Origin of the sequence: Moorena sp. SIO3E8 (assembly GCF_010692445.1) — a bacterium.
In the GTDB taxonomy this organism is placed as follows: domain Bacteria; phylum Cyanobacteriota; class Cyanobacteriia; order Cyanobacteriales; family Coleofasciculaceae; genus Moorena; species Moorena bouillonii.
Map to the genome: position 1 here is coordinate 1 of NZ_JAAHHM010000026.1, position 57671 is coordinate 57671.

59 protein-coding genes (1 of these 59 running past the window's edge) are annotated in these 57671 nt (G+C 43.6%); 49 read left to right on the forward strand and 10 right to left on the reverse strand.

Annotated elements, in window-relative coordinates; genetic code table 11:
• Nucleotides 1-831 precede the first annotated feature (831 nt).
• The 4 genes from rpmG to F6K46_RS13915 all read left to right on the forward strand — a co-directional run bounded on the left by rpmG (nt 832) and on the right by F6K46_RS13915 (nt 5547).
• Nucleotides 832-1026 (forward strand): 50S ribosomal protein L33, encoded by a 195-nt coding sequence (gene rpmG / locus F6K46_RS13900; protein WP_293020919.1) that lies wholly within the window; start codon nt 832-834, stop codon nt 1024-1026.
• 121 nt (nt 1027-1147) lie between these two features.
• The gene (gene rpsR, locus F6K46_RS13905; protein WP_008191262.1) at nt 1148-1363 is read left to right on the forward strand and encodes a 30S ribosomal protein S18; all 216 of its coding nucleotides are present in this window, start codon (nt 1148-1150) and stop codon (nt 1361-1363) included.
• A gap of 403 nt (nt 1364-1766) precedes the next feature.
• Nucleotides 1767-3824, forward strand: coding sequence for a ribonuclease R family protein (locus F6K46_RS13910; protein ID WP_293056396.1), 2058 nt, complete (start codon nt 1767-1769; stop codon nt 3822-3824).
• Between the two features lie 148 nt (nt 3825-3972).
• Nucleotides 3973-5547, forward strand: coding sequence for an ammonium transporter (locus F6K46_RS13915; protein ID WP_293056408.1), 1575 nt, complete (start codon nt 3973-3975; stop codon nt 5545-5547).
• Between the two features lie 186 nt (nt 5548-5733).
• Here F6K46_RS13915 and F6K46_RS13920 read toward each other — a convergent pair whose 3' ends face one another.
• Together F6K46_RS13920 and F6K46_RS13925 are read right to left on the reverse strand one after the other, a co-directional pair.
• Nucleotides 5734-6927 (reverse strand): hypothetical protein, encoded by a 1194-nt coding sequence (locus F6K46_RS13920; protein WP_293056417.1) that lies wholly within the window; start codon nt 6925-6927, stop codon nt 5734-5736.
• A gap of 142 nt (nt 6928-7069) precedes the next feature.
• On the reverse strand, nt 7070-7414 hold the full coding sequence (locus tag F6K46_RS13925; protein ID WP_075895743.1) for a hypothetical protein: 345 nt from the start codon (nt 7412-7414) through the stop codon (nt 7070-7072).
• 185 nt (nt 7415-7599) lie between these two features.
• On the opposite strand from F6K46_RS13925, the gene F6K46_RS13930 reads away from it, so the two are divergent.
• On the forward strand, nt 7600-7998 hold the full coding sequence (locus F6K46_RS13930; RefSeq protein ID WP_293056438.1) for a hypothetical protein: 399 nt from the start codon (nt 7600-7602) through the stop codon (nt 7996-7998).
• A gap of 227 nt (nt 7999-8225) precedes the next feature.
• Here the strand turns inward: F6K46_RS13930 and F6K46_RS13935 are convergent, their stop codons facing one another.
• Complete coding sequence (locus F6K46_RS13935) at nt 8226-8420, reverse strand: hypothetical protein (RefSeq protein ID WP_293056443.1); 195 nt, start codon at nt 8418-8420, stop codon at nt 8226-8228.
• A 646-nt stretch (nt 8421-9066) separates the two neighbouring features.
• Here F6K46_RS13935 and F6K46_RS13940 point away from each other — a divergent pair.
• Nucleotides 9067-9399, forward strand: coding sequence for an STAS domain-containing protein (locus F6K46_RS13940; RefSeq protein WP_070390703.1), 333 nt, complete (start codon nt 9067-9069; stop codon nt 9397-9399).
• A gap of 245 nt (nt 9400-9644) precedes the next feature.
• A complete protein-coding gene (locus tag F6K46_RS13945; RefSeq protein WP_293056468.1) occupies nt 9645-12449 on the forward strand; it encodes a TIGR03960 family B12-binding radical SAM protein in 2805 nt (934 codons plus the stop codon).
• Nucleotides 12450-12522: 73 nt separating this feature from the next.
• On the opposite strand, the gene F6K46_RS13950 is transcribed toward F6K46_RS13945, so the two are convergent.
• Nucleotides 12523-15315, reverse strand: coding sequence for an NHLP bacteriocin export ABC transporter permease/ATPase subunit (locus tag F6K46_RS13950; protein ID WP_293056477.1), 2793 nt, complete (start codon nt 15313-15315; stop codon nt 12523-12525).
• A 373-nt stretch (nt 15316-15688) separates the two neighbouring features.
• On the opposite strand from F6K46_RS13950, the gene F6K46_RS13955 reads away from it, so the two are divergent.
• Both F6K46_RS13955 and F6K46_RS13960 read left to right on the forward strand, forming a co-directional pair.
• Nucleotides 15689-15883, forward strand: coding sequence for a hypothetical protein (locus F6K46_RS13955; RefSeq protein ID WP_075895733.1), 195 nt, complete (start codon nt 15689-15691; stop codon nt 15881-15883).
• 272 nt (nt 15884-16155) lie between these two features.
• Nucleotides 16156-17286 (forward strand): TerB family tellurite resistance protein, encoded by a 1131-nt coding sequence (locus F6K46_RS13960; RefSeq protein ID WP_081431021.1) that lies wholly within the window; start codon nt 16156-16158, stop codon nt 17284-17286.
• Nucleotides 17287-17321: 35 nt separating this feature from the next.
• Here F6K46_RS13960 and F6K46_RS13965 read toward each other — a convergent pair whose 3' ends face one another.
• Nucleotides 17322-18191 carry a pentapeptide repeat-containing protein gene (locus tag F6K46_RS13965; protein WP_293056507.1) on the reverse strand — a complete coding sequence of 290 codons (870 nt, stop codon included), beginning with the start codon at nt 18189-18191 and terminating at the stop codon, nt 17322-17324.
• A gap of 246 nt (nt 18192-18437) precedes the next feature.
• On the opposite strand from F6K46_RS13965, the gene F6K46_RS13970 reads away from it, so the two are divergent.
• A complete protein-coding gene (locus tag F6K46_RS13970) occupies nt 18438-18590 on the forward strand; it encodes a hypothetical protein (protein ID WP_293056516.1) in 153 nt (50 codons plus the stop codon).
• A gap of 561 nt (nt 18591-19151) precedes the next feature.
• On the opposite strand, the gene F6K46_RS13975 is transcribed toward F6K46_RS13970, so the two are convergent.
• On the reverse strand, nt 19152-19373 hold the full coding sequence (locus F6K46_RS13975) for a hypothetical protein (protein ID WP_075895729.1): 222 nt from the start codon (nt 19371-19373) through the stop codon (nt 19152-19154).
• 196 nt (nt 19374-19569) lie between these two features.
• On the opposite strand from F6K46_RS13975, the gene F6K46_RS13980 reads away from it, so the two are divergent.
• From F6K46_RS13980 to prfA, 32 genes are all read left to right on the forward strand, one after another.
• Nucleotides 19570-21771, forward strand: coding sequence for a cation:proton antiporter (locus F6K46_RS13980; protein WP_293056531.1), 2202 nt, complete (start codon nt 19570-19572; stop codon nt 21769-21771).
• 620 nt (nt 21772-22391) lie between these two features.
• Complete coding sequence (rplC, locus tag F6K46_RS13985) at nt 22392-23027, forward strand: 50S ribosomal protein L3 (protein WP_293056542.1); 636 nt, start codon at nt 22392-22394, stop codon at nt 23025-23027.
• A gap of 150 nt (nt 23028-23177) precedes the next feature.
• Nucleotides 23178-23816, forward strand: coding sequence for a 50S ribosomal protein L4 (gene rplD / locus F6K46_RS13990; RefSeq protein ID WP_293056552.1), 639 nt, complete (start codon nt 23178-23180; stop codon nt 23814-23816).
• Nucleotides 23803-24105: a 50S ribosomal protein L23 gene (locus F6K46_RS13995; protein WP_008191220.1), complete on the forward strand. Its 303-nt coding sequence runs from the start codon at nt 23803-23805 to the stop codon at nt 24103-24105. Before rplD ends, F6K46_RS13995 begins: the two co-directional genes overlap by 14 nt.
• Nucleotides 24106-24228: 123 nt before the next feature.
• Nucleotides 24229-25092 (forward strand): 50S ribosomal protein L2, encoded by an 864-nt coding sequence (gene rplB / locus F6K46_RS14000; protein WP_070390685.1) that lies wholly within the window; start codon nt 24229-24231, stop codon nt 25090-25092.
• A 111-nt stretch (nt 25093-25203) separates the two neighbouring features.
• Nucleotides 25204-25479, forward strand: a complete 276-nt coding sequence (gene rpsS, locus F6K46_RS14005; protein ID WP_008191216.1) for a 30S ribosomal protein S19 — start codon at nt 25204-25206, stop codon at nt 25477-25479.
• 50 nt (nt 25480-25529) lie between these two features.
• The gene (rplV, locus tag F6K46_RS14010; RefSeq protein WP_008191214.1) at nt 25530-25889 is read left to right on the forward strand and encodes a 50S ribosomal protein L22; all 360 of its coding nucleotides are present in this window, start codon (nt 25530-25532) and stop codon (nt 25887-25889) included.
• 76 nt (nt 25890-25965) lie between these two features.
• The gene (gene rpsC / locus F6K46_RS14015; protein WP_008191211.1) at nt 25966-26691 is read left to right on the forward strand and encodes a 30S ribosomal protein S3; all 726 of its coding nucleotides are present in this window, start codon (nt 25966-25968) and stop codon (nt 26689-26691) included.
• An 86-nt stretch (nt 26692-26777) separates the two neighbouring features.
• Entirely contained in the window at nt 26778-27197 is a 420-nt protein-coding gene (gene rplP / locus F6K46_RS14020) for a 50S ribosomal protein L16 (protein ID WP_075895717.1), read from the forward strand.
• A gap of 3 nt (nt 27198-27200) precedes the next feature.
• Entirely contained in the window at nt 27201-27485 is a 285-nt protein-coding gene (gene rpmC / locus F6K46_RS14025) for a 50S ribosomal protein L29 (protein ID WP_293056576.1), read from the forward strand.
• An 8-nt stretch (nt 27486-27493) separates the two neighbouring features.
• Nucleotides 27494-27742, forward strand: coding sequence for a 30S ribosomal protein S17 (gene rpsQ, locus F6K46_RS14030; RefSeq protein ID WP_293056588.1), 249 nt, complete (start codon nt 27494-27496; stop codon nt 27740-27742).
• Between the two features lie 152 nt (nt 27743-27894).
• The gene (gene rplN / locus F6K46_RS14035) at nt 27895-28263 is read left to right on the forward strand and encodes a 50S ribosomal protein L14 (RefSeq protein ID WP_070390681.1); all 369 of its coding nucleotides are present in this window, start codon (nt 27895-27897) and stop codon (nt 28261-28263) included.
• Nucleotides 28263-28625: a 50S ribosomal protein L24 gene (gene rplX, locus F6K46_RS14040; RefSeq protein WP_293056594.1), complete on the forward strand. Its 363-nt coding sequence runs from the start codon at nt 28263-28265 to the stop codon at nt 28623-28625. Before rplN ends, rplX begins: the two co-directional genes overlap by 1 nt.
• Nucleotides 28626-28781: 156 nt before the next feature.
• Nucleotides 28782-29327: a 50S ribosomal protein L5 gene (rplE, locus tag F6K46_RS14045; RefSeq protein ID WP_070390679.1), complete on the forward strand. Its 546-nt coding sequence runs from the start codon at nt 28782-28784 to the stop codon at nt 29325-29327.
• Nucleotides 29328-29350: 23 nt separating this feature from the next.
• Entirely contained in the window at nt 29351-29752 is a 402-nt protein-coding gene (gene rpsH / locus F6K46_RS14050; protein WP_293056602.1) for a 30S ribosomal protein S8, read from the forward strand.
• 259 nt (nt 29753-30011) lie between these two features.
• Nucleotides 30012-30551, forward strand: a complete 540-nt coding sequence (gene rplF, locus F6K46_RS14055) for a 50S ribosomal protein L6 (RefSeq protein ID WP_293056614.1) — start codon at nt 30012-30014, stop codon at nt 30549-30551.
• A 3-nt stretch (nt 30552-30554) separates the two neighbouring features.
• Nucleotides 30555-30917 carry a 50S ribosomal protein L18 gene (gene rplR / locus F6K46_RS14060; RefSeq protein ID WP_293056630.1) on the forward strand — a complete coding sequence of 121 codons (363 nt, stop codon included), beginning with the start codon at nt 30555-30557 and terminating at the stop codon, nt 30915-30917.
• A gap of 114 nt (nt 30918-31031) precedes the next feature.
• A complete protein-coding gene (gene rpsE / locus F6K46_RS14065) occupies nt 31032-31553 on the forward strand; it encodes a 30S ribosomal protein S5 (RefSeq protein ID WP_293056634.1) in 522 nt (173 codons plus the stop codon).
• A 99-nt stretch (nt 31554-31652) separates the two neighbouring features.
• Nucleotides 31653-32102, forward strand: coding sequence for a 50S ribosomal protein L15 (gene rplO / locus F6K46_RS14070; protein ID WP_293056637.1), 450 nt, complete (start codon nt 31653-31655; stop codon nt 32100-32102).
• 44 nt (nt 32103-32146) lie between these two features.
• Nucleotides 32147-33487 (forward strand): preprotein translocase subunit SecY, encoded by a 1341-nt coding sequence (gene secY / locus F6K46_RS14075; protein ID WP_293056651.1) that lies wholly within the window; start codon nt 32147-32149, stop codon nt 33485-33487.
• Nucleotides 33488-33614: 127 nt separating this feature from the next.
• The gene (locus F6K46_RS14080) at nt 33615-34178 is read left to right on the forward strand and encodes an adenylate kinase (RefSeq protein WP_293056666.1); all 564 of its coding nucleotides are present in this window, start codon (nt 33615-33617) and stop codon (nt 34176-34178) included.
• A gap of 326 nt (nt 34179-34504) precedes the next feature.
• Nucleotides 34505-34729 carry a translation initiation factor IF-1 gene (gene infA / locus F6K46_RS14085; protein WP_008191178.1) on the forward strand — a complete coding sequence of 75 codons (225 nt, stop codon included), beginning with the start codon at nt 34505-34507 and terminating at the stop codon, nt 34727-34729.
• A gap of 102 nt (nt 34730-34831) precedes the next feature.
• Complete coding sequence (gene rpmJ, locus F6K46_RS14090) at nt 34832-34945, forward strand: 50S ribosomal protein L36 (protein ID WP_075895709.1); 114 nt, start codon at nt 34832-34834, stop codon at nt 34943-34945.
• A gap of 71 nt (nt 34946-35016) precedes the next feature.
• On the forward strand, nt 35017-35400 hold the full coding sequence (rpsM, locus tag F6K46_RS14095) for a 30S ribosomal protein S13 (RefSeq protein WP_008191169.1): 384 nt from the start codon (nt 35017-35019) through the stop codon (nt 35398-35400).
• 186 nt (nt 35401-35586) lie between these two features.
• Nucleotides 35587-35979 (forward strand): 30S ribosomal protein S11, encoded by a 393-nt coding sequence (gene rpsK / locus F6K46_RS14100; RefSeq protein ID WP_008191167.1) that lies wholly within the window; start codon nt 35587-35589, stop codon nt 35977-35979.
• Nucleotides 35980-36131: 152 nt separating this feature from the next.
• On the forward strand, nt 36132-37076 hold the full coding sequence (locus tag F6K46_RS14105) for a DNA-directed RNA polymerase subunit alpha (protein WP_008191164.1): 945 nt from the start codon (nt 36132-36134) through the stop codon (nt 37074-37076).
• A gap of 103 nt (nt 37077-37179) precedes the next feature.
• The gene (rplQ, locus tag F6K46_RS14110; RefSeq protein ID WP_293020882.1) at nt 37180-37530 is read left to right on the forward strand and encodes a 50S ribosomal protein L17; all 351 of its coding nucleotides are present in this window, start codon (nt 37180-37182) and stop codon (nt 37528-37530) included.
• 61 nt (nt 37531-37591) lie between these two features.
• The gene (gene truA, locus F6K46_RS14115) at nt 37592-38425 is read left to right on the forward strand and encodes a tRNA pseudouridine(38-40) synthase TruA (protein ID WP_293043944.1); all 834 of its coding nucleotides are present in this window, start codon (nt 37592-37594) and stop codon (nt 38423-38425) included.
• A 214-nt stretch (nt 38426-38639) separates the two neighbouring features.
• Nucleotides 38640-39089 carry a 50S ribosomal protein L13 gene (gene rplM / locus F6K46_RS14120; protein WP_070390670.1) on the forward strand — a complete coding sequence of 150 codons (450 nt, stop codon included), beginning with the start codon at nt 38640-38642 and terminating at the stop codon, nt 39087-39089.
• A gap of 5 nt (nt 39090-39094) precedes the next feature.
• A complete protein-coding gene (gene rpsI / locus F6K46_RS14125) occupies nt 39095-39508 on the forward strand; it encodes a 30S ribosomal protein S9 (RefSeq protein WP_293056676.1) in 414 nt (137 codons plus the stop codon).
• A gap of 359 nt (nt 39509-39867) precedes the next feature.
• Nucleotides 39868-40116, forward strand: a complete 249-nt coding sequence (gene rpmE, locus F6K46_RS14130) for a 50S ribosomal protein L31 (protein WP_293043940.1) — start codon at nt 39868-39870, stop codon at nt 40114-40116.
• A 220-nt stretch (nt 40117-40336) separates the two neighbouring features.
• Nucleotides 40337-41449: a peptide chain release factor 1 gene (gene prfA, locus F6K46_RS14135; RefSeq protein ID WP_293056686.1), complete on the forward strand. Its 1113-nt coding sequence runs from the start codon at nt 40337-40339 to the stop codon at nt 41447-41449.
• Between the two features lie 523 nt (nt 41450-41972).
• Here prfA and F6K46_RS14140 read toward each other — a convergent pair.
• Complete coding sequence (locus F6K46_RS14140) at nt 41973-43763, reverse strand: adenylate/guanylate cyclase domain-containing protein (protein WP_293056700.1); 1791 nt, start codon at nt 43761-43763, stop codon at nt 41973-41975.
• A gap of 742 nt (nt 43764-44505) precedes the next feature.
• On the opposite strand from F6K46_RS14140, the gene F6K46_RS14145 reads away from it, so the two are divergent.
• Complete coding sequence (locus F6K46_RS14145; RefSeq protein ID WP_293056708.1) at nt 44506-45837, forward strand: AAA-like domain-containing protein; 1332 nt, start codon at nt 44506-44508, stop codon at nt 45835-45837.
• Between the two features lie 246 nt (nt 45838-46083).
• Here the strand turns inward: F6K46_RS14145 and F6K46_RS14150 are convergent, their stop codons facing one another.
• Nucleotides 46084-46509 (reverse strand): hypothetical protein, encoded by a 426-nt coding sequence (locus F6K46_RS14150; RefSeq protein ID WP_075895697.1) that lies wholly within the window; start codon nt 46507-46509, stop codon nt 46084-46086.
• An 849-nt stretch (nt 46510-47358) separates the two neighbouring features.
• Here F6K46_RS14150 and F6K46_RS14155 point away from each other — a divergent pair.
• Complete coding sequence (locus F6K46_RS14155; protein ID WP_324611003.1) at nt 47359-48156, forward strand: DUF2993 domain-containing protein; 798 nt, start codon at nt 47359-47361, stop codon at nt 48154-48156.
• 202 nt (nt 48157-48358) lie between these two features.
• On the opposite strand, the gene F6K46_RS14160 is transcribed toward F6K46_RS14155, so the two are convergent.
• The gene (locus F6K46_RS14160; protein WP_293056759.1) at nt 48359-49195 is read right to left on the reverse strand and encodes a Uma2 family endonuclease; all 837 of its coding nucleotides are present in this window, start codon (nt 49193-49195) and stop codon (nt 48359-48361) included.
• 194 nt (nt 49196-49389) lie between these two features.
• Here F6K46_RS14160 and F6K46_RS14165 point away from each other — a divergent pair, with 194 nt between their 5' ends.
• From F6K46_RS14165 to F6K46_RS14180, 5 genes are all read left to right on the forward strand, one after another.
• Nucleotides 49390-49575: a hypothetical protein gene (locus F6K46_RS14165; RefSeq protein ID WP_293056775.1), complete on the forward strand. Its 186-nt coding sequence runs from the start codon at nt 49390-49392 to the stop codon at nt 49573-49575.
• Between the two features lie 160 nt (nt 49576-49735).
• The gene (locus F6K46_RS14170) at nt 49736-49882 is read left to right on the forward strand and encodes a hypothetical protein (RefSeq protein WP_198953931.1); all 147 of its coding nucleotides are present in this window, start codon (nt 49736-49738) and stop codon (nt 49880-49882) included.
• A gap of 72 nt (nt 49883-49954) precedes the next feature.
• Nucleotides 49955-53407 carry a HEAT repeat domain-containing protein gene (locus F6K46_RS14175; protein ID WP_293056779.1) on the forward strand — a complete coding sequence of 1151 codons (3453 nt, stop codon included), beginning with the start codon at nt 49955-49957 and terminating at the stop codon, nt 53405-53407.
• Nucleotides 53408-53699: 292 nt separating this feature from the next.
• A complete protein-coding gene (locus F6K46_RS40135; protein WP_366510699.1) occupies nt 53700-54944 on the forward strand; it encodes an NACHT domain-containing protein in 1245 nt (414 codons plus the stop codon).
• The gene (locus F6K46_RS14180) at nt 54839-57373 is read left to right on the forward strand and encodes a HEAT repeat domain-containing protein (protein WP_366510700.1); all 2535 of its coding nucleotides are present in this window, start codon (nt 54839-54841) and stop codon (nt 57371-57373) included. The genes F6K46_RS40135 and F6K46_RS14180 overlap by 106 nt, the downstream gene beginning before the upstream one ends.
• Nucleotides 57374-57527: 154 nt before the next feature.
• On the opposite strand, the gene F6K46_RS14185 is transcribed toward F6K46_RS14180, so the two are convergent.
• On the reverse strand, nt 57528-57671 hold the end of the coding sequence (locus F6K46_RS14185; RefSeq protein WP_293056782.1) for an Rpn family recombination-promoting nuclease/putative transposase. The gene runs 711 nt beyond the window's last position; the window shows 144 of its 855 coding nt (coding positions 712-855); its start codon lies beyond the right edge, outside the window — the gene reads right to left on this strand; its stop codon occupies nt 57528-57530.

A 57671-nucleotide genomic window follows, 5' to 3' on the forward strand; every position in this document is an offset into this window, starting at 1 on the left:
ACTCGGGGAGGAACATAGTTAATTTGTTCATTCATTGACAAATTTGGGTCAGTACACTGACATTATCAAACAAGATGTTGGAAAATGTCAAATATGTCGGGAAAACTATTTATCAGGACTTAACTCCCATGTGTTTGGCATAGTCCTTGAGCCGCATCTGTGGTAATCACCTCCCTTGTGAGAGATTACCACAGATGTTTGTTTATGACTATACAACAAGAGGAATAGATAGAATCATCAACAGTAGCCAAAACAGTCTGCCCAATTAGGAAAATTGGCCATGAGTAGAAAACCATTGTAAACCCGCTTTCCCTAAGGTACCAATAGAGGGGCGGGCTGCTGCTTTCGATATAGATTTTCTATGAGTATAGCTGGTCAGCTCACTGCTTAGAACAAATCCTCTTGGCTTTCATCTGTGCGGTGATGCTTATCTTCCTGTTGGTCTGCCTAGTTACAGGAGTCATGGTATTATACACCAATCAGGCTCAGAGTTTAGGGTAGTGGGGTGCGCGGTTACCTTGATTCTCGAGGTGAGATTCCTTACCCTTGCACCGGTTACTGACTCTAACAAAATCCTAGGGCATGGTTGGCTTGGCTGCAAAGCAAGCGCTTCGGATTGGCTTCAACATTGGTCTATCTAAAGGCATATCAAGTATACTGCTGTGGGCTCCCCTTGTAACTGGATTGCGCTGCACGATGATCGTGTCAACAAGGCGTGAGGTTTTTCCCGAGACTTGAGAAATTTTGCATCTACTTGATAGACTGGGGGATCCCATGAGATAATAGTAAATTGTGTTTAATTGTAATATTTGAGTTCTTAGAAAAAAAACTATGGCAAGTAAGAAAGGTGTCCGAATCGTTATTACTCTAGAATGTACGGAATGTCGCAGTAACTCCAATAAGCGTTCGGCTGGTGTTTCCCGCTATACCACTAGGAAGAATCGCCGTAACACAACATCACGTCTGGAACTGAAGAAATTTTGCCCCAATTGCAACAGGCACACAATTCACAAAGAAATCAAGTAGATTTGGTCCTTGGTCATTTGTGAATTGAATTTTTTAATTCAAAATGGACTATTGACAAAGAACAAATGACTATAATCATTAACCAGTAACCCAAATAACCAATAACCAATCATAACCAATCATGACTTACTTTCGTAAACGTCTCTCTCCGATCAAACCCGATGAACCGATTGACTATAAAGATGTTGAGTTGCTGCGCAAGTTTATCACTGAACGGGGAAAAATTTTACCCCGCCGCATTACTAATCTAACGACTCAACAACAACGAAAGCTAACCACAGCCATTAAGCGAGCAAGGTTCTTGGCTTTGCTACCCTATATTAATAAAGAAGGTTAAGGTGAACAATCACGGTCTTCCTCTGGGATATTTCCCGTGTGAAGAATGAAATATCAAATAAGAAGGATGAAGGATGAAGGATGAAGGATGAAGGATGAAATGGGGTGATAGATGGCTGAGGCGCGGGATGCAGTGGCCTCACGGGGAGGCCACTCGCGCTCTGCATGGCTGACATGGTTAACTAAAAACTTGCGACTCAACCAGGAGTTACACTGACCACTGAGCGCTGAACACTGAGCGCTGACCACTGACAAGTTCAGACTTCAGACTTCAGACTTCAGACTTCAGACTTCAGACTTTAGACTTTAGACTTGACCCCCTCTGCTGAGTTGGGCATCTCAACAACACAGGATAGACTGGGGGGAGGTGGATTTGGTAAACGCTACCCGGGTTATGAGAACTGGTGGAAAAGGGAACACTAATCGAATTTCGCTTACAAGGAGAACGCCATCTCGCCGTTGTCGATCGTCCAGAAGGCAAGAACCACTTGATTGCTTTGGATCAACGGGGGAAACTGCACAAGCTCCATCCTCGACAAGTCACCTACGCAGTGGCCGATTATACTTATGATCCATCAGAAATACCAGAGTTTCTCGCTCGAGTACAACCCTATCTAGACCCAGATAGCTTAGAATTAGCCTGGGAATTACTGGTGGAAGAAGGAGAGGCGGTTACCTGTGCTGACATGGCACAGTTATTATTTTCTGAGCAAAGTCCACCCCAGTGCTATGCTGCACACTGTATTCTCTTTGAAGACAAAATCTATTTTAAACAAAAAGCACAAACCTATGAACCCCGCTCCGCTAGCATGGTGGCTGAAATCAAGCATCAACTGGCAGCGGCTCAATCAAAGCACCAGGAACAAGAAGAATTTTTGAAGCGAGTACAGCAAAAGCTAGGGGGTGAGGAAGTAGAGTGGGTTGATAGCGATCGCACTCGCTTTGATGCTCTAGAACGGTTCGTTAGTGAACCAGATAAACCCTCTCGTGCAGTTCAGGAAACTCTGGAAGCAGTAAAACGCCATCAAAACCCAGAAAATGCCTTCAATTTGTTGGTAAATCTGGGTTTGTGGCATCCTCACCAAAAGTACTTGCTGCGTCATAAAATCCCAACTCAATTTCGTCGTGAGGTACTCGAATTGACCCAGCAATACCTGGCAAATCCTCCTACTGACCCAGATTCAGATCGCTTGGATTTAACTCATCTGAAACTCTACACCATAGATGATGAAAGTACCCAAGAAATAGATGATGGGTTGAGTATAGAAGATCTAGAGGATGGCACTCAGCGTCTGTGGATTCACATCGCTGACCCAACCCGCTTGGTAATGCCAGGGGATAACCTTGACCTAGAAGCAAGACGGCGTAGTACCACCATATATCTACCCACGGGCATGATTCCCATGTTCCCATCGGAACTGGCCACTGGTCCGATGAGTTTAGTTCAAGGTCAAGTCTGTGGGGCACTCAGTTTTGGCGTGATCTTGGATGAAGATGGTGCCATCTATGACTATCAGATTCACCCCACCCTGATTAAACCTACCTATCGCCTGACTTATGAAGATGTAGATGAAATGTTGCAGTTAGGGGTACAGGCAGAAACAGAACTGTTTGCGATCGCTAACTCGGCTGTGCGTCGGCAAAAGTGGCGCAAGTCTCAGGGGGCGATTAGCATCCATATGCCAGAGTCGGTAATCAAGGTGGGAAATGATGACAAAATTACCATTGAGGTGTTAGAAGATTCACCATCACGGCAAATGGTGGCAGAAATGATGATTCTGGCAGGTGAAGTGGCTGGACGCTATGGTCAAGCGCACCAAATTCCGCTACCATTCCGAGGACAACCCCAGCCAGAACTTCCTTCCCAAGAAGAACTGCTGCTATTGCCAGCGGGTCCAGTGCGGTTCTGTGCCATGCGTCGGTGTATGCCTAGAAGTGAAATGAGCATTACCCCAACACGCCACGCTAGTTTGGCTTTGGAAACTTACACCCAGGTAACCTCTCCGATCCGCCGCTACACTGACTTAATGACTCATTTCCAGCTCAAAGCTCATCTACGGGGTGACCCCCTACCCTTTGAAGCTGAACATTTGCTCGAAACGATGCAGAGTGTAACCAGAACAGCTAAGGATGCTAGTGAAGTAGAACGTGATACCAACAAATATTGGGGATTGGAATATTTACGGCGTAACCCAGATCAGGTTTGGCAAGTATTAGTACTCAGTTGGTGGCGAGAAAACGAGAATAAGGGCAACATTCTCCTAGAAGAGTTAGGTCTAGAATTGCCCATGCGTTTCCAGCGTTCGGTTCAATTAGGCGATCGCTTACACGTCAAAGTCAGTCATGCTGATCCCCGTAAAGAAGTTATTCATTTTCAAGAACTAGCGAACTCAGAGGCTCAGCTTGCTTTTAAATCAAAGCTAGAAGATGACTCAGCTTCTGCTGTGAACAGGTTCGCGTAAATCTCTGTCCTTCTATAAGGCTTGGATGTAAGCAGTTAATTATGTAACGAAACATCATACAGTGTTATTGAATAGTGTTATTTAGTAGTGTCCACCTACTTACCAGTTGGATATACACTGCGATTGTAAAACTAGAAAGCTTGCTTTGATGTCTCGACATAAGTACAAGAGATTAAAACACCAAATCAGCTCGGTACCCAGCCGTTGGTACTTCTGCCTATCTTTGGCTATTACCATCCTACTGGGATGGGTTGGTGTAGCAGCAGCACAAGATAGTAACACGAATAATTTCACTAACCTGTCTACTATCTGGTTGTTAGTTTCATCTTTTCTAGTCTTTTTTATGAATGCTGGCTTTGCCATGTTAGAAGCTGGCTTATGTAGACGGAGAAATGCGACTAATGTCTTGGCTAAAAATTTGATAGTTTTCTGTATATCAGCCTTAGCATTTTGGCTACTTGGCTTTGGCTTAATGTTTGGTGATGGCATCACTTACAGTTGTGTTCCAGGAGAAAATACTAGTTTAAGTTTAGTGGGTCAAAAGGGGTTATTTTTTAATCTTCCCTTTCCCCAATTTGGAAATCTGGGTTTTCCAGAATCAGGATTTAATTGTCTCAATCAAGATTGGTCTAATCACTCCTTTTCCGCTCTATTTTTATTTCAGTTAGTCTTTGCTGGAACTGCAGCCACTATTGTTTCAGGAGCTGTGGCTGAACGGGTAAAATTCTGGGCATTTCTGCTATTTAGTTTTTTCCTGGTTGGTTTTATCTATCCCCTAACCGGTCACTGGGTTTGGGGGCACTATGGTTGGCTAACCAAGGCGCTAAAATTTCATGATTTTGCCGGTTCAACTGTAGTCCATAGTGTTGGTGGTATGGCTGGCTTGGTAGGGGCTTGGCTACTAAAGCCACGACAAGGTCGTTTTGGCTACAATTTAAGAACAGATAGATATGAAGGTCTCGAAACTGAAAAGTTCTCTGCCGATAATCTGGGTTTAGCAACCTTAGGCTGCTTAATTCTTTGGCTGGGCTGGTTTGGTTTTAATGGTGGATCAGCAAAGGATCTCGATTATGTAGCCAATACCATCACAACTACCATGATGGCAGCAGCAGCTGGTGGAATATCTAGCGTATTTTTTAGTCCAATTATCCTGGGAAAACCTAGTCTAGCCTCAATTATCAATGGCATTTTAGGTGGGTTGGTGGGAATTACAGCTTCAGCTGCTTTTGTCGATATCAGAAGTGCATTTATAATTGGCTCAATCAGCGGTATTTTTGTCCTTTTAGGCGAATATTTTCTACAAGTTTGGAAAATTGATGACCCCGTTGGTTCGGTTCCTGTTCACCTTTTCTGTGGATTTTGGGGAACGATTGCCTTAGGAATCTTTAGTAGCAATAGTTCTCTGTTGTACTCAGAACTTGATGTATATGACGATCCATTATTACAAGTGTTGTGTCAGTTCTTAGGCTGGCTGATTATTATCATTGTAACAGCTCTCTTGAGTTTAGTAGGTTGGCTATTAGTTAGCCTAATTTTATATTATGCAAGCCAGATCAATGAGCGGATTAGTGGCAAACAACGCCATAGACAACAATTCCGTCAAACCCAATATTTTCAATTGGGAGAATTTATATTAACTATTTTTGAAATTGCTCGTCGAGGGATTAGGGTATCTTTGGAAGAAGAAATCAGTGGTAGCGATGGAGTTTTTTTTAATCCTTAGACTCTGGATTATCAGTAAGTAAATAGCTAAGTCTTGAAAAGTAGGAAATAAAAGAAAGTTATCTTGATTACAACTAGTCTATTAAGTTAGATTAATTAGTTAGTTAACTGTTTGCTAAAAATCCATAAATTTCCTGTTGCCTGTTTCCTGTTAGCACAACTAATGATTTAACAATTTAACAATTGATTAGCCCAAATATTTAGAAGCGGGACAATCATATTTTATTAGATAGTTTTTCAACCAATTAGCATAATTCTCATTATTCCGACCCCATCGACGGAAAAAACGTGGAAGAGATTTTTGTCTAAACTGGTAGTAACGCTGTGATACTTGACAAAGATTTATAGTAGCTTGCTTGAATTCACCTTGACTAGCGAGCTCTTCTATAGCATAAGAAAACTGCAATTGATCTAACATTGACTGACATAGCTGGGGAAAAGCATTATTTTGACTCTTGATCTTTCTAAGTTGCTCTATTTGTTCTTTTCTGGTAGTCAATTGGCGTCTGCATATGTCCTCAGAAGCAAGGTTTTTTAGTTGATCTTCTGCTCTTCTAGCACTAGTACACTGAAATACACCAAAGGTAATGACTAGAAACAAGGCGATCAAGCCACCCCAAAAACTAATAGGTGATGGGATTCTGCTAGCTGATGGGGTAGACAAGGTTGTGGCTTGGTCTGGCTCAAAAGGTACTACAGTTAATCGGTTGGGATCGTCAGTTGTTAGATCTTGGTGTTTGGAATCGTCAGTTGTTAGATCTCGGTGTTTGGGCTTGTCAGTTGTTAGATCTTGGTCTTGAGTAACTGGGGTGATTGGTAGGTTAGGAAAAGCGATGGCGATGGCTTCATCAATAGCGTCTGTGGTCAGCTCAGATGCCAGCCAAAAGTCTGTACTGGTCAACTGTGCTAACTCTTGAGCTACCCAGCTGTGATTAAAAACAGCCTCATAAATACGGTTAGAAACTTTGAGATTTCCCCCCTGGTTAATCACCACACCGGAGTTGAGCAACACTTTTTGTTCCCAACTGTCATTTGCCATCATGACTCCCTGCAAAATCTTCTGATACAGCCGCAGAAATTGTTCTTCGAGCAAGAAACTACGAATATCTTGCAGAAGTTCAGCGGCTTCCTGAGTTTCCCAATTTTCAACGAAGTGAGTTTTGACGAGTTCTTCGACTTTGAGAGCTTCTTCACCAACAGGAATGGGAGATTTAGAGTCAAGGATAACTTGACAAAGCTTCTGGGTCAAAAAAGGCTGAGAGCCAGTCCATGCCAGTACCTCGTCTAACACAACATCAGGGTTGCTCAGATGCTCAGCCAATGCGGGTTTAAATGGTTCGAGGATTTTAGCCACCTCAGGTTTATCCTGCTCAGACGTCATTTAATTCCTTGTGTATTCCAGACTATTTTTCCTTCAAACATATTTTGTGATAGTCTTAAATTTTCGATCAAGATTAACAAGGAATTTCTATGACCTATAAGCCAGGTTATGGGTAAGATATGGGGTGTAAACTACATGTCCACTACATGTCCATTACATCCAACCCCTCTGATGGCATAACCTTTCCCCCATAGGACTTAACTACATCTTCAAACAAGGGCATATCATCCTGTGGGATTCCCACTACTACTACCATTTGGGCATATTCCTCTGCTCCTTCTTCCTTGTATTCTATTTGCTCGAAGGGCAGGTCTGTTGTCCAATCGTCTGAATTGCTATTAATCATAGGGACGTTGGGCAACAGTTCTTCAACTGGGATAGCGCGAGGTTTAAAAGGTAGATCCACGCAAAATCGAGGCAGTGCCTGATGAGAAAAATTAACGAAATCCACGGGATTGGTAAAAACGACCGATACTTGGACTTTCATAATCTATGCTATGGTATTCAATCTATTGAGACTAAGTTGAATTAATACATGATAGCAAAGATGAGCAGTGATACAGCCTCTGAAATGCAGTAATCCCAAATCTGGGTGTAATACCCCCGTTAACCAAACTGGTAATATGAACAGTATGTTGTATCGTAATGAATCAATTTAGGAATTGATGCCTGGTGAATAAAGATGTATCAAGGGGTGTGGTTTACGAGTTCCAGCCTCATCAGATTATTTGCTTAGAGCATGACAATACTCGTTTATACGCTGAAGTCATCGAATTTGTGTCATCCCGACAAATGTGTTGGGTGCGTTCTATGATATTGGTGACCTTAGAGGATAGTCAAGAGCCTTTGGCAGTGGGAACCTCTGAACACCTCACTCTTTACGATCTACGCTCTGGACCGGATTTACTTTGGCCAGCGAGTTTATTACGACTAGCCTTAGATACTGAAGTAATTCCTCTGTTGATTCGGTTAGATGACCCAGATGTCAATGTAGAAAATGACCCTGATGCTCGCCAGCAACTAAGTTATTTTATCTGTGCGGTTTGGCAAGCTTATCCAGACAAGTTTTAAGTTTTGTTAATGGTTAATCGGTCATAGGACTTTGCCAAATCCATGGTGAGCTCATCACGACTTAAGCAGTAGCAAGTCAGAACCCTTAGGAGAGTAAACTAAAGTTGTAGCGGTTTTGCCACATGTAGCTGTCAGAGTTTGCCCCAACCCTAAAAGTTATGCCTAAAAGTCATGGACTAGTTACCAAGCCTCCAATCTTGTCTAGCCTTAGTTTATAACCACTGTTTTTAGTAACTCGGAACGAGCTTTACACGACCAGCATCCATCTCGGACATTAATAATTCCAGTGCTTCGTAATCCACATCAGAGATGTAACCGGTTTGAGTTAGTTCGTAGTTAATTGCATTTTCTATATCAGGAGTCAATTTCCTAATATATAGGGCTTTTTCTACTAGTTGACGAATAACAAATGTAGTTTTCACTATGACTTACCCACAATTCCATATAAATTTATTGTCTTCTGAAACTACTAACCACTATAGTGATTTTTATCTTATTGGTATGTGATCTAAATCACTGATGAGGTGGATTTGTACTCTCTCACATATATATTATAAGCCTTTTTGACTTAACTCAGAAAGCTTAACCTGAACCTAAGAAGCTATGCCGTTTGAAGCCTTAGAGGTATTGAAGTTTAGGCAGTTATAAGCAAATACTGCTTAGTACTACTTGCCTCTACACCCTAGTTAACGTTATACTTCCCTAAAGCTAAACATTTGGCTCAAGCCTATAAAAAAAAGTCTTATATTTTTATGTCAGGGCAGCTCTATTGATTGAACGTAACAAAAATTATTAAAATTTAATCCCTACCTATAGGCATGAACTGAGCCATGCTCATAGCAACTTAGACCATCGGAAATGAAAAATAGATAAATTACTTAACTGTAAATAAAGTAATATATGATACATTTGGATGGTAAGTTTTATGAAGATTTCAAAAACCATTAGCCATCTGTAAAGATTCGGCAAAGTATCTCAGAAGTGGTATGGAATTATAAAAATTCCATACTATCTTCTATATATTCTCTAAAAAATTTTATTGGATTTGACCCAGTGAGGAGTCTACTCATGACACAGGCGACCCTAAGTGCAAAATTACGAATTATTCAACCTTCCGGTCATATTAACGCCTCCAATGCAGTTGAGTTTAAAAGTCAGTTGACAGAAGCTGTGGTGGCTGGTGAGGATTCGGCTTTGTTGGTTGATATGCATCAGTTAGAGTCTCTCGACAGTGCTGGCTTAATGGCCTTAATTCATGCCCTGAAGCTAGCAAGACGTCTAGAGAGGCGCTTTGGTCTTTGCTCCGTAGCTCCTTCAATTCGCATTATGCTGGAGCTAACTAAATTAGATGGAGTGTTTGAGATTTTTGAGAGCCATGAGGCTTTTGCTACAGCCCTCTAGGGGGTTGGAGTAGGTTGGGAAGCTAACTCAATGGCTATGAGTGCAGCAAAATCCTAGGAAATCCAAGGAAGATTAAGTGCTTAAACCGATGACGATGGGAGGAGATAGGGAAATACTAGTCAAGAAATCTGGTGGTTCTCTACTCCCTCACTTCATCACCTTTATCCCCCTATCTCTACCCTGAGTACTGATAAAATGAAAGGTGGATCAGGGCTAACTGCATTGAAAGCAGTAATAAAGTTTCTATGGCAATCACTGTAGAGGAAATATTAACACCAGACATCAACAGACCTGCCCGTTACTTAGGTAACGAGTTGGGAGCAGTCCATAAACCTTGGGAAAAAGCTGAGGTACGCTGGGTATTGACTTATCCAGAAGTCTATGAAGTGGGCGCTTCTAACTTAGGGCATATCATCCTCTACAATATATTGAATTCTCAACCTAGGCAGTTATGCGATCGCGCCTATCTACCCGCCCCAGACTTGGCAGCTAAATTACGTTCGACTCAAACCCCTCTGTTTGCTGTCGAGAATCGGCGACCTCTGAAAGATTTTGATATTATCGGCTTTAGCCTTAGCTATGAATTAGGGGCAACCAACATCTTGGAAATGTTGGATTTGGCAGAAATTCCCCTGACCTGGAAAGACCGTGCTGAGTTTGATATATCGGAAATCCCCCTAATTTTTGCAGGTGGACAAACGGCGACATCGAATCCTGAACCTTATGCGGATTTCTTAGATTTTGTTGATCTTGGGGATGGGGAAGAATTGTTGCCAGAGATTGGCTTAGTAATCGAAGAAGGCAAAGCAGCTGGCTTAAGTCGAGAAGCATTACTCCTGGATTTGGCTCAGATACCAGGGGTGTATGTCCCCCAATTCTATGATATGACTGAGGATGGCTCAGTTAAACCCAACCGCCCTGATGTGCCGAAGCGAATTTTGCGGCGTGTGGCTACACCGATGCCTGCCTATGCTATTGGACTAGTACCCTATATCCAAACGGTTCATGACCGACTCAAGATCGAAGTGCGACGGGGCTGTACTCGGGGTTGTCGCTTCTGCCAACCTGGGATGCTGACTCGACCAGCGCGGGATGTGGAACCGGAAAAAGTGGTGGAAGCTATTGAAGAAGGGATGCGTGCTACAGGGTATAACGAGTTTTCCCTTTTATCCCTGAGTTGTTCGGATTACCTGGCTCTACCAGCGGTGGGGATGGAAATCAAAAATCGTCTTAAGGATCAGAATATTTCCTTGTCCCTACCGAGTCAGCGGGTAGACCGCTTTGATGAAAATATTGCCAATATCCTAGGGGGAAATCGCCAGAGTGGCTTGACCTTTGCCCCAGAAGCAGGAACTCAGCGGATGCGGGATATTGTGAATAAGGGACTGACTAATGAAGAATTGCTCAGGGGAGTAAAGACGGCATTTGAGCAAGGCTGGGAGAAAGTCAAGCTCTATTTTATGATTGGTTTGCCCGGTGAAACGGATGCGGATGTGTTGGGGATTGCGGAAACGGTGCGTTGGTTGCAGCAGGAGTGCCGTGCTAAAGGCAGAAAAACCCTTAAGTTTAACATAACTGTTTCTAATTTTACCCCAAAACCTCACACCCCATTCCAGTGGCATTCCGTATCGACTTCGGAGTTTAAACGCAAGCAGGAATTGCTCAAACAAGTATTTGGTCAGATCAGGGGGGTGAAGGTTAATTACACCGATGTTCGGATTTCGGCCATGGAAGATTTCGTGGGACGGGGTGACAGACGCTTAAGTGCGGTGGTGCGCCGTGCTTGGGAATTGGGGGCAGGGATGGATGCCTGGATGGAAAGCTTGGATCGGGCATTTGCTGCTTGGGAAAATGCGATCGCTTCATCAGGTCTGACCTGGAAATATCGCCAAGTAGAAAGTGGCGAATGGAATGTGATGGCTGGTCTAGAAGAGTTGCAAGTTGAAAGGTTGAAGGTTGAAAGTTCAGATCAACCAGCTAACCTACAACCAGATAACCTACAACCAGCTAACCAACAACCAACTAACCAACAACCAACTAACCAACAACCAACTAACCAACAACCAGCTAACCTTGGCCTTTCGGCCACGCTACGCGAACAACCTTCAACCCTTGATGCCCTTGATGCCCTTGATGCTCCCTTGCCTTGGGATCATATTGATACGGGAATTGATAAGAATTGGCTCAAGGAAGATTTACAACGGGCGTTAGATGCAGCAACAGTACCGGATTGTTCCTTTGATGGGTGTTCTCACTGTGGTGTGTGTGGGATTGATTTTGGTCATAATGTGGTGATTGACCCGCCACAGATTCCGCAATTTGCTGGTCACTTTAAACCCAATACTAATAAGGATCAGCGGGTGCGGGTTTGGTTTGGAAAGTTGGGGGATATGACCTTGTTGGGTCATCTGGATTTGGCAAGTCTGTTTGAGAGAGCAGTAAGACGGGCGTCACTACCAATTCGCTATAGTGGGGGGTTTCGGGCTAATGCTCGGATTATGATTGCTAATGCATTGCCCTTGGGAGCGTCTAGTAGTGGGGAGATTGTGGAGTTTGAGTTAACTGAGAAAATGCCAGTTGAGGAGTTTAGGGAAAGGCTGGTGTCTGAGTTGCCTATAGAGATTCCGGTGTATGGGGTTGAAGCAGTGGATTTGAAGGAACCTGCTGGAACTCAGCTGTTGGAAAAGGCTGAGTATTTGATTCGAGTTGAGGCAATGTCATCGGTGTCTTGGGAAGAGTGGCAGGGTTGGATTGAAGCAATTAAGGGTAGTAAGGAAATTTGGTGGGAGCGGTTTACGAAGTCGGGTAAGAAGCAGTGGGTGAATTTATGCGATCGCTTATTTGACTTCGAGTTGATGGAATCCCAAAGACCTAAAGATGGTGAAGAGGAGGTTGCAGAGTCTGGGGTAGTTTTGCGGTATGTGGGGAGTTGTTTGAATGATGGCACCATGTTGCGACCAGAGCATATTATTTATATGTTGGAGCAGGTGGCGCAGCAGGAGTTTCGTTTGTTGCATGTTCATCGGCAACGGTTGATTCTGCGCAATTGAGACATTTGGTGTTGCTGAATTCAGGTATGATTTGCCCCAAAAGCGATAGTTCATGGTTTAATCATTCATCCTTCTAAGCCATTTGTCGAGCCATCAAATTGGCAAATAACCCTTCCTGATTAAGCAGTTCCTCAAAGGTTCCCTGCTGTACCACTCTCCCAGCTTCCAGCACATAAATACGGTCTGCGTTGCGGATAGTGCTGAGGCGGTGGGCAATTACGATCCGAGTCACTCGCAATTCGTCAATACTTTGACTAACAATGCTTTGAGTGCGGTTATCTAAAGCACTGGTAGCTTCATCGAATATCAATAGTCTTGGTTTTAAGACTAAGGCACGGGCAATTAATAGCCGTTGTCGCTGTCCACCAGAAAGATTGGTACCGCCTTCAGAAATAACGGTGTGCATCCCCATCGGCATGGCTTCAATATCATCAGCAAATCCTGCCATTTTTGCAGCTTCCCAGGCTTCATCCATGGTAACTAAAGCACCACTGGCAATGTTATCGAAGATAGAAGCACTATTAATTCGACCGTTTTGTAGCACTACTCCTAGTTGCCGACGCACAGCTGAGATATCTAGTCCAGATAAGTCTTGACCATCGTAGTAAATGGTGCCATTTTCAGAGGTTTCAAACCCCAACAGTAATCGGATAATCGTGGATTTGCCACTACCAGATGGACCGACTAAAGCAATAAATTCTCCAGGGTTTGCCTGAATAGTAATATTCTCTAAAGTCAAAGGACTATCCTTTCGGTAGCGGAAGCTGACATGATCTAATTTAAGTTGCCCCGAAAGCCGTCCTGGATCCGCTTTGCTTAAGTCTAGTTCTGGTGTAGCTTCCAAAATCGGTTGAGTTCGTTCCCATAAAATACCTATTTCTAAGATATTAATTAGGGTATTGCTTAAATCAGTTGCGCCAGTGATAAAGGTTCCAAAAGCAGTATTAAAGGCTAGGAACGTACCAGTAGATAAACCTTGCCCAGATTGAGATTTGGTAATGGATTGAACAGCCACGGCGAAGATAATCATTTGGCTGAGGGTAGGGAGTATGGTATTGAATACGTTCAGTAAGTCTTCAATTAACTGCGTACTCAGCACCAGCTTAATTTGCTGAGTATAGTATTTAGCCCAGTAGGCAAATGCCCGATTTTCTGCCCCTGCTACCCGGAGTTTAGAAACACCACCAATTAGCTGCACCGTCAGTCCAAAGATTTCTCCTGCTAGCTGTTGCAAGGGCCTTAGCTTGCGTCGGGTTAAAATACCAGAGGTAGTGGTCACAATGATCGCAGTTAATGCCACTCCCAACGGGACTAAGGCTAATTGGGCATCGTAGATGAAGAGCAAACCCAAATTTAAGAGAGAGAAAAAACTGGTGAATAGGGTTTGCATCACTGTGCCACTCAGTCGGTTACGGATCTCAGAAATTGCTGAAGCCCGGGATATTAGGTCTCCAGTGGAATATTGCTGAAAAAAAGAAATTCTTAGGTTTAATAATCGGTCCCAAACAGCGGCTTGGCTGGTAGCTTCGCTAATCGTTTGTAATCTCAAGGTGGCAAGCCCTTGAGCGACTTGAAAGATGGCACTACCAAAGCTAGCTGCTAACAGTCCTAACCCTACCTGTCCTAATAATCCCCGGTCAGCATCGGGAATAGCATTGTCAATCAGAATGGCGGTGGCTTGGGGGGTGACCATTCCCAAAACAGCGGCGGCGACTCCCGTCAACAGAAGGGTGATTAACTCTTTGCTACGACCTCTCAGGGTAAACTGGAGTAAGTCTAGGGCTTTAATGGCTTGATCGGGGAATGACCGATAAAACATATAAGCCATGGGAGCAACGAAACTAGCATTATTGCCATTGACTGGGACACGCTTTCCCGATTCTGGGTCTAGTACCTCATACTCACCCACCCCCATTGGTAGCAGTGCCACAGGTCGATTATCCTCTCGGGTGTAGGCTAATAGAGGCCCATTGTCCTTCTTCCACCAGTAGTCACGCAGAATCACTCGCCGGATCCGAATGCGGGAAGCACGAGCGATCGCTTCTATGGGTTCTCGGACTCGATTCAGGTCTTCTGACTGGGCAGGGGGATTAATTTGAATCCCCATCGCCCTTCCTACAGCACCAGCGGCAATTAACAGGGGGGTTCCCTGTTGAAAACTCTCTTTTAACTGGGGCTTGATCACAGATGCTAGTTCTGCAATCGCTTCCGTAGTAACTTGATGATTGAGGCGTTCCCGTTCTTGGAACTGAGTCAGTTTTTGAGCTGATTCTGTTTGTTCGAGTTTAGCTAGGTAGTGGTAGAGGTTACTGTATAGCTGATCCAGATGGGACTGTAGGGACTCCCAACTGTAAACTGCTGAGGTATCCAATACTGTAGACGGAGTAACCACACCAGGGAAGATGGAAAATCCCTCAATCCATTTCTCGGTCAACTTAATGATGTCTTGGGAAATCAGCGTGGCTGTTTTACCATTACTATTCCCTTTTAGTTCTATGTCTGTAGTGGTTAACTGACAAACTGTTGCTTCTTCAATTGCCACAGCAAGCATGGTGTAGGGCTTGTCTTGGGCATTCGCCCCCATCCCAAACAAAGCCTCACCCACTCCCAGGCTGAATAGATAACGGCGTCGCCCCTCTAGAACACCATCGTTACGCTCAACGGCAAATATAGCAATAGAACCGGACTTAATCAGCCAAAGCTTCTTTAGCTCATCCAACAGTAGGGGACGATTCCCTTTCACTACCAATTGAGGATTACCGGTTACAGAATCCACGAATCTCTCTTCTATTGATGGGATCCCATGACCAAGGGGTAAATCTAAGCCAAAGGATGCGATCGCACTAGTCAAAGGATGCGATCGCACTCACCGAGTCTAACACTATTAGCCTAAGACCTAACACCCAAAACCTAACACCTATCAAGGGTGATATCTAATTGCCAAAAGCGAGCATAAAAATACGATAGAGATAAAAAGGAGTAGTGGGATTGAGCTACGGAAAAAAGCACAAATAGAAGCCAAAGGTGGGAAAGTTGGTACAGTAATAGGACTTACGCAAATACCTCAATTTAACGCTACCTGTAGGGTGGTAAAAACCTTCCCCACCCTACCCATGGAGTCTGTGCGTAAGTCCTGAGTAATCTAATTTTTAGACTTAACCCCAGAATAAGCGACATTAATAGAAATCCAATTAGCCCTCTCTCGCCATCTCTTGGAGAAGCAAAAAAAGCTTAACAGGATGTCTTTATGGGCAGAAAAGATTCATGGAATCCAGCGGTTGATTGCCCTGAAAAGAAGCAATAGCTCTGTATCTATTGAGCTATTGACCCAAGCAATATTGTCTGATGGTGTAACACCAACTGAGATTGGACAACTTATTTCTAGTGATAGGGGAATATTGATCAATATGGGCATAAAAGTCATGGAGGGATGATCCATGGGATCCCTTCTTTACTCCCTGAAGCTTGGTTGCGTTCGCTAGCCAACGCCCTTCGGGCTAATCGCATTACTACCGTCTCAACGTCTTCGTGATCCCATGACTATTTGCTAAACCAACGTGATCAAGATGCGATCGCATTACAAAAGCCTTAAGCCAACTTAGAATGGGTGATTGCATAACCATTAGCTTAACCAAGTTACCTTGAGATGTGATTCCACTCACTCATATCAAAACCTAATACCTAAAACCTAATAGCTAACTAAAAAATGACTATTGAACTTTTGTCCCACCTAACCGGACGAAACCTCACTCAAGACAATATAACACCGCCTGTGAGGTTTTTAGCTGCCCTAGTAACCCTTGGGATGGGAGTCATGTATGCTGATGGCGTTGTACAGGACGAAGAAAAGCAGCTACTAGAGAAAACCATTGAGCGATTAGTACCCCCCCAGAGGGATGTCCGTCAATTGGTGCAGCGTTTGCTTTGTGGACTAGAGAAGAATCCGGTTTATCAAAATCCTCAGCAGTGGTTGAAGCTAACTACTTCCCTGTCTGAGTCAGAGCGAATTTTGCTCCTTAACTTTTGCTATGCCATGTCAGCGGTGGATGGGACGATTGACCCCAATGAAAGCCAGTATTTACAGCTAGCCTCAAATTCCCTAGGCATTGATTCCCGCTACCCAGTGCTGATGGAAGCTTGGTTCAAGGGTGAGGAATTTCCAGATCAGTCGGTTTGGAAAGAGTTGCAATCAAAGCTGCAACCAGAAAAGTTTGAGGCTTTAGGTATTCGACTGGTAAATCAGCAAGTTGTTGAATACTTGTCTCGTCTGGTGGGAAGGCAACTCAGTGTACTAGATATTACACCAACCATGATTTTTGTGGTAGCCTTGGTCACTATTTCTTTGGAAGTAATGTTGGCGGATGGTCAAGTGGTAGAAGAAGAAACACAGCTGCTGGCAAAAACTATTGACCGCTTAACGCCTCCCGAGGAGGATGATTTGCGTCAATTGGGGCCGTTCTTAATCGGACTTCTGCTTAGGCAAGTTAAGCGGAACCCTACTGCGTCTAATTGCCCCGAATGGTTAACTTTGACTAAGCCTCTAAGCGATGCTGAGAAGCTACTCCTGTTGTGCTTTGCTTATGATATGTCAGCGGCGGATGGGGAAATTGACCCTACTGAGCAGGACTATTTACACATAGTGGCTAAGCATCTGGGGATTGATGTTAGGTATACAGCAGTCCTGGAGGCAGGATTTAGGGATGAAGATATTCAGGATGAACAGGCTTGGGAGGAGTTGCGCTCCCAGCTCCATCCGGATCAGTTTCAGTATCTGGATATGGTATTTGTAGATGCGGCTAGATATATCCTCGATTGCCTGGAAGTATGTAGCTTGTGATGGAAAACTCCTGATGGTTGAAGGTATTGATCTAGCTAACAATTATTATTTCTAATCCTGCCATTAGGCATAATAGTGTTACAGAAAATAGCATCATTTAAGTCAGCCTTAGCTAATTTAGCCTTTTTAAGATTAGCATGGCTCAAATTAGCCTCACTCAAATCAGCATCATGAAAGTCAACACCTTCTAAATTGGCATAACTTAGGTTGGCGGCTCTCAAGTCACTATTATACAGTCTTGCACCACTCAAATTAGCATGACTAAGGTTAGCGCCAGACATTTCTTCATAACCTAGGTTAATATTTTTCAAGTCCAAACCGCTTAAGTCAGCCTCTGCACAAATAAAGATCGCTCCTGCTTTTGATGGGTTAAATCCAGTCGGAAACTCAGTGCATGATGTATAGATAGCTTTGGTAAAATTTATACTATTAAGGTCAGCTTTTTTCCAGCCATCAACCCCTAGCATACGGGAATAACTGAAGTTAGCATTGCTCAGGTCAGAATCACCTAGGTAAACCTCACATAAGGTAGCATAACTGAAATTTACATCCCTGAGCTTACTACCAGCCATATAGATTACAGATAAATCAGCATAACTGAGATCAGTACCACTAAAGTCGCAGTTTTCCAAGTTTGATTCAGACGCTACTAGATGACTCAAGTTAGCCTTAGTGAAGTTGGAATTTTCGATAGTGGTTTCGTATAGGTAAGCATTCCTCAAGTTAGCATGACTTAACTCCACATCATCCCAACTAGCTTCCTCTAAATCAGCATTACTCAAGTCAGCATAATTTAGACAAACACCCTTGAGGTTAGTACTTTTCAAGTTAGCCTTTTTAAAATTAATACCAGAAAAATCTCTTTCACCGGCTTCGTAGCGTTTTAGGAATTCATCACGATTCATAGTATGCCCCTTATTTGTTTAATCTTAGATAGTAATCATCCTGATTATAACGTATTTATTTATGATTTTGGTTAATTATTATTACGGCGATTTGCATAACTATAAGGTACACATAATTGTTTTCTCTATTCCCTATTCCCTGCTCCGAAGTCCCTGCTCCGAAGTCCCTAAAAACCAAGAATTTTGTACCTAACTGAATTGCAAAGCGCTGTAATAGTTAATGGTTTTATAGCGTTTATCATAGCTATGAGGTACACATTATTTTTTCCCTCTTCCCTCTTCCCTCTTCCCTCTTCCCTCTTCCCTGCTCCGAAGTCCCTGCTCCGAAGTCCCTGCTCCGAAGTCCCTAAAAACCAGAGATTTGTACCTCATGGGTATAAGACTTGCTATAGTACTTAATGCTATCAAGCTTAATCTAAGGGTGCCTAATCCTTAATTTTTAATTCCTCATCCTTGATTGCTCATCCTTAATGTGCCGATAAGCAATCAAATCTCCTAGCCCAGGGGTTTGATGAAGTTGCTCCCAACTCCATAAACTCGACGTAGTCATAACGAGTTTGGGTTATTTTGGCAGAACAGAAAAAGAAAGGTTACTTTAGTTTTATATCGATTTGCTTTGCTGTCAGGTTACAAAATAGTTGATTTTTGATTAGGCTCACATTAAGAGTGAAGAATACCGACAGAAAGTAGAAGCGATTGGTCCTCAAACCATTCAAGCGATCGCACAAGCAGGTCCGGAAATGCAGGCAAGACTTCTAGAAGCACTTGGTATCCAGAGTGTTTTGATTACCGATGGCAAAAATCCCATCAATCTATTTGGCGCAGCTAATGGTCTGATTACTCCCCCGACTTCTAACTAAGTGCATCTGTGTTTGCTGCGCGCTGTGTCTGCTGCGTGCTGGCACGGTTTCCCTTATACACCGATAGACTGAGAACCCAACGCTATCTTACCGGTCTATCTTATCGGTCTATCTGTGTCGAAGGTTGAGAGTTGAGGTGTTGCTCGACTCTGTTAATGACCCCTAGTAGGAGAAAGAGACCAAATACTACAGCAACACCGATAGCAGTCCACTTGAAAAAAACTAACTTTGGCCGACCTTTAGCTGGATAACCACAACTGAGGCAAATTTCATCGTTGGTGCTGGTTAAAGACCCACAAACGTTACACTGTTCTAAAGCCATAGTTCTTGGAAATCTCTACCGTCATAAGATAACTGAAAAAATTATCAGGTGGGTAGAGTACTTTGAGCCTTCGTTACCAACTCCTTGATCCCCAAGTTGCTTAGTTCAAGTGGGTAGGTTACAAAAAAATCAGGGCACAAGGGAAAACCTCCAGGTATGAAGCCTGTGACCAATAACCGATTACCCATTCCTAATCATGGCCTCAGGACACAATTTAATTCTGGATCTAACCACAGTTCTAGGGGCTTCTGCTTTGGGAGGCTACCTTGCCAATCGGCTACGTCAACCTGTACTTTTAGGCTATTTAGCCAGTGGTTTATTGGTTGGTCCGTTTGGTCTTAAACTCGTAGGCGAATTAGAACAAGTCAAATCCCTAGCTGAAATTGGGATTGTTTTTTTGTTATTCACCTATGGGGTAGAATTTTCTCTATCCCAGCTTAAACGATTTAAAGATATTGTCCTGAAAGGGAGTTTACTGCAAATTAGTCTCACTATTACCCTAGTTGCAGTTTTAGCCAATGGACTTGGTTGGGTTGATGGATTTACTCCGGGAATAATGCTCGGATTCATCATCTCCCTTTCCTCTACCTCAGTAGTTCTTAAAACCCTGATGGAGAGAGGAGAAACCAATACCCTTCATGGTCAAGTGATGCTGGCAATTTTGATTGCTCAAGACCTTAGTTTAGGTCTGATGTTAGCCGTCATCCCCGCCCTTCAACAGCCCTCAGATATTGGCTCAGCGTTAGTTGTTGCTTTACTCAAAGCGTTGGTGTTTTTAGCTGCTGCTCTAGCCGCCGGTCGCTGGATAGTTCCCCATCTCATTAAATATATTGCCCGCACTGAAAACAGTGAGTTATTTCTGATCACAGTAATTGCCCTGTGTTTAGGAATTGCTTTGATTACTGCTGGACTTGGTCTATCCGTTGAAATGGGAGCCTTTGTGGCAGGATTAATGATGGCTGAAATTGATTATGCTGACCAAGCAGTTGCCAAAATAATCCCCCTTAAAGACACATTTGTATGTCTATTTTTTGCATCCATAGGAATGCTCATTGAGCCGGAAGTGCTGCTCGATAACTTCGGCATAATTATCGGTTTAGTGATGTTAGTAATGGGGGGTAAAGCAGCCATTATCCTACCGATTGTGCTGAAATTTGGCTATTCCTTTAAAACGGCTTTTATTGCTAGTTTTGGTCTCAATCAAATTGGAGAATTTTCCTTTGTCTTAGCAGTGGTTGGCTTTGAGTTAGGATTTATCACTAGGGATCAGTATCTACTCCTGGTGGGAACTACAGCCATTACCCTAGTCCTGACACCCATGTGGCTAAGATGGTCTCCCCGAATAGCAGACCACCTGGTAAATCTGCCGTTTCTGAAAAGCTACCTGCGTCAGTTTCAGGGTACTAAAGCTTTGTCAATTCCAGAAACGATTTGTAATCATGTGGTAGTGGCTGGCTATGGACGAGTTGGGCGAGTACTGGTCAACATCCTGCGCAATCAAGGGCATGAGGTACTAGTGATTGAAAATAGCGAAGCTGCTATTCAACGCTTGAGACATGAGAAAATTCCCTATATGTTTGGGGATGCTCACTCGGAACTGGTGTTAGAAAAAGCCCATCTAGAAAAAGCTAAAGCCCTAGCCATTGCCCTACCCGATCCTGGCAGTACCCGCTTGTTGCTCAAACGTGCCCTCAAGTTTGCCCCAGGACTGGATATCGTGGCTCGTTCTCACAAAAATAGCGAAATTGACCTACTCACCCAGTTAGGGGCGCGGGAAGTAGTGCAACCAGAATTTGAGGCAGCATTGGAAATGGGAGCCCATGTGCTAGTAGCACTGGGAGAAACCCAAGGTATGATTCAGTCGGTGATCAATCGGATTCACCAAGACCGCTATTTGAGTGTACGACCTGAACAAGCTACCTATTCAAAGCAGCAAGACATCACTGATGTTGCTCAAGAACTTGACAGTGAGTGGGTGACTTTGACTCAAACTTCCCGTCTAGATTGGGTAACTCTGGCAGCATCAGATATCCGTAACGTGACTGGGGTAACAGTTTTGACAATTCAACAAGGTCATGATATTGTCCACTACCCACAAGGTAAGATGACGTTGCGTTCAGGGGATCGATTGCTAGTTGTTGGGGAACCGGAAGAATTAGCCGCGTTTAGAGACTGGATCGAAAGTCGCAGTTTCCTTAGTGAGGGATCTAAGCATTGGGTAACTTTGGTAGAGAATTCAAGTTTGGTGGGTATGAAGCCAATTGATCTCCAGCATCAATACAATTTGATGGTTCAGGCGTTACGTAGACAAGGGAAACTATATAATCCGGTGGATGAAGCTGGAGTATTGCAGGTGGGGGATTGTGTGTTGTTGTCTGGGGAATGGGATGAGGACTGAATTCTTTGGTGCGCGATCGCATCCTTCGAGCTCCGAATCCCCCGATTTCACATAAATCCATACAGCAAGGAAATTTTTGTCAAACTAATTCTCAAACTAACTAGACACCCTTAGCAAAATACTATATACTATATAATAGTGGCATTATGACAGTTGCTTAATCAGCAACTGAATAGCTGCGTGTGCTGTGGGCTGAGAAATAGGTTCGAGGCAAGACAATATACACAGCATACCAGGCGTTTGTTTGGCATCAGGGCTAAAGTAGGTCAAAGACAGTTAGGTATAAACAACTCCCATCAGTTCTTGGGTCTGCTTTAGGTCAATCAGTGCTTACACTTTCGTGGATCAAGGGATACTGAGTTATTAACAACTTAAGTCCCAGCGAAGTCAGGCGAGTTTAATAGCCTTTTCTGACAAGTAAACGCAATTGAACGAGAATCTAGCTTGAACATCATGCCGAGCTAGATAAAAGTGGGCTCTCTGCTTATTTTTTGAGGAGAGGTTTATCCACTATAAATAGTGACCAGGTTGATAATGACCAGGTTTGTGGCACAAAGGGAATTCAGGTTCTTGAATATCCCTGCTGCCAGACTGCTGCAATGTCTACAAAGGAGAAACCAGTGTCTGTCGGTATCCTCGGTACCAAACTCGGTATGACCCAAGTGTTCGATGATGAAGGAAGAGCGATTCCTGTAACCGTCGTCAAAGCTGGGCCATGCACTGTGACCCAAATAAAAACCAACCAGACAGATGGCTACAATGCCATTCAAATTGGTTATGACCAAGTCAAGCCTAAGGCAATTAATAAGCCTGAAATAGGACACTTGGCTAAATCTAGCGCCCCACCCTTACGCCACCTACGTGAGTACCGCGTGGATGATACCAGTAAGTTTGAACTGGGTCAGCCAGTCAATACCGATATGTTCAGTATTGGTCAAATTGTCGATGTCAGCGGTAAAAGCATTGGTCGCGGGTTTGCGGGTTATCAGAAACGTCACAACTTCAGGCGAGGACCGATGGCTCATGGTTCCAAAAACCACCGCCTCCCAGGTTCCACTGGAGCAGGGACAACCCCTGGTCGTACCTATCCAGGTAAGAAAATGGCTGGTCGTTACGGCGGTACCAAGGTGACAATTCGCAAACTTGAAGTAGTCAAGATAGATGCAGAGCGCAATTTGCTAGTGATTAAAGGTGCAGTTCCCGGTAAACCAGGGACACTCTTGAGCATTGCACCCACTAATAAAGTCGGACGTTAGTCACAAGGAAAAAGCAATTAGCTCCCTCATCGTTAGGTGTAAGCCTGATGATGTATATGTAACTGTTTATTTTTACTAGTAGCACCCCCTGAGTGCTTAAAAGCTAAAAGCTAATTGCTAAACGCTTGATCCCTAAGAAGGAGAGAACAAATGGTAGATTGTTCAGTGCGAAACTGGCAAGGGGAAGAAGTAGGGCAGGCAACACTCCAGATGCGAGTTGCCAAAGAAGAAAACGCTGCCCACATTGTTCACCGGTCACTGGTTAGACAAATGGCCAATGCTCGTCAAGGCAATGCTTGTACAAAAACTCGTTCCGAAGTTAGAGGTGGAGGACGCAAACCTTGGCGACAAAAGGGAACCGGTCGTGCTCGTGCTGGTTCGAATCGTTCACCCCTATGGCGTGGTGGTGGTGTGATCTTTGGTCCGAAACCCAGAGACTATAGCCAGAAAATGAACCGCAAAGAGCGTCGCTTGGCTCTAAGAACAGCGTTTATGAGTCGAGCAGAGGATTTGATTGTGGTAGAGGAATTTGTTGAACAACTACCACGACCCAAGACCAAGGATGTGGTGGCAGCCATTGGTCGGTGGGGAATTGAGCCTGAGTCAAAAGTTCTCCTAATCCTGGCCCAGCCAGAAGAAAAGGTTTATTTGTCAGTCCGTAACCTAGCAACTGTCAAGTTGATTTATGCCACCAACTTGAATATCTATGATATCCTTGACGCTGATAAAATCGTGACCACTAACACAGCTCTTGCCAAAATTCAGGAGGTTTACAATGACGGAGTATAACCCCCGTGACCTTGCTGATTTGGTGATTCGCCCAATTGTGACTGAAAAGGCGACCCTACTGATGGAGCAGAACAAGTATGTCTTTGATGTGATTATCAAAGCGACAAAGCCACAAATTAGAGCCGCGATTGAAAGTCTTTTTGAAGTGAAAGTAGTGGCAGTAAATACCCTACGTCCGCCACGTAAAAAGCGTCGAGTGGGAAGATTTGTAGGTTACAAAACCCAGTACAAACGGGCGATTGTTACCCTAGCTCCAGGAGATTCGATTACTCTATTCCCAGACGTATAAAACTGGCTAATTGCTAATTGCTAATTCTTAATTTGGTTAATTGCCAATTGGTAGATTGTCAATTGTTAAGACAAACTAGTCAAGACAAACTAGTCAAGACAAACTAAGTAAAAAATACTTGTTATGGGCATCCGTAGCTATCGACCATACACCCCAGGCACTCGTCAGGGTACTGTCTCAGACTTCGCTGAGATTACTCGGACTGAGCCAGAAAAATCCCTAACCAAGTCTAAGCATCGAAAAAAAGGTCGCAATAATCGCGGTGTTATTACCTGTCGCCATCGCGGTGGCGGACATAAGCGTCTATACAGGGTAATTGACTTCCGCCGGGATAAGCACAATATTCCAGCAAAAGTGGCAGCAATTGAGTATGACCCCAATCGGAATGCTAGGATTGCGCTGCTCTACTATCAAGATGGTGAAAAGCGATATATCCTGCATCCTGTGGGTTTGGAAGTTGGGTCCTCCATTATATCTGGGCCTGACTCTCCCATCGAAATAGGCAATGCCTTGCCCCTAAAGGATATTCCCTTAGGCACCAACGTGCATAACGTTGAACTGATACCAGGGCGAGGAGCACAGATTGTTCGTGCTGCCGGGGCAACTGCTCAAGTGCAAGCAAAAGAAGGTGACTATGTCACCCTAAAGCTGCCGTCTAGTGAAGTCAGGATGTTGCGTAAAGAATGCTACGCCACTATTGGACAGGTCGGTAATGTTGAAGCCAGAAACTTGAGTTTAGGCAAAGCTGGTCGCAATCGACATAGAGGCCGTCGTCCCCAAGTACGGGGCAGTGTAATGAACCCGGTAGATCACCCCCATGGCGGTGGTGAGGGTAGAGCTCCTATTGGTAGAAGTGGTCCAGTGACCCCCTGGGGGAAACCAGCCTTAGGAGCCAAAACTCGTAAGGTCAAAAAGCAAAGTAGTTCTTTAATTGTCCGGCGTAGGCGCAAATCCTCTAAGCGAGGGCGCGGTGGTCGAGATTCTTAAGGAGTTGAACGTTAAAGTTAGCAGGTTAAAGGTTGTAAATAACAATTACTAACTACCAACTAGCAACTATTAACTACCAACTAACAACTAAAAATTAACGAGCGTTGAATTATGGGTCGTTCATTAAAAAAAGGTCCTTTTATAGCCGATAGTCTTCTGACTAAGATTGAAACCTTGAATGCTAAAGGCGAAAAACAGGTGATTAAAACCTGGTCAAGAGCCTCGACCATTGTGCCCCAGATGGTTGGTCACACCATTGCCGTTCATAACGGGCGGACACATGTACCAGTTTTTATCAATGAGCAGATGGTAGGTCATAAGCTGGGCGAATTTGCCCCGACTCGAACATTTCGGGGACATGTTAAGGATGGTAAGGCCCGTCGTTAAAGTGATTAGTTCAGTAGTTAGTAGCTATAAAGAAAGCAAATGATGGAACGATGGCGATAGACACTACAGCAGAAACTAAAGCGATCGCACGCTACATTCGGATGTCTCCAAGTAAAGTGAGGCGAGTACTTGACCAAATTCGGGGGCGTTCCTATCGGGAAGCTCTGATCATTCTGGAATTCATGCCCTACCGGGCTTGTCAACCAGTCTTGAAAGTACTACGCTCCGCTGTTGCCAATGCTGAACACAATGCAGGGATTGACCCAGCTAGCTTATACATCACTAAAGCTTTTGCGGATATGGGACCAAGCTTGAAGCGGTATCGACCAAGAGCTCAAGGTCGTGCTTATCAGATTCGCAAGCCAACCTGTCATATCACGGTAGCTGTTTCTCCAGAAGTAGATGATTAGTTAGTGAGTTGATTGAGCATTACCAAGAGTGAACACCAATAGCGCTATGGCTCGATAAGAGGGAAAGAAAAGAACAGTGGGACAGAAAATACATCCAATTGGTTTTCGGCTAGGTATCACGCAAGAGCATCGCTCTCGCTGGTTTGCCGACTCAAAGCGTTATCCGCTTCTGTTGCAGGAAGATTACCAAATCCGACAATATGTTGACAAAAACCTCAATAATGCTGGAATTTCTGACATCCGGATTGAGCGCAAAGCTGACCAGATTGATTTAGAAATTCATACAGCTCGACCTGGGGTAGTTGTTGGTCGTGGTGGCAGTGGTATTGAGTCTTTGCGTGTCGGTCTGCAAAAATCCCTGGGCAACAATCGTCAGATTCGCATCAATGTCGTGGAAGTATCACGGGTGGATGCAGATGCTACCCTAATTGCCGAGTACATTGCTCAACAGCTAGAGCGCCGAGTTTCCTTCAGACGAGTGGTTCGTCAAGCAATTCAGCGGGCTCAGCGGGCTGATGTCCAAGGCATTAAAGTTCAGGTAGGTGGTCGGTTAAATGGAGCTGAAATTGCCCGAACCGAGTGGACTCGTGAAGGACGAGTGCCCCTCCATACCCTCCGGGCAAATATTGACTATTCCTACAAAACAGCCCAAACCATTTATGGAATTTTGGGCATTAAAGTTTGGGTTTTCAAAGGGGAAGTGATTCCTGGTCAAGAAGAAAAGCCTACCCCTAACACAGCTCAACCTCGTCGCCGTCAGCCAAAACGCCGCCAGCAGTTTGAAGACCGCTCAAATGACTAGTGATGACTCACTAGTATGAATGAAAATTGCTTGCTTGTTAATTGTCAGTTTTCAATTTTCGATTTTCAATTAACAAAGAACAAATTATGTTAAGTCCAAAAAGAACAAAATATCGCAAACAGCACCGGGGACGAATGAAGGGTATGGCCACTCGTGGCAGTACCATTAACTTTGGTGATTATGCCCTGCAAGCCACAGAACCAGCTTGGATTACCTCCCGCCAAATCGAAGCAGGTCGTCGGGCAATGACGCGCTACGTTCGTCGTGGTGGCAAAATCTGGATTAGAATTTTCCCAGATAAACCAGTCACCATGCGTCCCGCAGAAACTCGTATGGGTTCTGGAAAAGGTTCCCCAGAGTTTTGGGTAGCAGTAGTTAAACCAGGTCGGATTATCTATGAAATCGCTGGGGTAAGCGAAGAGGTTGCTCGGGAAGCCATGCGTCTGGCGGCTAACAAATTTCCCATTAAATTGAAGTTCATTTCTCGTGAAGGGGAAAAGGTATAAGCTATGGCTCTGCCCAAGATAGAAGATGCTAGAAGCCTGAGCGATGCCGAACTAGAGCAGGAAATATTAGCAGCTAAGCGTCAGTTGTTTGACTTGCGCCTGCAAAAGGCAACCAAACGTTTAGAAAAACCTCACCAGTTTAAGCATCTTAAGCACCGAATCGCTCAGCTAATGACAGTAGAACGAGAACGCCAACTCGCTAAACAAAAAGAATCAACAGATATCTCACAAAGTGATACCCCACAATCAGAACAAAGTGATACCCCACAATCAGAATCAGAAGCATAAGGAATAGTATGGCAGCAAAAGAGAGAGTTGGCCTGGTGGTCAGCGACAAAATGGACAAAACTGTGGTGGTGGCTATTGAAAATAGGTCTCCCCACCCAAAGTACGGCAAAATTGTTGTGCGTACCAAGCGATACAAAGCTCATGATGAGGAAAATAAATGTAAAGAAGGCGATCGCGTTCGGATTAAAGAAACACGACCACTGAGTCGTACCAAACGCTGGATGGTTGCTGAAATCGTCAGTAGTTCCTCAAAATAGCGAGTTAACCCTAGTCGATGTGGGTTCTCCACGACCTACAAATGTGCGTGAGATCTCGGAAGAAAATCCTTTTGGAATTGGAAACAAACCCAAGGTTTAACTCATAACTCGTTTAAATCATAACTGATTACTCTATTAGAGGAGGGACACTGATGATTCAACAAGAGAGCTACCTAAACGTTGCTGACAACAGTGGAGCCAGAAAAATAATGTGCATCCGCGTTATTGGTGCAGGAAATCGGCGCTACGGTGGTGTGGGTGATGTAATTATTGGTGTGGTCAAGGATGCCATTCCAAATATGGGTGTCAAAAAGTCAGATGTAGTTAGGGCTGTGATTGTGCGCACCCGCAAGGGGCTACGTCGGGAAAGCGGTATGAGTATTCGCTTTGATGACAACGCAGCAGTAATCATAAACGCAGATGGCAATCCCAGAGGTACCCGCGTTTTTGGCCCTGTAGCACGGGAACTGCGAGAGAAAAACTTCACAAAAATTATATCCCTTGCTCCGGAGGTACTCTGATGGTAGGTACAAGCAAGAAGGCACAAACTGATACCCCATTACGCTACAAAATGCACGTTAAAAAGGGCGACACGGTACAAGTGATTGCCGGTCGAGATAAAGGCAAAATTGGAGAAATTTTGCGGACGCTACCCAAAATTAGCAAGGTAGTAGTCAAAGGAGTTAACGTCAAAACTAAGCATGTCAAGCCTCAACAGGAAGGTGAGAAAGGTCAAATTGCTACGTTTGAATCTCCAATCCATAGCTCCAACGTCATGCTTTACTCGAATAAAGAAAAAATTGCTAGCCGCATCTGCTATACCTTTACCGACGATGGTCGTAAGGTCCGGATGCTCAAAAAAACTGGTGAGATTATTGACTAATTAGTCCCTAGTGCTTAATCCTGAGTCCTCAGTACTCAAAAAAGTAACAAAAAAATTACTCTTGGCAGTTACTAATGGCTAATGGTCAATGACCAATGACTAATAACTAATGACAATTGCCCTGACCAAGCCCAGGGAAATCAAAGGAAAAAAACTATGACAAAAGGGTTAAAAATCCTATACCAGGAAACAATAGTCCCCAAATTAAAAGAGCAATTCGGTTACAAAAACATTCATCAAGTACCGAAATTAGTCAAAGTTAGTCTTAACCGAGGATTAGGAGAGGCATCTCAAAATGCCAAGGCTCTGGAATCGTCGGTAAGCGAAATTGCCATCATCACCGGTCAAAAACCGGTGGTCACACGAGCAAAACAAGCGATCGCGGGTTTTAAAATCCGTGCCGGGATGCCTGTTGGTGTCACGGTTACCCTCCGTTCAGAGCGTATGTACTCCTTTCTAGAGCGGCTAATTAACTTAGCCCTGCCAAGAATTCGGGACTTTCGGGGTCTTAGCCCTAGAAGCTTTGACGGTCGTGGTAACTACACTCTTGGGGTGCGAGAGCAACTCATTTTTCCAGAAGTAGACTACGACAGTATCGATCAGATTCGTGGTATGGATATTACCATAGTCACCACTGCCAACACTGACGAAGAAGGTCGCGCCTTACTCAAAGAGATGGGAATGCCTTTCCGGGATAAATAAGCCTGTAATCATAGGAAGGAACAATGCCGGCAAACGACACAATTGCAGATATGCTGACCCGCATTAGAAATGCCTGCTTGGTTCGGCATCAAACAACAAATGTACAATCAACTAAAATGACCCGGGCGATTGCCCAAGTACTCAAAGAAGAAGGCTTTATTACTGATTTTGAGGAAGCAGGCGAAGGGGTCAAAAGATACTTAGTTGTTTCCCTAAAATACAAGGGCAACAATCGCAAACCAATTATCAGATCCCTGAAGCGGGTGAGTAAACCGGGATTGCGAGTTTACTCCAACCGTAAAGAACTGCCAAGAGTCTTGGGAGGGATTGGGATTGCTATTATCTCTACTTCTAATGGCATCATGACCGACCGGGAAGCAAGGCGTCGGGGAATTGGTGGTGAAGTTCTGTGTTACGTATGGTAAAGGATGAAGGATGAAGGATGAAGGATCTACTAAGAGCAGTCAGCTGACTCGCTACTTACAAATCTAAGCTTGTCAGCTATCAGCTGAAAGCCCCTGTAGATTAGAGCATCAGTTCGATGAATAATCAGCTCAATATGCCAAACGGTCCGATAACAACCTAGGATTGATCGGATTAGCTGATTAACCAATTCATGACATAGTTCATACTTCATACTTCATACTTTATAGTTCATACTTCTTTAGTTAGGAGGATAATTTTATGTCACGTATTGGCAAGCGCCCTATACCAATTCCCAGTAAAGTTACTGTAAAAATAGACGGTCAACAGGTGAAGGTCAAAGGTTCCAAAGGTGAACTGGATTGGGTTTTGCCAGATACAATTAAAGCTGAGCAAGTTGGTGAAACTGTAGAGGTTTCCCGGCGCGAAGAAACCCGAACCGCCCGTGAAAGTCATGGTTTGTCTCGCACTCTGGTGGCCAACATGATTGAGGGAGTATCCAAAGGCTTTGAAAAACGTTTGGACATTCAGGGAGTCGGTTATCGAGCTCAAGTGAAAGGTCGAAATCTAATTTTAAACGTTGGTTACAGCCAGCCAGTGGAGATCGTTCCTCCTGAGGGGATTGAAGTCAAAGTTGAAAACAACACCAACGTCATTGTCAGTGGCATCAACAAAGAAGTTGTAGGCAACACAGCTGCAAAAATTCGTGCAGTTCGACCCCCAGAAGTCTATAAAGGTAAAGGCATTCGATATGCCGGTGAAGTAGTAAGACGTAAAGCTGGTAAAGCAGGTAAGAAGTAAACTATGAAACTTACTCGAAAAGAATCTATACGACACAGACATAGGCGGGTACGCCGGAAAGTCAGTGGTACTGCTGAACGCCCAAGATTAGCTGTGTTTCGCTCTAATGAGCACATTTATGTGCAAGTTATCGATGACAATCAGCAACATACCATAGTGGCAGCTTCAACGTTAGAACCAGCTCTGAGATCTGAACTCAAATCTGGAGCCACTTGTGAAGCCTCAGCTAAAGTGGGTCAGTTGGTGGCCGAGCGAGCACTAGAAAAAGGTCTCAAGAAAGTGGTCTTTGACCGTGGAGGCTACCTATATCATGGTCGTGTCAAAGCTTTAGCAGAAGCTGCTCGTGAAGCAGGGCTAGATTTTTAGTAAATGCTAATTAAAAATTGACAACTGAAAATTGCAATTAACAGTTAAAAATTAGCAACGATCAATTAGCTAATCTTTGATAAATTACTATCATGATTTAATCTATAGCGAACTATGGCAAATCGTAGAAAAAGCAACCGCTCTAAAGAAAAAGAAAGTACTTGGCAAGAGCGGGTTATCCAAATCCGCCGCGTTAGTAAGGTGGTCAAAGGGGGCAAAAAATTGAGCTTCCGCGCCATCGTAGTTGTAGGTAATGAAAAAGGTCAGGTGGGGGTTGGTGTAGGCAAAGCCAGTGATGTAATTGGTGCTGTCCGTAAAGGAGTTGCTGATGCTAAAAAGCAACTCATTGATGTACCCTTAACCAAAACTAATTCCATTCCTCACCCATCTAGAGGTAGGGCTGTGGGAGCAAAAGTGATCATGCGACCTGCGGCTCCCGGAACTGGTGTTATTGCTGGTGGTGCTGTGCGCACAGTACTTGAGTTAGCTGGAGTTAAAAATGTCTTAGCTAAACAGCTTGGTTCCAATAACCCCCTCAATAATGCTAGAGCAGCAATCAACTCTCTTGATTCCCTGCGCACATTTTCAGAGGTGGCTCAAGAACGAGACATTCCCCTTGAACAAATCTATGCATAAAAAAGCTAGGTAGCTAGAAATAAAAGTAATCTGTTAAAGATTGACGGCTGATGGTAAACCGTCAATCTTCAAAAAAAATTTTTATCCTTACAAAAAACGATGAGAATCAATGATGCAGTCCCCAAACAAGGCTCCAAAAAGCGCCGACGCCGTGTAGGTCGTGGCATTGCCGCTGGTCAAGGGGCTAGCTGCGGTTTTGGAATGCGTGGTCAAAAATCCCGTTCAGGTCGAGGGACAAGACCTGGTTTTGAAGGGGGTCAGATGCCCTTATATCGCCGTATCCCCAAGTTAAAACACTTTACGGTCATTAACCCCAAACATTACACTACAATCAACGTAGGTAAGTTGGCATCACTTCCCGCCAATACTGAGGTAACTTTGGAATCATTGTTGGAGACAGGTTTAGTCACCACCAATGATGGTCCATTGAAACTACTCGGTGATGGTGAGCTGAATGTGCCACTCACTATAAAAGCTGCTGCCTTTACAAGTGGTGCCCGCCAAAAAATCGAGGCGGCTGGTGGCAGCTGGGAAGTTATAGCTAAGTAACCCCTTTAGCCCTTATGCTCCTGTATCTTCAAGAGGTACCTTAAATGACAGTCAGTCGAGACAAAGCCCCAACTGCTCAAGAGACGTTTATGCAAATGGCTCAAGCGGCTGGCCTTAGAGGTCGGCTGCTTGTCACCGTTGGTTTGTTAATTTTAGCCCGCTTGGGTGTCTTTCTTCCTGTACCAGGAATTGATCGAGCCAGATTTTCAGCAGAACTCCAGAATAGCCCGTTTGTCGGTCTTTTGGACTTTTTCTCTGGTGGTGGTTTTTCCGCCCTAGGGATTTTTGCCTTGGGAATTTTGCCTTATATTAATGCTTCGATTATCCTACAACTGCTAACGGCAGCAATTCCTTCTTTAGAAAATTTGCAGAAAAATGAAGGTGAAGCAGGGCGTCGAAAAATCGGTCAGATTACCCGTTATGTTGCCCTAGGCTGGTCTGTGATTCAAAGTATTGGCTTATCGTTGTGGGCACAGCGCTTTGCTGTTGAACCAGGCGCATTCTTTGTGTTTGAAACTGTACTTGCCCTCACAGCTGGCTCTATGTTTGTGATGTGGCTATCAGAGTTAATTACCGAACGAGGTATTGGCAACGGAGCTTCACTATTGATTTTTGTCAATATTGTTGCTGTTTTGCCCCGCACCTTGGGTCAAACCATTGAACTGGCTCAGACCGGTGGTCGAGAAACGGTGGGTAAGGTAATTGTGCTGCTGTTAGTTTTCCTAGTCATGATTGTCGGTATTGTCTTTGTGCAAGAAGGAAGCCGACGAATTCCGATTATTACTGCCAGACGTCAAGTTGGTAAGCGCCTTTACCGGGAGCGGAAAAATTATTTGCCCCTAAGGCTAAACCAAGGTGGCGTGATGCCAATTATCTTTGCCTCAGCCGTCTTAATCCTACCCACATCCCTAGCTGGGATAACTAGTGGCGATAATAGCAATGGATTGTTAGGCTCAATCAATCAAGTCCTAATCCAGATTGCCAATTATCTCAACCCCAATGGTCAAACTCCTTGGGTCTATGTTGCTGTCTATTTAGTCTTGATTTTATTCTTTAGCTACTTCTACGCCTCCCTGATTATAAACCCAGTAGATATGTCCCAGAATTTGAAGAAAATGGGGGCGAGTATCCCTGGTATTCGACCAGGAAGGGCTACGAGTGAATATATAGAAAGAGTTTTGAACCGACTGACCTTATTAGGAGCAATTTTCCTAGGACTGGTAGCTGTAGTACCAACTGCAGTCGAAAGCGCCACTGGTGTAACCACATTTAGAGGATTAGGTGCCACATCCTTGCTGATTTTGGTGGGGGTTGCCATCGACACAGCCAAGCAAATTCAAACCTACGTGATTTCCCAGCGTTACGAAGGTATGGTCAAGCAGTAAAGCGATTATTGGGCAATGGGCGCAGCAGCTTTTTTAGGTGGATGAGCCTCAAATTTTCGGGTCAGTTGGTTGTTTTTCATTGCCTAGGACAAAAACCAACTGACACATCACCCATGACACATGACACATGAAAAGATTAATCTTTTTAGGACCTCCAGGAGCAGGTAAAGGAACTCAAGCCAAAATTGTGGCTGAACAACTAGGGATTCCTCACATTTCCACCGGGGAAATTTTGCGAGGGGCTGTAAGTGCTCAAACCCTCCTGGGTCAAAAAGCTCAGTCCTATATGGATAAAGGAGAATTGGTTCCTGACGAGTTGCTCATAGATCTGATCCGCGATCGCCTAAATCAACCTGATGCTCAAAAAGGTTGGATTTTAGACGGTTTTCCCCGTAACGTCAGCCAAGCCCATTTCTTGAATGACCTGTTGCAAGAGCTTGACCAAACTTTGGATGGTGCCATCAACCTGGAAGTTCCAGATCAGGTTTTGATCGACAGACTATTGGAAAGGGGTCGTAAGGAGGGACGTACAGATGATAATGAGGAAACTATCCGCACACGTCTTGAGGTCTATAACCATCAAACAGCTCCTTTGGTGGAATTTTACCGAGAACACTCCGCTTTAAAATCGGTTAATGGTGATATCTCCTTAGAGGAAGTAACCGAATTGATTAAACAGGTTCTAGGGTAATGATTTTAGGCTAAGCCGGTTCAGCAGAAAGTCAGAAACCCCCCTGCCTGGGCCATGGGAGCTATCATCTGACCTTCTTGTAGCTAATACCTAATACCATTAGCCTAATAATTAGACTAATGGTTATTATCATGGTTCGACCGGTGTAACCTATGCCTTGAGCTAGGCCACGGGAAAAAGGCTTCCCTGACCCCGCTACTCCAAAGTTGCTGGAAAAGTATTTTAGTTGGTATAATTTTGGATTTGATAAAATATGTTAAGACTCCCTGAATTAAATAATCAAAATTTAGAACATAGGGGGATAGTTGTATTGAGGTTAAAACACGTTGGCTAAACAAGACTTAATTGAAATGGAAGGCACGGTGACTGAATCCCTGCCGAATGCCATGTTTAGGGTTGACTTGGACAATGGATTTAATGTCCTAGCTCATATTTCCGGTAAAATTCGTCGGAATTACATCAAAATTCTGCCTGGAGACCGGGTCAAAGTTGAACTAACCCCCTACGATTTAACCAAAGGCAGGATTACCTACCGCCTGCGTAAGAAGTAAAACTAGCAGCGACTTCTGTTTTATTTAAAATAAGTTAAATTTGACAAGTCAACGTAAAAAAAGATATAATAACCAACTGCATTGTGTCAAAAAAACCAAGAGATGAAAGTTAGACCATCTGTCAGAAAAATGTGTGAGAAGTGCCGCGTAATTAAACGCCACGGTCGAGTTATGGTAATTTGCCCCAATCCCAAGCACAAACAGCGTCAGGGATAAATCTCAAATCCATACACTTAATCCATACATTTAATTTGTAGCACAAAACTTCAGTCAAGGGAGAACCAAGCGTGGCTCGGATTGCCAGTGTAGACCTACCTCGCGATAAACGTGTAGAAATAGGTCTGACCTACATTTATGGAATCGGTCTGTCGCGGTCTAAAGACATTTTAGCAGCAACAGGAGTTAACCCAGATACGAGGGTTAAGGATTTGACCGATGCGGAGGTGGCTGCCCTCAGAGCAGCTGTCGAAAAAAATTATCAGGTGGAAGGGGATTTAAGGCGCTGGCAGTCAATGAACATCAAGCGCCTAGTAGATATTGGTACCTATCGCGGACGTCGTCATCGCATGGGACTGCCCGTGAGAGGACAGCGAACCCGCACTAATGCCCGTACCCGTCGCGGTAGACGAGTGACTATCGCTGGAAAGAAAAAAGCACCGGCTAAGAAGTAATAGCTCTAGTCAGCCCAACTATCCACCACAGCTTTCTTGTCATTGGTCATTCGTCAAAAGTAACTGCCAGGAGACCTTCTGTTAGTCACTTTGGACAAAGGACTTTGGACAAAAGACTTTCGAAAAAATTGTACAGGTTACTCAACCCCAAGATAATCAATCACCCATAGAGTAAAGTCAAGTGACATGGCGCGACCAACAAAAAAAGGTGGTACAAAAAAGCAGAAACGCAATGTACCCAATGGAATAGCATACATCCAGTCTACGTTCAATAATACTATCGTTACCATTTCTGACACCAAAGGGGATGTAGTCTCTTGGGCTTCAGCTGGCTCTAGTGGATTTAAGGGGGCAAAAAAAGGAACTCCCTTCGCTGCTCAGACCGCTGCTGACAGTGCTGCCCGACGAGCCATAGACCAAGGTATGCGTCAGGTGGAAGTGATGGTGAGTGGACCAGGAGCAGGTCGAGAAACCGCTATTCGGGCCCTGCAAGGAGCCGGACTGGAAATCACCCTAATCAGGGATGTAACTCCAATTCCTCATAACGGCTGCCGTCCACCCAAACGGCGTCGAGTATAAGAGTATATTTTTTGCGACCGTTAGGTTGAAAGGAAAGTAGCTTGAAAGGAGGAGGTTCATCAGGAACTTCTTACCCTTTTTACCCTTTGGCTTACTATCCCTTCAACCTGTATTCGGTTAAAGGGGTCTTATGAATAGAGGGAGGTCACTCTGTGGCGCAGTTTCAGATTGAGTGTGTAGAATCCAAAACACTGAAGAACCAAAGTCAGTATAGCAGATTTGTCCTAGAGCCTCTCGAACGTGGTCAAGGCACAACGGTTGGCAACGCCCTCAGACGAGTTTTGCTGTCCAACCTAGAAGGGGCAGCAGTGACGGCTGTCCGGATTGCTGGCGTAAACAATGAGTTTGCCACAATTGAGGGAGTCAGAGAGGATGTCCTGGAAATTATGCTGAATATGAAGGAAGTTGTCCTAAAAAGCTACACCTCTCAACCTCAGATAGGTCGAGTGATGATTACTGGGCCATCCACTGTGAGAGCTGCTCAGTTTGATTTGCCCTCGGAGGTGGAAATTATTGCTCCAGGTCAGTATGTTGCTACCTTAGCAGAAGGGGCTAAGCTGGAAATGGAGTTCCGCATCGAAAAAGGTACAGGATATCGCTCTGTGGAACGGGGGCATGATGAATCAACAGCGGTAGATTTCCTCCAGATTGACTCTGTGTTCATGCCGGTGACTAAAGTAAATTACAGCGTTGAGAATACTCGCATTGATGGTGCTCTGGAAAAGGATCGCTTAACTTTAGAGGTCTGGACCAATGGTAGTATAACTCCCCAAGAAGCTCTATCTCAAGCGGCTGGTACCCTCGTGGATCTGTTCAATCCTCTCAAGGATATTAATCTCGAATCTATTAAAGATGACTATGGTGATGATGACGATCCCACCAGCCAAATCCCGATCGAAGAATTACAACTCTCGGTTCGGGCTTACAACTGCCTGAAACGAGCACAGATAAATTCTGTATCCGATTTGCTCGATTATAGTCAGGAAGACCTCCTAGAAATCAAAAACTTTGGTCAAAAGTCGGCTGAAGAAGTGATTGAAGCTCTGCAACGACGTCTAGGAATTACACTGCCCCACGAAAAATCCGCTAAGACTTAACCACAACAATTAAACTTAAGGGACTGGAGAAGCACGCAAGTAGCTAGTCTAAACCCTAGGAATAAAGGCAAATCTTGTTCAAAAAAAAGGAGGAAGCTAAAAAATGCGTCACGGGCGTCGTGTGCCAAAACTGGGCAAGCCAGCAGATCAACGTCGGGCTCTGATGAGATCCCTGACCACTGAATTACTGCGTCATGGTCGAATCACTACCACTAAAGCTCGGGCAAAAGCCATTCGTTCGGAGGTGGAGCGAATCATTACCCTGGCCAAGGATGGTTCATTGGCATCCCGACGTAGGGCAATTGCCTATCTCTACGACAAAAAGTTAGTTCACTCCCTCTTTGCTGGAGTGAACGAGCGATATGGCGATCGCAATGGCGGATATACCCGAATTCTGCGCACGGTGCGGCGTCGTGGTGATAATGCTGAAATATCTATTATTGAACTAGTCTGAGGCAATTAACCATTAAAGCAATTAACCATTAAAAATGTCAATTGTTAATCGTTAATCCATGATGTCTGCCAACGATGCTAAAGCTATCCAGCGAATTGCCCTGGTTATTCAATACCTGGGTAATAACTTTTATGGCTGGCAGCGACAACCAAAGCATCGCAGTGTTCAGTCGGAAATCGAAACAGTTCTGTCCACCGTGCAACAGCGAGCCATAACCCTATATGGTGCTGGTCGTACTGATACAGGGGTTCACGCTGCTGCCCAAGTCGCTCATTTTAATGCCACAGGTCCAATACCAGCCCATCGCTGGGCAGCCATACTCAATAGTAGACTGCCAGAGGATATCTTAGTCCGAGCATCAGCATTAGTACAACCAGACTGGCATGCTCGGTTTAGTGCCATCTGGCGTCGTTATCGATACACAATCTATACCGACGCCTGCCCTAACTTGTTTGTGCAACCCTTTTGTTGGCACTATTATCAAGCTCCCCTTGATGAATCCCTGATCCAGGCAGCCTTAAAACCACTGCTGGGTAAGCATCACTTGGCAGCCTTTCACCGAAGCAACTCGGGGCGATCGCATTCCTGGGTAAATGTGCAAGCAGCCGAATGTTACCGCAATGGATCATTTATTCATATAGAAATTCAAGCTAACGGATTTCTATATGGTATGGTGCGTCTGTTGGTAGGAATGCTAGTACAAGTGGGAATAGGGAAGCTAACCCCAGAACAGTTTACTGACATCTGGGTTAACCAACAGCGGGACAAAGTGAAACACGCTTCCCCAGCAAAAGGCTTGTGCTTGCTAAGGGTTGGCTACCCAGAATGCCCCTTTCCCCCAGAAATATGGTATGATGCTCAACCCAAATTTATATTACCTCAATTGACGGGTTGAAGGTTACAGGGGTAACTATGTTTAAGGTTAGTTTTACAGATGTATAACATGAAACCTTTAATCTGTCAATAGTTGACTTTTAGCCTGTCAACCAAACCGACAAGGGCTCCCTGGGCAAGAACAACCTGTGAAGCCTGGCCTGTAGGACACGCGTGCGCGTTCAACCAACATTGAACGTTTCAAACCAACCGTAAACCTGATATTGATTGAACTGATGGAAAAAACCCACATCCCAACTAAAGACTCAATTGAAAAAAAGTGGTACGTTGTAGACGCCACCAACCAGCGTCTAGGACGACTAGCTAGTGAAATTGCCATCATTCTGAGGGGGAAAAACAAACCTACTTACACTCCCCACATGGATACTGGTGACTTCGTGATTGTTGTCAATGCCGAAAAAGTTATGGTAACTGGCAGAAAACGGGAGCAAAAACTATACCGCCGCCATTCCGGTCGTCCTGGCGGTATGAAGACAGAAACCTTTGCTCAATTGCAAGCACGTATACCTGAAAGAATTATCGAGAAAGCTGTCAAGGGTATGCTACCTAAAAACTCTCTGGGTCGCCAACTTTTCAAGAAGCTGAAAGTTTACACTGGTCAGACCCATCCCCATGAAGCACAACAACCCCAAGAACTAACTATTAAAACAATTCCAGGAGGCTAAAACCAATGCAAGCAGAAGAACAAGCAGGTCGCGCTGTTTACTGGGGAACTGGTCGTCGTAAGTCATCAGTGGCTAGAGTGCGTTTGGTTGCCGGTAGCGGTCAGTTGATTGTTAATAAACGTCCAGGGGACGCTTACTTTAATTTTAACCCCATGTACCTAGCCAGCCTGAAAGCACCTTTGGAAACCTTAGGTTTGGAAAATGAGTACGATATCCTAGTCAATGCCCACGGTGGTGGCTTAACGGGACAATCTGATGCTGTGCGTCTAGGGGTGGCTAGAGCCTTGTGCGAACTAGACCCAGAAAACCGCCAACCTCTTAAAATAGAAGGCTACTTGACTCGTGACCCACGGTCAAAAGAGCGCAAGAAATATGGATTGAAAAAAGCTCGGAAAGCCCCCCAATACTCGAAGCGATAAATTATCAGCTGGCTAATTTAAAATTCAACATGGTAATTAAAAATTTGTAAGCATTCAAACCTTAGCTATCAGCTATCAGCCATTCCGAATAAACGTTTAGCTAAAAGCAAGAATAAATAAGCTAATAAATTAGCTGATTAAGGGTTGTCCACAATAGCTAATGTATGGGCAATATTAAGCCACATGCCTAAGTTTGACAGGATTGAAAAGCTGACTGCTAAGGGGCTGATAGCACCTCAATTAGCGTACGTGGCACAGGCTTCTAGCCTGTGGTGTAGCGCGTATCCTTACCAGAATTTAACAATTAGCAATGGAAAATTAGCTAATTATATAGTAAAATACAAAGCAAAGGAGGAACTATGCCAAAACCAGATATTCACCCAGAGTGGTACCCAGAAGCCAAAGTCTATTGCAACGGGGAAGTTGTGATGACCGTTGGCTCAACTCAGCCAGAACTTCACGTAGATGTTTGGTCTGGTAATCATCCCTTCTACACAGGAACCCAGAAAATTATTGATACGGAAGGGCGAGTTGAACGCTTTATGCGGAAATATGGCATGCTGGATGGGGACGAAAATACAGCTAGCTCTGATGGGACAAAGAAATAGCTCCTAAAGTTAAAGGGTGAAGGATGAAGGATAAAAGATGAACCAGGAGGAATGAACGATGAAATGGGTTTAGCGATGGCTAACTTAAGGTTGACTAAAAACTTGATAAACAGTTAGGAGTTAAACTTCCCACTTAATACTTCCCACTTCATAATTCATAAATTTATACTTCATCCTTCCTAACTTCTGAGGCTATTTCAAGAGAGCGATCGCATAAACCATGGCTGAAACCTACCTGCTGGAAAAACTAAACTCTGTCGAGCAAACCTACCATGAGTTAACAAGGCGTCTGGCTGATCCAGATATCGCCACTGACCCCAATGAGTTGCAACGAGTGGCAAAAGCTCGTTCCTCCCTAGAAGAAGTTGTTGCTACTTACGACAACTGGAAGAAAACCCAAGAGGATTTGGCAGGAGCACGGCAAATCCTTAAAGAATCGGCTGGTGAACCAGAATTGCAAGAAATGGCAGCTCTGGAAGTTGAGGAACTCCAGACCAAGCTAGAGCATCTGGAAAGAGAACTTAAAATATTACTCTTGCCTAAAGACCCGAATGATGAAAAGAATATCATGCTAGAGATTCGGGCAGGAACTGGTGGCGATGAAGCAAGTATCTGGGCAGGGGACTTGGTACGGATGTACTCACGCTATTCCGAAAGTCAAAACTGGCGAGTAAAGTTATTGAGTGAGTCTCTGGCGGATATGGGAGGCTTCAAAGAGGCGATATTAGAAATTCAGGGAGACCAAGTTTACAGCAAGCTGAAGTTTGAAGCTGGGGTTCATCGAGTCCAACGAGTACCTGTTACTGAGGCTGGCGGTAGAGTTCACACCTCAACAGCAACGGTAGCCGTGATGCCAGAAGTTGATGACGTGGATGTGGACATAGACCCCAAGGAGATCGAAATTTCTACAGCCCGTTCTGGTGGTGCTGGTGGTCAGAACGTAAACAAAGTGGAAACGGCAGTTGATTTGTACCACAAACCTACAGGAATTCGCATTTTTTGTACAGAAGAACGATCTCAGCTACAAAACCGAGAGCGAGCTATGCAAATTCTCCGGGCTAAGCTGTATGAGATCAAGTTACAGGAACAACAGGAAGCGGTGACCTCGATGAGGCGTTCCCAAGTTGGTACAGGGGCTCGTTCTGAGAAAATCCGCACCTACAACTACAAAGATAATCGGGTCACCGATCACCGACTGGGTCAAAATTATTCCCTCGCTCCTTTGCTGGAGGGGGACTTGGAGGGAGTGATTCAATCTTGCATTAGCCAAGACCAGCAGGAGCAATTGGAAAAATTGGCATCTTCTACATCCAACGGTGAATCTTTAACTTGATGCCAAGTTAGCTAAAGGCTTCTCGCGCCTTTAGCTAAAAGCCTTGCCTGATCTGGGGTTTACTCTAACTGAAGCCCAGACTCAAAAACGACAGTGTTTTGTTAGGTTTGTGTATTAAATCATAATCAAAATTTTGTCAACTAGATTTTAAGTGTTGCTTGATTTTATTGACACTCCCCGCCGAAGTAAGAACGGGGATTCTTAGTTCCTCGACATGCCTTAAAATTAGCTATCCGTCAAAGGCAATATTTAAGCCAAATGCCCGTTAAAAACCAAACATCTAGCCTAATTTAACTAACCCCAGTGGGCTTGTCTCCCTAAGCGTTGAGTTTCCTCAGTTTCCGTGTGCCCCACGGTACTTTTGTTTTCAAAGTTTGCTTTACTGGTTGTCGGTATCTGTTAGGATCCATACGTTTTTAATGAGGTTTTTCGCGCCTCAAGTGCTAACATCGCTTTACGTCGTGAAATTATGACAGTACCGACGAATCCTGTCTGTGTTAGGCCACTCTCTTATTCTAGCACATTACTTGAAAGCCGTCCTAGAAGGACGGGGCTTGAAACCCATCTTTTTAGTCACTCCAGAGAGACGAGTATGAAGTTGACATTGTCCAAGATAAATTTGTGCTACACTATCTCCTGGATTCAAGCGTAGACACTCCTGAAACAGAACTGATGCCTTGGAGAAATAATGGAGATTATAAAGTACCAAGGCTTGTTCAAATTTGCTGCGAGTAATTAACTTCCCTTCTCGCAGTTGAGGTTTATCGGCATCAAAGATTTCATAAACTGTCACCATTTCCGATTTCCCCTTGACTGGTACCCGATCAATCAAGCGAATGGCATAAGCTAAGGGATTATCTAACTTCCAATAAGTATGCTGAGTAATTAATAACGGCACCCCATAACGTTTCGTTAATTCTTCTAAACGAGACGCTAAATTGACCCCATCGCTGATGACAGTGCTATCCATCCGATTTTTTCCTCCCACTGCTCCTAGCATCAACGAACCAGTATTGATGCCAATCCCAACGGTGATGGCTGGGTGTCCTGAGCTTCGCCGAGATTGATTATAGTCAGCTAGGGACTTTAGCATAGCAATTCCGGCGTTGACCGCATGATTAGCACTTTCGTTAAACAGAGCCATAATCCCATCCCCCATGTATTTATCAATAAAGCCATGATTTTCTGTGATGGCAGATTCCATACGAGAAAGATAGGTATTGATAAATTCAAAATTTTCCTCAGGTGTCATACTTTCCGAGAGGGTGCTAAAGGAGCGAATATCGGAAAATAGCACGGACATCTCTTGCTGAACATGATCCCCTAATTGGACATCGGCAATGCTTGGTTTGTTCAATAACTGGAGAAATTGATGGGGGACAAAGCTTGCATAAGCTTGATTGACTTGCGATAATTCCTGCATCAAGCGATTGTGTTCTGCTTCTGCTTTTTTGCTTTGAGTGATATCGTGAAAAGCTACGATAGCATAGGCAATGTCGCCCAATTCATTAAAGATAGGTGTTCCCCAACTTTCTATAGGGATAATTTTGTCCCCTTGGTGAATTTCAATATCATCAAGGGTGGCGTTTTCACCTTTTAATGCCTTTACAGCAACTAATTTTTCAGCAAAGTATAGCTGATTTGTTCCGGCAACATACAGTTGATAAACCTCTGGCATTTGCTCAGCTGTAGTTAATGGCACGACTCCCTTGCCGAATAACTGCCGCGCCTTATAATTTAGGAACTCTAGTATCCCCTTATCATTAAACACAGCCACACCCACAGGCATCCTTTCTAGGAACTGAGTCAATTGATACTGGTTCTCTAGTAGTTCGTCCACTAAAACAGTTTGCTGACGGTTTATAGCACTCAGATTCTGCCACTCTTGATTAGCTTGTTCTGGTGCTGTAGTATATTCTGAAATCTGTGCTGCTTGATCACAGATTATTTTTTCCAAGTGCTTATTGAGTTCCTGAAGTTGGCGATTTTGTGCCTTCAGTGTTTCCTCAAGAAGATAACTATGTATGGCTTCTATGACTGTTAATTTAAGGTCTTCAGATGGACAAGGCTTCCCTAGGTAACGATATAATTTTGCATACCGAATTGCCTTGGCTGTAGCTTTTAAATCCAGATCACCCGTCAGCATAATTTTGAGAGTTTGGTTATCGAAAAAATAAGCTATGTTTAATAAGTCATCCCCTTTTAGATCAGGGATAACAGCACCAGCCAAAACTAAAGCCACTTCATACTCATCATTGCGCAAGTCTTCGACTAACTTTACAACCCCTTTACTACCTTCAAAATTTTCAATCATATATTCTTTTACAAAAGTCTTACTTAGAAATTTTTTTAGGCTATTTAGAACTGATGTATCATTATCAATACAAATAATTATTAATGGTTTTTTCATACAAAACTATTTGAAAACTTATATTTAATTAGTAAAAGTAATTCCTGAAAATTCTCGTTTTTTTTCTACTCATATCAAAAGCTGGTATGCTTATTAATTTATCGTATTAAATAACAGGTTTAAATTAAAGATAAACTATTAGTCGCTAAACTATTAGTCGTTGACCGTTGACCGTTGAGTGCTAACTTTTAGCCATCAACAGTAAACCACTAACAAGCGATTTATTTCGTTTATTTCTACCAACCGCTCGACCTATGGATTTAGCAGACAAGCTCTATTTTTTGGAGCAACATATAGCATTGTGGCGATAGTACTCTCTACAGTCAACATAAAAATGTAGCCAATTGCTTTGAGGATTTGGCTACACTATTGACCCAATCTGCTGGAAATTTATCTGATTAATCCACTCCATTAACCCCCAATTCCCTAGACAATCTACCTAAAACCAAATGCTTACCTTTAAATTAGTTATTTGTCAACTATCCCAAGACACCCATTTGATAGGCATGCCAGTACCATACATAATAGTATGTATTTGTCAACTAGCAAGTGTAGCCAGTTTAATCACGCTAATCAACCTAAATTAATTGTCTGCCTTGTCAGAAACCGTTAAAGTGTCGTTTGAGATATTGGGGAACTCTTAGTGATGACTATTGATCAGGTACTTGACATCCTCAAAAGTGTTGAGAAAATCAAGTTAACTCCACTTCAGGAATGGATATTGCACCAAGCCTGGGAAGGAAAAACCTATACCGATATGGCGATCGAAGCACACTATGGCCCTGAATACCTCAGAAAGACTGCCTATAAGTTGTGGCGATTACTGGGAGACATTTTTGGCAAAGCGATCACTAAAACCAATTTCCGGAACACTCTGGAAACAACGCCGATTACTCCCTACCATCAAGAGCTAATTGAGCAATATTACCGCCGTCAATGCCTAGGTAAAATTGCTGAATTTCCCAGTGGAGCACTTCCCCTACCATCTCACCTTTATATAGAGCGTCCTCCGATTGAAGAGCTTTGCTATCAAGCCACTCACCAACCCGGAAGTTTGCTCCGGATTACAGGACCAAAAGAGACAGGAAAAACGTCTTTGCTATTGCGAATATTAGACCAGGCAAGAGAAAAACAATATCGCCAATTATACCTCAATTTTGACCAAGCCGAAACCGCCATTTTAAGCAATTTAGACCGGCTATTGCGCTGGTTATGTGTTAACATCAGTTACCAACTCCAGCTTCCCCACCAACTCGATAACTATTGGGATAAAGACCTAGGCAGTAAGGTCAGCTGTATGACCTACTTACAAGAACATATCCTAGAAAAAATAGACCATCCCCTGGTTTTGGCAATGGATGAAGTCCATCGGCTGTTTGAGCATACCCAAACTGCTAAAGATTTTTTACCTTTATTGCGTTCTTGGCATGAGGAAGCTAAACAACTACCGGTGTGGCGAAAGCTGCGGGTAATTGTGGTTTACTCGACAGAAATTTATGTTGCTCTGGAAACTTCCCAATCTCCGTTTAATGTGGGATTACCGATTAAGTTACCCGAGTTTAACAAACAGCAAATCCAACAGTTAGCTCAGCTTTATAGATTACATTGGTCAAATAGTGAAGCTGCTGACAAACTGATGGCTATGGTGGGGGGACATCCGGGATTAGTGCAGCTTGCTCTCTATCATTTGGCTTATCATAATATTAGCCTAGAACAATTACTCGCTGAAGCAGCTACTGCTACGGGAATTTATAGTGACTATTTGCGGCAACACTTAAGTGTAATTAGGGAAAATCCTGATTTAGCTACTACTCTTAAACAGGTGGTTACAGCAGATAGGGGAGTTGAGCTCGATCCAATCAGTATCTATAAGTTACAGAGTATGGGTTTGGTTAGTGTTCAGAGAAATAAAGTCACACTATGTTGTAATTTATATCGTCACTATTTTTTAGAACACCTTGATATGTTGTTCGCGTAGCGTGGCCTTTTGGCCAAGGTTTAAGGTTGTCTTTAAGAATGTTGAATGTTGAATGGTGAATGGTGAATGTTGAATGTTGAATTCTTAATTCTTAATTCTTAATTCTTAATTTAAAAATTGCGTTCCACAAAACTATTCAAATCATTCCATTATTAAGAAACGCGCAAAATTCCCCTGTTTTGAAACAGGGGAATTTTGGAACAAACAATTGCTCAGAGCGATCGCTACAGCGAAGGGTGATTGAATTTAATCTAAATAACCCATCAGCTGTGGATCAGCATCAACATCATTTGGGGCGATGGGACGTTTGCCCATGATGTACTCTATTTCATCAAGATGAAGATTACTAGCAGCAATTGGCCGCTCTCCAGACACCTTCATGATACCGAGTACCTCAATGTTGCTAGAGGTGATGGGGCGCTCTCCCATTACAGACATCGTTTCTAATACCTGGAGATTACTGGCATCAATTGGTCGATGTCCCATTATGCTTTGTGTTTCACTAATATGAAGCTCACTAGGAGCAATGGGACGGTTTCCAGGTAAAGGGGGAATTGTATCTAAGGCAGAGGTTTCCTGTGCTGGAGCTTCTGCTAGCTGAACTGCGGTAGTGTTTTCATTGATTGCAGTGCTATCGCTCACAGTGCTATCGCTCACAGTGCTATCGCTCATAATCGTATACCTAGAAGTTTTTAACCGAGTTTTTTAGCTATTCGGGCAAGATTAGCCCGTTGGTCCTACCCGCTGGCGGAGGTGTGGGATTAACTATTGGTGTTATTGCCTCGTTTATGGGCGAGCGGGGTGCTTACAAAGTAGGAGAACAAAAAAAGCTCTGGTTGCTGTATTGACCTGGAGTCTTTGCTGTAACTGAGTTTAGTAAGGGGTAATTGGTCAATGATAATCATTGATACTCATACCAATACCATTAATTACGTTACAGACCGCAACTTTAGGTTAATTTTTGTTCTTGACTAACCTTTACAAGTATTATAAAGCCTTAATTATATTAAGCTACATTTTACGAAAGTAAACAATTAGGTCAAGGATTATAAAGCAATTCTCAATTGGGTCAGGTACTTAGGCTCTGGTTGTTAGGGAGTAGGGAGCTTCGGAGTAGGGAGCAGCGCAGCCATTGGGGAGCCAGGGCCTTCATGATGGGTTCCCCTCCATGAGCGAGTCCATCAAGATTGGATAAGAAAATTGAATGTACTTGATAACTATGACAAATGCTATAAAGGTTGAGACTGGCTTCTCACCCCTTTAGCCCTACAATTAAACCAATACAACGAAAGCCCGACAACCGAGACTTCTGGAGCTAACACGTTTGAGAGACTAGAGCCTATTAACCGATAACTAAGCACATAACCTACCCTGCACTGGACACTAAAGGTGAATAACTCATTAACCTGCCCTACACTGAAAGTCAATGGGGAATAACCAAATAACTTTCATACCTAGGATCGATTGCTGAGTTCTTCACATTTTGTTACAAATGTAGAAGTAACTCTCGCAGGATGCAAGATGGTTATGTTAGGTGGCTTCACCGGTACAAATAATTCTGGCACCGACTGGGGTGAACAACTGCTCAATACAGTTGCCAGCAAGACCATTCGCCACCTGTTTACCACAAGCGAATCGGTAGATGTTTCTGTGCGCTGCTATCCCTCTAGCAAGTTGCTACAAGGTAGTATCGATAGCTTCAAAATGAGTGGTCGTGGTTTAGTGATTCGTCGGGAATTCCGCACAGAGGAGATGTCCTTTGAAACTGATGCTGTTTCTCTGGATTTCAGCTCAGTGCTTCAGGGTAAGATTTCTCTGAAGCAACCTACTCAAGCGATCGCTCAAGTTATTCTGACTGAAGCTGACATCAACCAATCCTTTAAAGCACAACTAGTAAGAAAGCGGCTGGAAAACCTTTCTACACCAGGGTTAACCGCACTATCTGGTGGTGCTCCGGTTTCCTTTACCGAGGTGCAAGTTCAGCTGCAACCGAACAATGGTCTACGGTTATTTGCTAAGGCTGACCTACCCAATTACGGCATAGTACCGATTAGTATGACATCTACCATCGGAGTAGAGCGGCGACGGCGGATTTTGTTTAAAGACTCCCAGTTTCAAGCTAATGAAATACCAGAGTCGTTACAAGAGATATCTAAAACTTTGACAATAGCCCTGGATGAGATCTTGAACAATATGGTGGATCTAGACCGCTTCAACCTTGATGGTGTCACTATGCGCATCAATCGTCTAGAGACCCAAGGGAAAAAGCTAGTTTTCAGTGGCTACGCCCAAATCGATCACATCCCCAATAATCCTTGACCGGTCAGCGGTCAGCGGTCAGCGGTCAGCGGTCAGCAGTCAGCGGTCAGCAGTCAGCGGTCAGCAGTCAGCGGTGCGCGTAGCGCTAATCGCTGATAGCACCTCAATTAGCCCATAAACTGATAGCTGATAGCTGATAACTGATAACTGTTGGCGTAGCGTGCGCGTAGCGCATTAGCTTACAGAAACACTCAGACAGGGGTTAAATTTCATCGGGATTAATACCCATCTGTCGTAACCGTTCTGCTAGTTGTTGAGCTCGTTGTTGAGCCAGTTCAGCTCGTTGTTGAGCCAGTTCAGCTCGTTGTTGAGCCAATTCCTTCTGTTGACGTTCTTGTTCAGCTCGTTGCCGTTCAAGTTCGGTTCGTTCTGCCTCAGTGGGAATCCAATTCCCATGTTGATCATACCAACGTAGCCACAATCGATTTAATCCCCGATATTGACCAAGCCATAGCCCTATACCCAATTGCAACTCAGGGATCCAAAACTTAGAATTGTCTATGGTTTGGGGTTGATAGCTGCCGCCATCTAACTTAAAAATTCGCAATTCATCGCTGACTCGGTCGAAGGTGACATAGTAGGGAATAGCTAAAATCTGCTCGTACACTTCCCATTTGGTGGGTGGTTCTGCCGTTCGTTCACTGTAACCGAGGTCTTGATCTCTGGTGCTCGCAGAGAGCAACTCTATCGCCACAATTGGTCTGACCTCTTCTTGCCAGATCACATAACTCATTCTCAGCTCTCGTCCCTGGTAGAATCGGGAAATCCCTACTACGGCAAACCAATCCGGTCGTTTATACCAAGCGGTATGGTTGGGGTCATAATATAAATTTAAGTCACTGGCGACAAACACCCTTTCGCTGTCATAATTGGGAGGGCGAAATGTTTCACTACACAGTTGTGGTTGCCAAATATGAAATTCGTCAGGCAAACCCGGCTCCTCTGGATCTTCACTGGGTAAATCATACATGGTGGGCAGGGTTTCTTTGGCCGGATGAGGGAGAATAACTTTTTTAAATGAGGGTTTGGCAAGTGACATGAGATTACCTCAATTTTTCCGACTGATGAGTTTGATCTTAGCAAGGGAGTAGGGAGTAGGGAGTAGGGAGTAGGGAACAGGAAACAGGGAACAGGGAACAGGGAACAGGGAACAGGAAAGAGAAAAATCCTGTGTACCTCAGGTGCGACCCGTGGCGAATTTAATTCTTCATTGGTCAAGCGCACCTAATAGTTATGAAAAACGCTGTTCCGATTCCCGATTCCCGACTCCCGACTCCCGACTCCCGACTCCCGATGCCCGACTCCCGATGCCCGACTCCCTACTCCCTACTCCCTTTGCTCTATAATGAAATGATAAATAAACCAAAAAACAACTACCAATATCATCCTGGATTGGTTAGCAGTTTGGGGAATTTCTAGTGCTGGTGGCTATCTCGCCAAAGAGGTGATTGGTCCGTTGGCCAAATAAGCTCTAGAAGACTACACCAACGACTTCTTCAAAGAATCCATCAAAGAGTATACCGGACTATCGGATCAAAATATCCAGAAGAAACTCTTGGGTAAAGCATTAAAATAATTTATGGCTTTAGTGGAAGAAGAATTGGAAGATGCTGATTTATCTAAGCAAGAATTAAAACAGTATAGTAAACCTCTTAATCAGTATATTAACATAAATCTATTAAAGCTATCCTGGGCAGTGCGTTCAAGTATGGCTGTAAAGGAATAGATACCGATATATTAGCGAAGACTTAGATTGAGCTTGACTTATTAGAATTACCGGAAGGATTTGATTTGCACTATGTACTATATTGGTAAAAACTATATCAAGAAAGGAAAAAAGAATAACAATAATAAAGTAAAAAATATTATTTGGAAATCCGATCAGTTACGGCCTATCCGAGATTCCCAAACCTTGGAAGCGATCGCAGAAAACACTAAACCAGTAATTACCCCAGATGTTGATTTAAGGAAATATCAGGAAGCACTCCTAGAGAGCTACGGTAATGTCAAATTGGATAGTTTGGATACTAGTGGCTGTGCTTATAATGAACTAAAACTCTGGAATATATTTATCCCCCAAAATGTGCAAGAGGTTCATGACTTGATGCCGGAGGGGATTGATGAACTGCCTAAGGATGATGATCGAAAACTGCAAGAGAGTGGTGAACTAGATCAGGAAATTGACCAAAAGGAGTTGCAACGAGCTAAAGAGGTTTATTATCAACAGCCAATTCAATCGATATTGGATGTGATCAAGAACTCTCAAGGCTATCGCTATTTGGTGGTTTTAGGAAACCCAGGGTCTGGTAAATCTACCTTGCTGCAATATTTAGCATTGGAGTGGGCAAGAACCGATCTAACTACTGAAAGTTCTCTACGGATTCCGTTACTGATTGACTTACCCACTTATATCCGGAATCGCGATAGTGGACAGTGTCAGAATTTCTGGGAATTCTGCCATCAAAGTAGTGGAGCGATAGGTCATCTGAATCAAAATAAACTTGATGATCAGTTAAAGGCTGGTAAAGTTTTAGTGATGTTTGATGGCTTGGATGAAGTGTTTGAGCCAGGGAAACGAGAAGATGTCATTACTGATATTCATCGCTTTACAAATAAGTATCCTAAGGTAAGAGTAATTGTGACATCTCGGGTAATTGGTTATAAACCTCAACGGCTACGGGATGCTGAATTTCGTCATGTAATGCTCCAAGACTTGGAGTCGGAACAAATTCAAACGTTTATCGATCAGTGGCATGAGTTAACCTATACTGATCAAGTCGATAAAGTTAGGAAACAGGAGCGCTTACAAAAAGCCATTAAGACATGCTCTCGGATTCGACAACTGGCGCAAAATCCCCTATTACTAACGATGATGGCAATCCTGAACCACAATCAAGAATTGCCTCGTGACCGCTCTGAACTCTATAACCAATCTTCTCGCTTACTGCTCCATCAATGGGATGTGGAACTAGCATTACTAGAAGATAATGGTGTTGAACCGAAGACTATTGATTATCAAGATAAGCAACAGATATTGGGAAAAGTGGCAGATTTCATGCAGGGTAATCAAGGGGGATTAGCGGGAAATCTGATTAGTGGGGAAGATTTAGAAAGAATTATCAAAGAAGAGCTGAAGTTACGGGAGGTTACTAATCCTAAAGCTGTTGCTAAGGTAATGATTAATCAGTTGTGTACCCGCAATTTTATCTTTTGTTCAATGGGAGCAGATTACTACGCTTTTGTGCATCGGACATTTTTGGAATATTTCTGTGCTCGGGAATTTGTAAGGAAATTTGAGAAAAAGCAGGATATTTCCCTAGAACAGTTGAAAAATGAGGTATTTGGTAAGCACTGGCGGGATGAATATTGGCATGAAGCGCTACAGTTGGTTGTGGGCATGATTGATTCCCACAAAGGTGGAGAGATTATTGAGTATTTGATGGCACAAGGTGAAGTAGAGGATGATTTTAATAATTTATTTCTGGCAGGGGATTGTTTATCTGAGGTTAGGAATCGGTATGAGATTAAATCAACGAATATTGGATTACTGAATCGCGTAAAAGACTTAATTCATGATGATCTAAATTATACTTATAACAAGTATAGAGAGGAAACCAACTTAGTCCGTGATATTCGCACTAAAGCTGTGGTAGCAGTAGCCACCCATTGGCAAGACCACCGAGATACCTTAGGGCTACTTAAAAAATTGGCTCGCTCTGATACGGATTTGTGGGTGCGAGCTACAGCAATTGAACAGTTAGCTAAAAGTTACAAAGACCACCGAGATACCTTAGCCCTACTTAAAAAATTGGCTCGCTCTGATACGGATTTGTGGGTGCGAGTTAGAGCAATAGAACAGTTAGTTCAAAGTTACAAAGACCACAAAGATACCTTAGCCGTACTGAAAGAATTGGCTCGCTCTGATACGGATTTGTGGGTGCGAGTTAGAGCAATAGAACAGTTAGTTCAAAGTTACAAAGACCACAAAGATACCTTAGCCATACTTAAACAATCGGCTCTCTGTGATACGGATTCGTCGGTGCGAATTAGAGCAATTGAAGAGTTAGCTAAAGGTTACAAAGACCACCAATATACCTTAGCCCTACTTGAACAAGCGGCTCGCTGTGATACTGATTCGGAGGTGCGAGTTAGAGCAATTGAACAGTTAGTTAAAACTTACAAAAACCACATATATACCTTAGACATACTTCAAGAATTGGCTCGCTGTGATACTGATTCGTGGGTGCGAGCTACAGCAATTGAACAGTTAGTTAAAGCTTACAAAGACGACCGAGATACCTTAGCCTTACTTCAAGAATCGGCTCGCTCTGACCAAGATTGGCAGGTGCGAATTAGAGCAATAGAACAGTTAGCTAAAGGTTACAAAGACCACCAAGATACCTTAGCCCTACTTCAAGAATTGGCTCGCTGTGATACGGATTCGGATGTGCGATGTAAAGCAATAGAACAGTTAGCTAAAGGTTACAAAGACGACCAAGATACCTTAGCCCTAGTTCAAGAATTGGCTCGCTGTGATACTGATTCGTGGGTACGAATTACAGCAATTGAACAGTTAGCTAAAGGTTACAAAAACCACCGAGATACCTTAGCCCTACTTCAACAATGGGCTCGCTGTGATACTGATTCGTGGGTACGAGTTACAGCAATTAAACAGTTAGCTAAAGGTTACAAAGACCACCGAGATACCTTAGCCCTACTTCAACAATGGGCTCGGTCTGATGCTGATTCGAGTGTGCGAGTTACAGCAATTGAACAGTTAGCTAAAGGTTACCAAGACCACCGAGATACCTTAGCCCTACTTCAACAATGGGCTCGCTGTGATACTGATTGGCAGGTGCGAGTTACAGCAATAGAACAGTTAGCTAAAGGTTACCAAGACCACCCAGATACCTTGGCCCTACTTCAAGAATCGGCTCGCTGTGATACTGATTCGGATGTGCGATGTACAGCAATTAAACATTTAGCTCAAGGTTGGAAAGACCAGCCTTGGTTATTTGAATTTTTATGGGATGGCACTCTCCATGAACCCTTTGACCGTAAGGAAGACTGGGATGACAATCCTCGACAAGTAGCTCTTAATGCCATCCTGGAATATTATCCTAACCATTCCGAAACCCGATCCTTATTACAGGATAGAGCAAAGCATGACTCGGATCCTCAACTGCGGAAGTTTGCTAAGGAGAATTTAGAATTAAGAATTAAGAATGAAGAATTTAGAATGAAGGCGTAGGGTGTGTTAGGGACGGGCTCGCCAAGACGCAAGCCATAGCAAGTGTTGAGATAGTCCGTCCCGTAACGCACCACCAGGTCAAACTGAGAGGATATCTGAAAAGTTTTTTTATACTGAATTTTGCCCCCCTAGCCCCCCAACTTTGGGGGGAAAAAGAGTCCATTTGCTTCTAAAAGTCCCCCAAAATTGGGGGATTTAGGAGGCTTGGATGTAGCAAATGAGACTTCTCAGACAACCTCTGATTGCCTTTCGTCTATAATTATAGATAAAGCAAAAAACAACTACCAATAAGATGCTGGATTTGTTAGCAGCTTGGGGACTTTCTAGTGCCGGTGGCTATCTGGCCAAGGAAGTGATTGGTCCGTTGGCTAAAGAGGCTCTAGAAGACTACACTAAAGAGTTTTTCAAAGAGTCTATCAAAGAGTATACCGGACTATCCGATCAAAATACCCAGAAAAAACTCTTGGGTAAAGCCTTAAAAGCATTTGTGGCATTAGTGCAAGAAGAATTAGAAGATGCTGATTTCTCTGAGCAAGAAGTAAAACAATATACTAAAACCCTCAAGCAGTATATTAACAATAAATCCATTAAAGCTATCCTGGGAAGTGCGTTCAAGTATCGCTGTAAACGAATAGATACCGAAAAATTAGATAAGACTTGGATTGAGCTTGACTTATTACCATTACCGGAAGGATTTGATTGGCACTATATTGGTAAACGGTATCTCAAGGAAGTAAAAACGATTATTCGGGAATCAGACGAGTTACGGCCTATCCGAGATTCCCAAACCTTGGAAGCGATCGCAGAAAATACGAAAGCAGGAATTACCCCAGATTTTGACTTAAGAGAATATCAAGAAGCACTCCTAGAGAGCTATGGTAATGTCAAATTGGATAGTTTAGATACTAGTGGCTGTGCTTATAATGCACTAAAACTTTGGAAGATATTTATCCACCAAAATGTGCGAGAGGTTCATGACTTGATGCCGGAGGCGATTCATGAACTTCCTAAGGATTATTATCAAAAACTGCTAGAGAGTGGTCAACTAGAACAGGAAATTGACCAAAAGGAGTTGCAACGAGCTAAAAAGCGTTATTATCAACAGCCGATAAAATCCGTATTGGATGTAATTGAGGAATCTCAAGACTATCGCTATTTGGTGGTTTTAGGAGACCCAGGCTCTGGTAAATCTACGTTGTTGCAATATTTAGCCTTAAATTGGGCAAGAACTGATCTAACTACTGAGAGTTTTATACTAATTCCCTTACTGATTGAATTACGCACTTATATCCGGAATAGCGATAGTGGAAAATGTAATAACTTCTTGGAATTCTGCCATCAAAGCAGTGGAGCGATATGTCATCTCAATCAACATCACCTTGATCAGCAGTTAAAGGCTGGTAAGGCATTAGTGATGTTTGTTCGCGTAGCGTGGCCAACGGCCATGGCTTGGATGAAGTGTTTGAGCCAGGGAAACGAGAAGATGTTATTAAGGAGATTCATCGCTTTACGAATAAGTATCCTAAGGTACGAGTAATTGTGACATCTCGGGTAATTGGTTATAAACCCCAACGGCTACGGGATGCTGAATTTCGTCATGTTATGCTCCAAGACTTGGAGTCGGAACAAATCCAAACCTTTATCCAGCAATGGCATGAATTAACCTTTACTGATACTGATCAAGCCGATAAAGTTAGGAAAAGGGAGCGCTTACAAAAAGCAATTGAGACATCCTCCCCGATTCGACAACTGGCGCAAAATCCCTTATTACTAACCATGATGGCAATCCTGAATCGCAATCAAGAATTGCCTCGTGACCGCTCTGAACTCTATAACCAATCCTCTCGATTACTGCTCCATCAATGGGATGTGGAACGAGCATTACTAGAAGATAATCGTGTTGACCCGAAGACGATTGATTATAAAGATAAGCAACAGATACTAGCCAAACTAGCAGATTTCATGCAGGGCAATCAAGCAGGATTAGCGGGAAATCTGATTAGTGGGGAAGATTTAGAACGGATTATCAAAGAGGAGTTGAAATTACGGGATGTTAATGACCCGAGAGCGGTGGCTAAGGTCATGATTAATCAGTTGCGCACCCGCAATTTTATCTTGTGTTTCATGGGAGCTGATTATTACGCTTTTGTGCATCGGACATTTTTGGAATATTTCTGTGCTTGGGAATTTGTAAGGAAATTTGAGAAAACCCAGGAGATTTCCCTAGAACAGTTACAAACGGAGGTATTTGGTAAACACTGGCGGGATGAATATTGGCATGAAGTGCTGAGGTTGATTACGGGCATGATTGATTCCAAGAAAGCTGGCGAGGTTATTGAGTATTTGATAGCACAAGATGGAGAAGAGGATAAGTTTGTAAATTTATTTCTGGCAGCGGATTGTTTGTCTGAGGTTAGGAATCGCTATGAGATTAAATTAACGGATAGTGAATTACTGAATCGCGTCAAAGACTTAATTCATTATGATCTAAATTATGATTATGAGAAGTATGGAAATGAGGCAATTTTAGTATATAATATTATCACTCAAGCTTTGGTAGCAGTAGCAACCCATTGGCAAGACCATCGAGATACCTTACCCCTACTTCAACAATGGGCTCGCTCTGATAAAAAGTTGAGGGTGCGACGTACAGCAATTCTACTGTTAGCTCAAAGTTACAAAGACCATCCAGATAATTTACCCCTATTTCAAGAATTGGCTCGCTCTGATAAAAATTCGTTGCTGCGACGTATAGCAATTGAACAGTTAGCTCAAGGTTACAAAGACCACCAAGATACCTTACCCCTACTTAAAGAATCGGCTCGCTCTGATACTGATTCGTGGGTGCGACGTGAAGCAATTCAACAGTTAGCTGTAGGTTACAAAGACCACCAAGATACCTTACCCCTACTTCAACAATCGGCTCGCTCGGATAAAGATTCGTGGGTGCGACGTGAAGCAATAGAACAGTTAGCTCAAGGTTACCAAGACCACCAAGATACCTTACCCCTACTTCAAGAATCGGCTCGCTCTGATAAAAATTCGAGGGTGCGAGGTACAGCAATTGAACAGTTAGCTCAAGGTTACCAAGACCACCGAGATACCTTACTCCTACTTCAAGAATCGGCTCGCTGTGATACTGATTCGGATGTGCGACGTGAAGCAATTGAACAGTTAGCTCAAGGTTACCAAGACCACCAAGATACCTTACCCCTACTTCAAGAATCGGCTCGCTCTGATAAAGATTCAAGGGTGCGACGTAGAGCAATTGAACAGTTAGCTAAAGGTTACAAAGACCACCCAGATACCTTAGCCCTACTTCAACAATCGGCTCACTCTGATAAAGATTCGTTCGTGCGAAGTGAAGCAATTGAACAGTTAGCTAAAGGTTACAAAGACCATCCAGATACCTTAGCCCTACTTCAACAATCGGCTCGCTCTGATACTGATTCGTTGGTGCGAGGTACAGCAATTAGACAGTTAGCTCAAAGTTACAAAGACCATCGAGATACCTTAGCCCTACTTCAACAATCGGCTCGCTCTGATACTGATTCGAGGGTGCGAGGTACAGCAATTGAACAGCTAGCTCAAGTTTACAAACACCACCAAGATACCTTACCCCTACTTAAAGAATGGGCTCGTTCTGATATTGATTCGATGGTGCGAGGTACAGCAATAGAACAGTTAGCTCAAGGTTGGCACGATCAGCCTTGGTTATGGGAATTTTTATGCGATCGCGTAGCGTGGCCTACGGCCAATCGCGTAGCGGCTCTTTCAGAGCATCGCACTCTCAATGACACCTTTGAGCGTAAGGAAGACTGGGAGACAAATCCTCGACAAGTAGCCCTTAAGGCCATTCTCGAATATTATCCTAACCATGCCCAAAACCGGTCTTTATTACAGAATAGAGCAGAGCATGACCCCGATCCTAAACTGCGGCAGTTTGCTAAGGAGCAATTAGAATAGTGAATTAAGAATTAAGAATTAAGAATTGAGAATTGGGAATTGCAAATTTCTAATTTAGAAGTTATAATTTGTAATTATTATGCATTCTCCCTACATTCTTAATTCTACATTCTTAATTCTACATTCTTAATTCTACATTATTCATTATCCATTCTTACGACAACTGATTAATCTCATCCACACTCAACCCCGTATATTGAGCAATATCCTTCAGGGGTAATCCTGCTGCCTTCATCTGTTTAGCAACCTGTTCTATACCTTGTTGTCTACCTTGTTCGAGACTTTCCTGAATCAAGGT

Coding starts and splice junctions, on each gene's coding strand:
- rpsR (WP_008191262.1), top strand. CDS start 1,148: ATGACTTACTTTCGTAAACGTCTCTCTCCGATCAAACCCGATGAACCG.
- rpmC (WP_293056576.1), top strand. CDS start 27,201: ATGGCTCTGCCCAAGATAGAAGATGCTAGAAGCCTGAGCGATGCCGAA.
- rplR (WP_293056630.1), top strand. CDS start 30,555: ATGAAACTTACTCGAAAAGAATCTATACGACACAGACATAGGCGGGTA.
- F6K46_RS14080 (WP_293056666.1), top strand. CDS start 33,615: ATGAAAAGATTAATCTTTTTAGGACCTCCAGGAGCAGGTAAAGGAACT.
- rpsQ (WP_293056588.1), top strand. CDS start 27,494: ATGGCAGCAAAAGAGAGAGTTGGCCTGGTGGTCAGCGACAAAATGGAC.
- F6K46_RS13915 (WP_293056408.1), top strand. CDS start 3,973: ATGTCTCGACATAAGTACAAGAGATTAAAACACCAAATCAGCTCGGTA.
- secY (WP_293056651.1), top strand. CDS start 32,147: ATGACAGTCAGTCGAGACAAAGCCCCAACTGCTCAAGAGACGTTTATG.
- rplE (WP_070390679.1), top strand. CDS start 28,782: ATGACAAAAGGGTTAAAAATCCTATACCAGGAAACAATAGTCCCCAAA.
- rpsE (WP_293056634.1), top strand. CDS start 31,032: ATGGCAAATCGTAGAAAAAGCAACCGCTCTAAAGAAAAAGAAAGTACT.
- prfA (WP_293056686.1), top strand. CDS start 40,337: ATGGCTGAAACCTACCTGCTGGAAAAACTAAACTCTGTCGAGCAAACC.
- F6K46_RS13925 (WP_075895743.1), bottom strand. CDS start 7,414: ATGAAAGTCCAAGTATCGGTCGTTTTTACCAATCCCGTGGATTTCGTT.
- rpmJ (WP_075895709.1), top strand. CDS start 34,832: ATGAAAGTTAGACCATCTGTCAGAAAAATGTGTGAGAAGTGCCGCGTA.
- rplX (WP_293056594.1), top strand. CDS start 28,263: ATGGTAGGTACAAGCAAGAAGGCACAAACTGATACCCCATTACGCTAC.
- rpsS (WP_008191216.1), top strand. CDS start 25,204: ATGGGTCGTTCATTAAAAAAAGGTCCTTTTATAGCCGATAGTCTTCTG.
- F6K46_RS13920 (WP_293056417.1), bottom strand. CDS start 6,927: ATGACGTCTGAGCAGGATAAACCTGAGGTGGCTAAAATCCTCGAACCA.
- F6K46_RS13945 (WP_293056468.1), top strand. CDS start 9,645: ATGGCAATCACTGTAGAGGAAATATTAACACCAGACATCAACAGACCT.
- F6K46_RS13940 (WP_070390703.1), top strand. CDS start 9,067: ATGACACAGGCGACCCTAAGTGCAAAATTACGAATTATTCAACCTTCC.
- F6K46_RS14170 (WP_198953931.1), top strand. CDS start 49,736: ATGGCTTTAGTGGAAGAAGAATTGGAAGATGCTGATTTATCTAAGCAA.
- F6K46_RS14155 (WP_324611003.1), top strand. CDS start 47,359: ATGGTTATGTTAGGTGGCTTCACCGGTACAAATAATTCTGGCACCGAC.
- rplP (WP_075895717.1), top strand. CDS start 26,778: ATGTTAAGTCCAAAAAGAACAAAATATCGCAAACAGCACCGGGGACGA.
- F6K46_RS13955 (WP_075895733.1), top strand. CDS start 15,689: ATGTCTTTATGGGCAGAAAAGATTCATGGAATCCAGCGGTTGATTGCC.
- F6K46_RS13995 (WP_008191220.1), top strand. CDS start 23,803: ATGACGGAGTATAACCCCCGTGACCTTGCTGATTTGGTGATTCGCCCA.
- rplM (WP_070390670.1), top strand. CDS start 38,640: ATGGAAAAAACCCACATCCCAACTAAAGACTCAATTGAAAAAAAGTGG.
- rplO (WP_293056637.1), top strand. CDS start 31,653: ATGAGAATCAATGATGCAGTCCCCAAACAAGGCTCCAAAAAGCGCCGA.
- rplV (WP_008191214.1), top strand. CDS start 25,530: ATGGCGATAGACACTACAGCAGAAACTAAAGCGATCGCACGCTACATT.
- rplB (WP_070390685.1), top strand. CDS start 24,229: ATGGGCATCCGTAGCTATCGACCATACACCCCAGGCACTCGTCAGGGT.
- rplN (WP_070390681.1), top strand. CDS start 27,895: ATGATTCAACAAGAGAGCTACCTAAACGTTGCTGACAACAGTGGAGCC.
- F6K46_RS13960 (WP_081431021.1), top strand. CDS start 16,156: ATGACTATTGAACTTTTGTCCCACCTAACCGGACGAAACCTCACTCAA.
- rpsI (WP_293056676.1), top strand. CDS start 39,095: ATGCAAGCAGAAGAACAAGCAGGTCGCGCTGTTTACTGGGGAACTGGT.
- rplD (WP_293056552.1), top strand. CDS start 23,178: ATGGTAGATTGTTCAGTGCGAAACTGGCAAGGGGAAGAAGTAGGGCAG.
- F6K46_RS14150 (WP_075895697.1), bottom strand. CDS start 46,509: ATGAGCGATAGCACTGTGAGCGATAGCACTGTGAGCGATAGCACTGCA.
- F6K46_RS14165 (WP_293056775.1), top strand. CDS start 49,390: ATGAAAAACGCTGTTCCGATTCCCGATTCCCGACTCCCGACTCCCGAC.
- F6K46_RS14160 (WP_293056759.1), bottom strand. CDS start 49,195: ATGTCACTTGCCAAACCCTCATTTAAAAAAGTTATTCTCCCTCATCCG.
- F6K46_RS13970 (WP_293056516.1), top strand. CDS start 18,438: ATGAGGTACACATTATTTTTTCCCTCTTCCCTCTTCCCTCTTCCCTCT.
- F6K46_RS14145 (WP_293056708.1), top strand. CDS start 44,506: ATGACTATTGATCAGGTACTTGACATCCTCAAAAGTGTTGAGAAAATC.
- F6K46_RS14175 (WP_293056779.1), top strand. CDS start 49,955: ATGTACTATATTGGTAAAAACTATATCAAGAAAGGAAAAAAGAATAAC.
- rpmG (WP_293020919.1), top strand. CDS start 832: ATGGCAAGTAAGAAAGGTGTCCGAATCGTTATTACTCTAGAATGTACG.
- F6K46_RS13975 (WP_075895729.1), bottom strand. CDS start 19,373: ATGGCTTTAGAACAGTGTAACGTTTGTGGGTCTTTAACCAGCACCAAC.
- F6K46_RS14140 (WP_293056700.1), bottom strand. CDS start 43,763: ATGATTGAAAATTTTGAAGGTAGTAAAGGGGTTGTAAAGTTAGTCGAA.
- rpsK (WP_008191167.1), top strand. CDS start 35,587: ATGGCGCGACCAACAAAAAAAGGTGGTACAAAAAAGCAGAAACGCAAT.
- rplF (WP_293056614.1), top strand. CDS start 30,012: ATGTCACGTATTGGCAAGCGCCCTATACCAATTCCCAGTAAAGTTACT.
- F6K46_RS13980 (WP_293056531.1), top strand. CDS start 19,570: ATGGCCTCAGGACACAATTTAATTCTGGATCTAACCACAGTTCTAGGG.
- rplQ (WP_293020882.1), top strand. CDS start 37,180: ATGCGTCACGGGCGTCGTGTGCCAAAACTGGGCAAGCCAGCAGATCAA.
- F6K46_RS13965 (WP_293056507.1), bottom strand. CDS start 18,191: ATGAATCGTGATGAATTCCTAAAACGCTACGAAGCCGGTGAAAGAGAT.
- rpsH (WP_293056602.1), top strand. CDS start 29,351: ATGCCGGCAAACGACACAATTGCAGATATGCTGACCCGCATTAGAAAT.
- rpmE (WP_293043940.1), top strand. CDS start 39,868: ATGCCAAAACCAGATATTCACCCAGAGTGGTACCCAGAAGCCAAAGTC.
- F6K46_RS40135 (WP_366510699.1), top strand. CDS start 53,700: ATGCTGGATTTGTTAGCAGCTTGGGGACTTTCTAGTGCCGGTGGCTAT.
- truA (WP_293043944.1), top strand. CDS start 37,592: ATGTCTGCCAACGATGCTAAAGCTATCCAGCGAATTGCCCTGGTTATT.